Consider the following 46241-nt stretch of genomic DNA (forward strand, 5'->3'; position numbering starts at 1 on the left):
CGGCCCGTGCGGGCGAACAGGGTCGGGGATTTGCGGTGGTGGCATCGGAGGTACGCAACCTGGCGCAACGGTCTGCGGCGGCGGCGAAAGAGATCAAGAGCTTGATCGGTGACTCGGTGGACAAGGTGACGGTGGGCACCGAGCTGGTAGGACAGGCCGGGAAGACGATGGAAGAAGTGGTGACGGCGGTGAAGCGTGTGACCGACATCATGGCGGAGATCAGCGCGGCCTCGGCAGAACAGAGTGCGGGTATCGAGCAGGTCAACCGGGCGATCAGCCAGATGGATGACGTGACGCAGCAGAACGCGGCTCTGGTGGAAGAGGCGGCTGCCGCTGCCGAATCCATGGAAGAGCAGGCCCAGCAACTGGCCAGCATGATGTCGACTTTCAGATTGGCAGGCGGCGGGCAGCGCGAAAGCCGTGCTACGCAGCTGTTGTCGGCTCGGCCCGCCGAACGGCGCGGCGCGGCGCGTGCCAAACCAGTCGCCATCAGTCACACCAGTGAAGAAGAGTGGGAAGAGTTCTGATCGACTGGGTGAGAGGCGATGGGCGATGACATGATCTTGAAGGTGGGCCGTGAGTTTCAGTTCACGTCCAGAGACTTCGAGCGCATCCGCAAGCTGATCTACGATCATGCCGGGATATCGCTCAATGACAGCAAGCAGGAGTTGGTGTACAGCCGTTTGTCACGCCGCTTGCGAGCCACCGGGCTGGCGACTTTCGCCGACTACCTGAGGTTGCTGGAGAGCAATGACGAGCAGGAGTGGGAGGCATTCACCAATTCGCTGACGACCAATCTGACCGCGTTCTTTCGGGAACCTCACCATTTCCCGCTGTTGGCGGAGCATCTGAAGGCGCGCAAGGGCAAGGGGCCCATAACGCTGTGGTGTTCGGCCTCGTCAACGGGTGAAGAGCCTTACTCGATGGCGATAACCGCCGCCGAAACCTTCGGCACCTTGACCCCACCGGTCAGTATCATCGCCACGGATCTGGATACACATGTGCTGGAGAAGGCCAGAGCCGGGGTGTACACGGAGGACCGCATCAGCAAGATGGACCCTGATCTGGTCAAGCGCTATTTTCAGCGTGGTGTCGGCAGGCAGGACGGATTCGTGCGCGTCCGTCAGGAGCTGAGGAGCATGATCACCTTCCGCCAAGTCAATCTGTTGGCCAGGGACTGGTCGCTGCGAGGTCCGCTGGATGCGATATTCTGCCGCAATGTCATGATCTATTTCGACAAGCCGACCCAGTTGGAGATACTGAGGCGGTTCGTTCCCTTGTTGCGTAGCGATGGACTGCTGTTCGCCGGACATTCGGAGAGCCTCCATCATGCGGAAGAGTATTTCAGGCTGCGTGGCAAGACGGTGTATGAGCTGGCGCAAAAATATCAGGTGCAGCAAGTCAGGGATGAAGCGCGGCAACGCGGTCAGGGGGGATAGATGGACAGCGGTGTCGAGGAAGTCCTGTCGCCCAATCTGTATTTTGACGCGAACTTCAACATAGAGGCAGTCAAGATATTGCCGGGTGAGTACTACATCACCTCCCGTGACATGATGTTGGTGACGACCTTGGGGTCGTGTGTCGCCGCCTGTATCCGAGACAAGGTGAGTGGAGTGGGCGGAATGAACCACTTCATGCTGCCTGACAATCGGCTGGATGCCAATCAGGTAGCGGGAGCCCCGGCCAGATACGGAGCATATGCGATGGAGGTCCTGATCAACCAGCTGCTGAAGATCGGTGCGCGCCGGGTCAATCTGGAGGCTAAGCTGTTTGGTGGGGGCAGCGTGTTGCGCGGATTCACTACGGCGAACGTAGGGCGGCGCAATGTGGATTTTGCGATCGACTATCTGAGGACCGAGAGGATACCCATCGTGGCGCAAGACCTGCTCGATATCTATCCGCGCAAGGTGTACTTCTTTCCGCATACCGGGAAAGTGAAGATGAAGAAGCTGCTGAACGTCCACAATGACACCATCGTGGCGCGCGAGCAAAGCTATAGTGCCAAACTCAGGACAGCCGATGTCCAAGGGGAAGTGGAGTTGTTTTGATGGGCCTGGCTGCAATAATGAAACCCAAGATCAAAGTGCTGGTGGTGGACGACTCGGCGCTGGTGCGCAGCATCCTGACCGAGGTCATCAACAGTTTTGATGATATGCAGACAGTCGGTGTGGCGAGTCATCCCTTACAGGCGCGCGAGATGATCAAGACGCTCAATCCGGATGTGATGACGCTGGATGTGGAGATGCCGCAGATGGATGGGTTGACCTTCCTGGAAAAGGTCATGCGCTTGCGACCCATGCCCGTACTGATGATCTCTAGCCTGACCGAGCGCAGTTCGGCGGTCGCGCTCCGGGCCTTGGAGCTGGGTGCGGTGGACTTCGTTGCCAAGCCCAAGCTGGGCATCGCCGATGGTCTGCGCGGCTATGCCGACGAGATCGCCGAAAAGATCCGGACGGCGTACATGACCCGACCAGTACGTCGGGTGGGCACGGCCCCGGCAGTGGCCGGCCAGTTGCCGACGCTGGGCAGCAAGTTCGCCTCGACAGAGAAGATCATCCTCGTCGGAGCGTCCACCGGCGGGACCGAGGCGATCAAGGAGTTCCTCATGCCGATGCCCGCCGATACGCCGGCCATCCTGATCACCCAGCATATGCCGGAAGCGTTCACCCGTTCGTTCGCCGAGCGTCTGGATGGCTTGTGTCGCATCACGGTCAAGGAGGCGGTCGACGGCGAGCGGGCACTTCCGGGGCACGCCTATATCGCACCGGGCCATTCCCACTTGCTGGTCAAACGCAGTGGAGCCAACTACGTCACGGCGCTGAGCCAGTCCGCTCCGGTTAACCATCATCGACCGGCGGTAGAGGTGTTGTTCCGGTCAGCGGCGCAGAACGTCGGTAACAACGCCCTGGGGGTCATGCTGACGGGTATGGGCAAGGACGGCGCAGTGGCGATGCTGGAGATGAAACAGGCCGGAGCCTATAACTTCGCGCAGGATGAGGCGACGTGCGTGGTGTTCGGGATGCCGCGCGAGGCCATCGCAGTCGGGGCTGTGGACGAGATCGTCCCGATACAGGGTATGGCGCAACGGGTGATGGGCAGGTTGATGCAGATGGGGGCAGGAACGACCAGAGTTTGACTTGGTCGGGTAACGTGGCGCACCGAGTCATGGTATGGTGGCCGTCCGGATGTCCGGGGCAGGCCGAGGATCAGAACAGGAGGAACAGATGGAAACCAGCGTAAGGACTTCAAACGGTATGGCGGAGTTGCATATCAAAGGGCGCTTCGATTTCAGTCGGCACCGTGGTTTCAAGGATGAATATGAACCATTGATCGGTAACGACCAGATCAATGTCATCGCCGTTAACCTGTCCGGCGTGGACTACATGGACAGCTCGGCGCTGGGGATGTTGCTCATGTTGCGGGACCGTGCACTGGGGGCGAACAAGAAGGTCGTCTTAAACAATCCCAACCATACTGTTGCGCAGATACTGGATATCGCTAACTTTGACAAACTGTTCACCATCAATAAGTGAGTTGGGGCCGGTCATGAGACAGCAGGGATTGCGGGTTCTAGTAGTAGATGATGCGCAGTCTCAACGCGTCGTGCTGGAGGTCATGCTCCGGCAGATGGGGCACACCCCCCTGCTGGCGGAGAGTGGCCGTGAGGCGATCGAGCTGTTCCGGGAACATGTGCCGGATGTGGTCCTGGTCGATGTCGTGATGCCCGAGATGGACGGCTTCGAAACGGTACGCATCCTGCGCAGCATTGCGCGACACTGGGTGCCCCTCGTCTTTGTCAGCGGCAAGGTCGAGAACCAGAGCATCGTGCAGGGACTTCAGTGCGGAGCGGATGACTACCTGGTCAAACCCATCAATTACTACATTCTGGAAGTCAAGCTGAAGGCCTTGAGCCAACGTATCCAGATGACCAACCAACTGGCCGTGCAGAACAGGCGGCTGGCTGACTATAAAGAGAAGAGTGAGGATGAGAGCCGGCTCGCACAGGAGTTTATGCGGCGCCTGGCTGCCTTCGACAAAATCTGCGATCCGCTGGTCAACTTTCATCTGCTGCCAGCCGAGGACTTCAGTGGCGATTTGATCGCGGTCGCGCGTACGCCAGCCGGCCAGTTGCACGTGATGTTGGCCGACAGCACCGGGCATGGACTGACCTCGGCGCTGGCGGTGATGCCGGTGCTGCAGCCCTTTCAGGTGATGTCGCTGAAAGGATTCAGTATTTCCGCCATCGCCGAGGAGATCAACCGCAAGGTCAGGGAATATCTCCCGCAGAACCGTTTCGTGGCCACCATCCTGTTGTCACTGGATACCGAGAATCGCATGATCGAGGTATGGAACGGCGGTTGCCCTCCCCCCATCCTGCTGAATCCTGAAGGCGAGGTATGGTGCAAGTTTGCCTCGACCCACCTGCCGCTGGGCATCCTCCCCGCAGAGCAGTTCGACGACGTGGTCGAGCGCTATTGCTACGGTGAGAGGCCGTGCCAGATGGTGATGTCCTCGGATGGGGCGGTCGACTGTGCCGACCATACCAGCCTTGAGCGTGGCATGGAAAGCCTGCTGGACTCTGCCAGAGGCGTGGCGCCGGACGGGCGCTTGGGGGCGATGTTGACGATGCTGGACAGCAGGCTTGCCACGCTGGAGTCGCGCGACGACATCGCACTTATCTTCGTCGATTGCCCCGTCAACGTGCGGGCCGATCTCCTGCCCGCTCAGGCAGCGCATCCGGTCATGGATGGGGACGGATCGGCAGGCTGTGTCACATCAGAGATAGAGTGGCAGTTCGCGTTGACGCTGACGGCACCGCAATTGAAACGCCTGGATGTGGTGCCCCTGTTGCTCAATCTGGTCAACCAGATCGAGCCGGAGAATGCGGGGGTGGCCGGTAAGTTGTTTCTGGTGATGTCGGAGTTATTCAACAATGCTTTGGACCACGGCCTGCTCAAGCTGGATTCCACGCTGAAACATGATTCGACCGGCATGGAGCGTTACTACGAGCAGCGCATCTCACGCCTCAAGCAACTGGAACACGGGGAGATATTCATCGGTCTGGAGAAAGTATGTTCCGGCTCCGGGATGAATGTCCGTGTTACGTTCCGCGATAGCGGTGATGGTTTCGACCATGCGTCCCTGTGTGAGGCCACTCAGGATGTCGATGAGCGCCGTCATGGCCGGGGCATCGCACTGGTGCAGAGTCTCAGTCACTCGGTCGAGTTCCTTGCCGGAGGAGCCGAAGTGAGGGTGACTCTACCTTTGGCCTGACCCGGCACCGTCGCCGGGGATTCCAGGCACGCGACCTGGCAATACAGAAGGGTTTTTCACCCGTTGTTTTCGGGTTCGGGCGGCTGCGTCCCACACGATAATCTGCCGCAGGAAAGGAGTGCGCGGTGGCCGAAGACAGTGACCTTGAACGAACGGAAGACCCCTCAGAACGACGACTTGAACAGGCGCGCGAAGAAGGGCAGATTGCCCGTTCGCGCGAGCTCAACACCTTCGCCGTGATGATGGCGGGCGGAGCCGGGCTGTGGCTGATGGGCAGCGCGCTGAACACCAGCATGCTCAAACTGCTGCACGATGGCTTGAGTGTGACCCGTGACCTCGCTTTCAAGCCGGAGCTGTTGTTGCCGCACCTGTTCGACCTGGCCAGCGCGGTGCTGCTGGCCTTTGCCCCGCTGCTGCTGTTGCTCATGGTGGTCGCCCTGTTCTCGCCCATGCTGCTGGACGGCTGGGTGTTCAGCACCAAGGCGTTGCAGCCCAACTTCTCGCGCATGAATCCCTTTTCCGGTATCGCCCGCATGTTCTCCAGCCACGGGCTGATCGAACTGGTCAAGGCGCTGGCCAAGGCCTTGTTGATCGGAGGCATCGCTGCCTGGGTGATCTGGAAGAACCGCGAGGTCTACCTGCTGCTGTCCACCGAGGCACCCAAAGTTGCCATCCCGCATCTGGCGACACTGATGTGGGCTTGCTTCCTGGCCGTGATGGGCGGCTTGGCGCTGATCGCCATGATAGACGTGCCGTTCCAGCTCTACGAACACCACAAGAAGCTGAAGATGACCAAGGAAGAGGTGCGCCAGGAGGCCAAGGAAAGCGAAGGAAATCCCGAGGTCAAGGGCCGTATCCGCAGCATGCAGCGCGAGATGGCGCGCCGTCGCATGATGGCGGCGATCCCGACTGCCGATGTGGTGGTGACCAACCCGACGCACTTCGCCGTCGCCCTCAAGTACAGCGAGACCGGGATGCGTGCGCCCATCGTCGTCGCCAAGGGGACACATCTGCTGGCCGCCCGCATCCGCGAGGTCGCCACCGAGCACAACGTCCCCATTCTGGAAGCACCACCGCTGGCGCGTGCCCTGTACAAGCATTGCGAGCTGGAGCAATCCATTCCCGAAGCGCTGTACAACGCCGTGGCGCAAGTGCTGGCCTACGTCTATCAGTTGCGCAACTACAAGAAGGTGGGCGGCGCGGCACCCGAGCTGCCGCAGGAGTTGCCGGTGCCCGAGGGCATGGATCCCGGGGTGATCGAGAATCCTCCGGAGGCTGAGGGCGGATAAGGTAGGATAGCCACTCCGCATCATTGTATCGTTCTATGGAAAAAGACATCCAAGCGTCCGTGCTGTTCGTCTGCATGGGCAACATTTGCCGGTCACCGACAGCGGAAGCGGTGTTCCGCGCACGTGTCGAGGCGGCAGGGCTGATCCGGCATATCGCCATCGACTCGGCGGGCACGCACGACTATCACATCGGCGAGCCGCCGGATGCGCGCACCCAGCGGGCGGCGCGGCAACGCGGCTATGACATGAGTGGGCTGCGCGGTCGCCAGGTCGGACCGGCGGATTTCCTGAAGTTCGACTATGTGCTGGCGATGGATCAAGCCAACCTTGCCATCCTGCGCCGCCTGCGCCCCGGGCAGGCGGACAGCCATCTGGGACTGTTTCTGGATTTCGCCCGCAGCCACGCCGAGCGCGAAGTGCCCGATCCCTATTACGGCGGGGCGGAAGGGTTCGAGCGGGGGCTGGACATGGTCGAGGATGCGGCTGAGGGGCTGCTGACTCACGTCCGGCAGCGCTGGGCATGACTCGGATGGATACCATGATGCTGGAACACGCCCTGCGATCGACCCTGCAGCCGGAGACTCCGCCGGAGACGGCATTGGCGCTGCTGATCGCGGCGATCCGTCCTGAGGCACCTGAGAATCACGAGGATCTGGCGCTGCATCTACAGGCGCTGTGCGGCGTGTTGAGTGCCCGTGCCGACTATCGCCAGGGGCTGCGGCAGGCGCTGATGAGCGTGCTGGAGCATGGCCGTCAGATCAGCCTGTACGCGGAATCCGGCATCCTGCCCAACACCGGCTTCTTCTCCGAGCTGTCGCGGCGCATCAGCCGCTTCTTCCTGCCGGATGTCGTGGACAGCCGCTATCTCAAGGATACGCTGAGCGTCATTTTCGCCCGGGCTGACGACTTCCTGTGGTTGGAGAGCATCACGCTGGAACAGTGGCAGGCGCTCTATGCCGCGCTCGACCTCAGTGGCTCGCAGGTGCGTGATGCGCTGGGGCGTACCCGCCACGAGATGCTGGAGGCGGTGCAAGTGCTCTCGTTCCGCATCGCCGCCATCGGTCTGGATCCCGAATTGCTGCGCAACCAGCCCGAACTGGAGGAGTTCGAGTCGCCGTTCCTGACGCAGAACGTCGAGGTGCGCCATTATCTGGACGACTACAACCGCTATCTGGCCGAGCCGACCTACCCGGCGCAGGATGACAAGCACGTCCATGTCTTGCTGGGGCAATGCCGCGATGCGCTGGCCAAGGTCAAACGCATCGCCTTGCAGCGCGGCACCAGCATCACGCTGACCTACAAGCTGCGCCGGTTGGAGCAGAACATCGCGCGCATGGAGGCCTTGCTGGGGGTGCTTGCCGACTGGCGCGCCGAACAGGGCGGCCCGTCTTTGTTCATGCGTTCGGTGACGCTGTTGTGCGAGCTGGTGCGTGAGGAGAACCGCAAAAATAATCTGCGCGACCATTTTCGCCAGACGCTGGACATGGTGGCGCTGCGCATCACCGAGAACGCCAGTCGCACCGGCGAACACTACATCACCGAGACCCGCCGCGAGTATTTCGCCATGCTGCGTTCCGCGCTGGGGGGCGGGCTGGTGATCGGCTTCATGGCGCTGTTCAAGGTGTATCTGGCCAAGCTGCATCTGGCCCCGCTCAACGAAGCCATCGCTTTCTCGCTCAACTACTCCTTCGGCTTCATGCTGATCCATGTACTGGGCTTCACCGTGGCGACCAAGCAACCGGCGATGACGGCGGCGGCCATCGCGGCCAGCATCGACGAAGCGGGCGGCAAGTCGCGCGACCTGGTCAACCTGGTCGCGCTGATCGCGCGCACGGTGCGCAGCCAGATCGTCGCCATCATCGGCAACATCGGCATGGTGATCCCGGTGGCGATGCTGATCGACGGTGCGGTGTTGCTGGCCAGTGGCGAACATTTGCTGACGGTGGAAAAGGCGGGCCATGTGCTGGACAGCATCAGCCCGTTCGGCATGACCCTGGTCTATGCCGCCATGGCCGGACTGTGCCTGTTCCTGGCCGGGCAGATCGCCGGCTATTACGACAATCTGTGCGTCTACAACCGCATCCCCGAACGTCTCAAGCAGCTGCGCTGGTTGCGCCGCTGGCTGGGCGAGGCCAGACTGGGACGGGTTGCGGACTATGTCGAGAACAATCTGGGCGCGCTGGCCGGTAACTTCTACTTCGGCCTGCTGCTGGGCGGCATGGCAGCCATCGGCGTGCTGTTCGGCGCGCCGGTGGACATCCGCCACATCACCCTGTCGGGCGCGTATTGGGGTTTCTCGCTGGTGGCGCTGGAATGCCAGCTTGACTGGCAAACGGCGGTCGTGGCTCTGCTCGGCGTGCTGATGATAGGCTTCGTCAACCTGACCGTCAGCTTCGGTTTCGCCTTGACCGTGGCGCTCAAGGCGCGCCAGGTCAGCGTCGAGCAGGGCGGCTGGCACTTGATGCGCAAGGTGCTGCAACGCTTCTGGCAGTCGCCGCGCGAATTTCTCATGCCGCCGCGCGGCGAGTAGTCATGGCCAAGTCTGGCCGCTCCAGCGCCGATCACCCTTGGCAGCCGCAGTCCCTGCTCGCTTCGCCTCTGTTCGCGGCGCTGTGGCCGGTCATCCGCCGCATGCCTGCGGATCGCTTCCCCGCCCTGGAGGATTGCAACGCACAACTGGCAGCGCGACAGCCCGCCATCACGGTGAGCCGGGGGCTGCCCATCCGTTGCGTGCCGCAGGCGCAGGGGAAACAGGCGTTCGAGGCGCAGTACGAGCCGCGCTGCTACCTCACCGGCGAGGTGCAGACCCGCGCCGACAACTGGCACGACCTGCTCAACGCACTGGTGTGGCTGACCTTCCCGAAGGCCAAGGCGGCGATTAACGCGCGCCATTACCGGGCGCTGACCGTAGCGTCTGCGGGCGAATTTTCCAGCCAGCGCGGAGCGGTACGCGACACCAACACCCTGCTGGACGAGTCCGGCGTGATCGTGGCCTATGCTGACGATGAACTGGCCGGACTACTGCGCGACTTCCGCTGGAAGGCGCTGTTCTGGCAGCGCCGCGAGCAGGTGCGCCAGCGCATGGGTTTCTTTCTGTTCGGGCACGGCCTGTACGAAAAAGCCTTGCAGCCCTATGTCGGCATGACCGGGCAGGGCTGGCTGTTGCGCGTCGAAGCGGGATTCTTTGTCTGGCCACTGGAACGGCAACTGGCGCATCTGGATGAGTCGCTGGCGAGCTATCTGGCCGAACCTGAGCACGGCTGCAGCACGCGCGAACTGGCTCCGGTTCCCCTGCTCGGCGTGCCGGGTTGGTCGGTGGAGAACGAGCGCGAGGGGTATTACGACAACGTGGCTTACTTCCGCTCCGGCAGGCAGAGTGATGCGCAGCGCACGCCGCTCATCACCGCGCCTTCCAGCGTTGCCGGATAGTCCCCTGCCGTGTAGTCGCCCGCCAGGAACAAGCCGGGCAGGGCGGTGCGCTGGTCGGGGCGAGCCAGATTCGGCGCGCAGCAGAAGGTGGCGCGCTTTTCCGCGATGACCTGATGCCACAAAGGCTGGGACGGGAAGCCGAATTCCTCATGCAACTCCGCCGTCACTCGCGCCGCCAGCTCGGTGTGGCTCCAGCCCTGATGCTTTCCTTCGGCGCTGATGACGCTGGCGATCAGCCCGTGTTGCCCGGCGATCATGCCCTTGTCGAACAGCCATTGGCTGATGCGCTGATGCAGGCCGAGCATGGGCTGCGGAAGGGTGGCGGCGGAGCCGCCGGGCACACACCGGCGTACTCCTTGCGGGTGCGAAGGCAACCGGGTCTCGGCGGGATATTGCAGGTAGACGGTGTAGATCGGCTGATGCTGCAGCGCCTCGATCTGCGCCACCGCTGCGGCCAGTTCCGGCAGTGGGCGCAGCAACCGAGCGGCCACCACGGGCGGCGCGGCGCAAACCACCTGGCTGAAACGTTGTACGCCCAGCGGCGTTTCCAGCTCGAAACCGCCCTCGATCGGCGTGATGCGTTCCACGCCACAAGACAGATGCACCGCGCCGCCGTGTTCGGTCACAAAGCGCGCGGCACGTTGCGGGAACAGCGCAGTGAAATCCAGTCGAGGCAGCAACATGTCCGAATCGGCGCGGCGGCGGTCGAGCGCATCGCGCAGCACATTGAGCAACACCTGCGCCGAAGCCTGGTCTATGGGCGTGTTCAGCGCCGCGATGGTGAGCGGCTCCCAAAACTTAAAGGCGAGGTCGTCATCCTGACCACGCTGCGCCAGCAGTTCGGCGACGGTACAGTCCTGCTTTAAACGGAAGCCGGACAGGCGCAGCCCCAGCATGAAACGCGCCGCTTTGAGCCGCTCAGCCCAGCTTAGTCCTTCAGCACTTGCCAATGCCACCAGCAGATGCAACGGAGCAGGCAGGCGCGGGGCATGTAGGGTGAAGTGGCCGTGTAGATCGAGCTGCAGCGGAAGCCGCAGAAAATCCTGCTCGACATTGCCGCCTACCATTTCGATCAGCCGCAGCGTTTCGCGGTAGCAGCCCAGCAGCAGGTGCTGGCCGTTGTCGAGTTGGGTATCGTTATGAACGACACCCCGCGCCCGCCCCCCCAGTTGCTTGGCACTCTCGAACACGGTAACGCTGACCCCGCGCGCCGCCAGCTCAACCGCCGCTGCCATGCCCGCATAGCCGCCGCCGATAATTCCGATTTGCGAGGGAACTGCCGGCTTTCTACCCCCATCCCGACCTTCCCCCTGCAAGGGGGAAGGAGTTTGGATTGTTGTTAGCTTCAAGGTTGTTGCTCCCCTTTATTCTGACTTCTTATTCTGACTTCGCGCAGCTCCCTCCCCCTTGCAGGGGGAGGGCTGGGGAGGGGGTAGAAGCTGTACGTGTTCAAGGATCTTTATTAAAACACCCTCCAAATTACCCAGCACTTCGTGATTCCAGAAGCGCTGTACCGTCCAGCCCTGCAAAGCAAGAGCAGCTGAGCGAGAGTCATCGTAGGTTTGCTGAACTTGATGTTGTCCACCATCCACTTCAATCACCAACTTCAATTCCACACAGGCGAAGTCTGCGATGTATCCAGCAATCGGGTGCTGGCGGCGGAAGCGTAATCCAAGCAATTGTTGGCGGTTGAGGTGATGCCACAGATGCCTTTCGGCATCCGTCATCTCGCGCCGCATTTGGCGTGCTCGTGCGGTGATTTTCGGCGCGATCCTTCGGTGCTGTCTTAGTTCTTCCACCATGCCTTGAGCGCCAGCCACAGCTTGTATCTGGGCGTGAGCGAGACGCGTTCTTTCAGGACGTGGCAGCCGCTGGCAACGATCTCGTCGAGGACTGCACGGTATATCTCTGCCATGATGAGGCCGACGCGCTGCGCCTTGCGGTCGGCGTGGGGAAGTTCGCTCAGCGCTTGGTCGTAGAACTTCTGCGCGCGTTCGATCTGGAAGGCCATCAGTCGCTGGAATTCCGGCGTTTCCTTGTAGTCCAGGATGTCGTTGGTGTGCACGCCGAACCTGGCTAACTCGTCCAGTGGCAGGTAGATGCGACCGCGCCGTGCGTCTTCGCCCACGTCGCGGATGATGTTGGTGAGCTGGAAGGCGATGCCCAGGTCGTGGGCGTATTTCAGCGTCTTGCGGTCGGTGTAGCCGAAGATTTCCGCCGAGAGCAGGCCCACCACCGAGGCGACGCGGTAGCAATACAGTTGCAGCGACTTGAAATCGTCGTAGCTGTGGCGGTTGAGGTCCATCTCCATCCCGTCGATGATCTCCAGCAGGTGCTCCTGCGGCAGCTTGTACTGCTGCACCACCGGCACCAGCGCCTGACACACCGGATGCTGCGGCTTCCCAGTGTAAATTTCCTCTACCTGCCCGCGCCACCAAGCCAGCGTAATGCGCGCCACGTTCTCGTCCGAGCACTCGTCCACCACATCGTCCACCTCGCGGCAGAAAGCATACAGCGCCGTCATCGCCTGACGTCTTTCGGGCGAGAGGAAGCGGAAGCTGCTGGTGAAACTGGAGCCGCTCTTGGCGGTCTTGTCCTGGCAGTATTCGTCAGGGGTCATGGGCGGATTCGATTTAGTGGTGGCACAAATGGTGGGACTCGGCCCAGCGGTATAGGGTTTGCGGCTCGATATCGATCTTGCCATCGTTGAATTGCAGGCAGCCCCATTCTTGATCAATCTGAGCCGTCGCCAGGTCGGTAGCGACGACATGCTCGGCAATGAGCGGGGCCAGGTCGGTCTCGACCACCGTGCCATTGGCGAAGGTCAGGCTAAAAACATAACCGCCGCGCTGTTCAAACCGTATCAGTTTCATCTTGCTACTCCAAAGGTTGTACCGGATGAAATTTTTGCGTATCCCAAATCTCGATCAGTTCGGCCTGATGCAACTCAGCCCACTCGCGCACTAACTGGAAGCACTTGTTCGGCAACTTGCCATCGATCAGTTCCAGCGTTGTCAGACTCATGACGGCTTCGTGATCGCCGTATTTGATGTGAATGTGACGCGGCGGATGTTCCCGGTCGATCAGGAACATGCGAATGATGATGCCGTAAAAACGAGCAAGCTCGGGCATGACTCAAATCCGGAACGGGGCACTTTGGGCCAGCATGATAACCCAGTCCAGCGGCTTGAGGACGGGGCGGCGCTGGAACATGTCGTAGTCTGCCGCCTCCAGTTTGTCGAGGATGCGCAGGCCACCGGCAATGATGAGGCGCATCTCCAGACCGATGCGGCCAGTGAGGATGCTGCCCAGCGGCGCGCCGGAGAGCATCAGCGCGCGGGCGCGATCCACTTCGAAGCGCATCAACTCGCGCCAGGCGGCGTCGGCTTGTCCCGCCGCGATTTGTGCCTCGCTCACGCCGTAGCGCGCCAAATCTTCCTGCGGCAGGTAGACGCGGCCGATGGCCCAGTCCTTGTTCACGTCCTGCCAGAAATTGATGAGTTGCAAGCTGGTGCAGATCGCGTCGCTGTAGCGCAGGTTCACCTCGCTCGCCTCGTCGTACAGGTGCAGCATCAAGCGGCCCACCGGGTTGGCCGAGCGGCGGCAGTAGTCCAGCAGCCCGGCGTAATCGGCGTGGCGCTTCTGCACCACGTCCTGGCTGAAGGCGTTGAGCAGGTCGCGCAAGGGTTGCAACGGCAGCCGGAATTCCGCCACGACCTGTGCCAGATCGCGGAATAGTGGTGTCTCGGGGGGGGAGCCGGATGCGATGCGATCCAGCTCGGCGCGGAAAGCGTCCAGCTTCGCCAGCCGCTCAGCGGCAGGCGCATCGCCCTCATCGGCGAAATCGTCCGCCTGCCGAGCGAAGTGGTAAATGACCTCCACCGGCCTGCGCAGCCGCTTGGGCAGCAGGATGGACGCGACGGGGAAGTTCTCGTAGTGGTCGACAGCCATGGAATTACGTCATTCCCGCGAAAGCGGGAATCCAGTCATCAAAGAAGTTTCCGCGTAGCGGGCAGCATAGTTTTGCCCCGCTACGCGGGTTTGTTTTTTCAACTGGATTCCCGCTTTCGCGGGAATGACGGCACACATCAGCGTCCGCCTGGCAAATCTTCCCGCTTCAGCAGGAAGACGAACTCGTCTCCTGCCGCGACTTGCAGCCAGATAAAGGGCAGCTCGGGATAGGCGGCTTCGAGGGCGGCGCGGTTGTGGCCGATTTCGACGATGAGCAGGCCGCCGGGGTGGAGGTGGTCGGCGGCGTGGGCGATGATTTCGCGGGTGGCATCCAGGCCATCTGCGCCGCTGCCCAGCGCCAGTTCCGGCTCGTGCAGGTATTCCGGCGGCAGGGCGTCCACCGATTCGGCGTCCACGTAGGGCGGGTTGCTGAGGATGATGTCGTAGCGTTCGCCGTCCAGCGCAGCGAAGAGGTCGGATTGCACCAGCCGAACCCGATCACCCAGCCCGTAGTCGTCCACGTTGTGCTCGGCCACGGCCAGAGCATCTTCCGACAAATCCACCGCATCGACTTCGGCATTGGGGAAGCTGTGGGCGGCGAGGAGGGCGAGGCAACCGCTGCCGGTGCACAGGTCCAGCACGCTGATGACGTTCTCTGGTTCCTCCACCCAGGGCGCGAGGCCGTCGCGCAGCAGTTCGGCGATGAAGGAGCGCGGCACGATGACGCGCTCGTCCACATAAAAATGGAACTCGCCCAGCCAGGCTTCGTGCGTCAGGTAGGCGGCGGGGACGCGCTGTTCGACGCGGCGGCGCAGCAGGTCGAGCAGAGCCTGGCGTTCGCGTGCGGTGATGCGCGTATCGAGGAATGGCTCCAGCGTATCCAGCGGCAAGTGCAGCGTGTGCAGGATCAGGTAGGCCGCCTCGTCATAGGCGTTGTCGCTGCCATGGCCGAACGACAGTTCGGCCTCGTTGAACGCGCTGACGCTGAAGCGCAGCCAGTCGCGCAGAGTGAGCAGCTCGTGGGTGTCGTTGAAAGCGTGCAGGGCGGCGCTCATGGTTTGTTCACCAGCAAGGCTTCCAGCGTCAGTCGGTAGATGTCGGACAGCGCGTCGAGGTCGGCCACGGCCACGCACTCGTTCACCTTGTGGATGGTGGCGTTGAGCGGGCCGAGTTCGATGATCTGGTCGCAGATGTCGGCAATGAAGCGGCCATCGGAGGTGCCGCCGCTGGTGGAGAGTTCGGTGTCCAGGCCGGTGACCTGCTTGATCGCCGCCGCCACCGCATCCACCAGGTCGCCGCGCGGGGTGAGGTAGGGCTTGCCGGAGGAGTTTTCCCACTCCAGATCGTATTCTAGGCCGTGCTTATCGAGGATGGCGGTGAAGCGCGACTTCAGGCTGTCCACCGTGCTGGCGGTGGAGTGACGGAAGTTGAACAGCATTTCCACCGTGCCGGGGACGACGTTGGTGGCCCCCGTGCCGCCGTGGATGTTGGAGATCTGCCAGGAGGTCGGCGGGAAGTATTCGTTGCCCTCGTCCCACACCGTGGCGGCCAGTTCGGCGATGGCGGGGGAGGCGAGGTGGATGGGGTTCTTCACCAGATGCGGGTAGGCGATGTGGCCCTGCACGCCCTTGACGGTGAGCTTGCCGGAGAGCGAGCCACGACGGCCATTCTTGATGGTGTCGCCAGTTTTGGAGACGGAAGTCGGCTCGCCGACGATGCAGTAATCCAGCCGCTCCTTGCGTTCGGCCAGCGCCTCGACCACGCGCACCGTGCCGTCCGTGGCAATGCCTTCCTCGTCCGAGGTCAGCAGCAGAGCGATGGAACCTTGGTGCTCGGGATGGTCGGCGACGAAGCCTTCGATGGCGGTGACGAAGGCGGCCAGCGAACCCTTCATGTCCGACGCACCGCGCCCGTACAACATGCCGTCGCGCACCGTGGGCGTGAACGGATCACTGTCCCAGCGGTTCACCGGTCCGGTCGGCACCACGTCGGTATGCCCGGCGAAACAGATCACCGGCCCGCTATGCCCGCGCCGCGCGTAGAGATTGTCCACCTCGCTGTGGCGCATCTTTTCCAGATCGAACCCCAGCGGCGCGAGACGCGCACCGATGATGTCCAGACAGCCGTCATCCCACGGAGTGAGGGATTTGCGGGCGATGAGTTGCTTGGTTAGGTCTAGGGTTTTGTTCATGGCTTCATTCTTTGGGTTAAGCGGCGTTATGCAGTGCCGTCATTCCGGCGCAGGCCGGAATCCAGTGGCGCGCAAGGCGCGCCGGTGTTTGATTGCTGGATACCGGCCTGCGCCGGTATGACGAAGGTGTGCGTGACGCATTCTCCGTTATTGGTGTATCGGGTCAAGCAGGAATCTTCTCGTAATCAGTTTCACTAAATCCGGTCGCCAGCACACGGCCGTCTTGCACCAGCACCGGGCGCTTGATGATGTTGGGCTGTTGCAGCATCAGTGCCAGCGCGGAGGCGTCGTCTTGTACGCCAGCCTTTACTTCCGGCGGCAGCTTACCCCAGGTCGGGCCGGTCTTCTTTAGCAGCTTCTGCCAGCCGACCTGCTTCAGCCAGTCGGCCAGCAGCGCTTCGGTCACGCCCTGTTTCTTGAAGTCGTGGAACTCGTATGCGACGCCGCGTGCCGCCAGCGCCGCACGGGCTTTCTTCACGGTGTCGCAGTTGGGGATGCCGTAGAGTTTCATAGAGGTTCTTTATTCGTTAGTTGATGCTGCACTGCGATGAGTCAGTTGCCATGTTACTGCTACGAAAAATATTGTTGCCAGAATATAAAAACAGACGGATGAAACCTCTATTACAAAAGGCTCAATGGAACCTGAAAATCCAGAGCAGGATGAACAGTTATGGTCATGTGAATATGGCCATGGATAACCCTGCTCCCAAACCTGAAACCAGAAGTAGTGGTCAGTGGCATAGCTCACCCCAATGGTTAAAACCAAAAATGCCAATGATTGTGCGCGAAGAGCAGCACGTTTTGTAAAGAAGAGAATCCCGCTTGCAAGCAACACTAGTATTGCTGAGCCGATATGAAGTGCAAGCTCATTGTTTGTCGCTAGATAAAATACCGACAGCGACGAGACAATCACGCCGAGAGATTTGAGCGTAATGATCAATACTCTCGGCATGGAATATAGAGCAGCACTACTGCGTCAATATTTAGTTAAATGCCGCGCAGCAGTTCGTTGATGCCGACCTTGCCCAGGGTCTTGGCATCCACCTTCTTCACGATCACGGCGCAGTACAGGCTGTAGCTGCCGTCCTTGGAGGGCAGGTTGCCGGAGACGACGACGGAGCCAGCGGGGACGCGGCCGTAGTGCACTTCGCCGGTTTCGCGGTCGTAGATCTTGGTGGATTGGCCGATGTACACGCCCATGGAGATCACCGAGCCTTCTTCCACGATCACGCCTTCGACGACTTCGGAGCGCGCGCCGATGAAGCAGTTGTCTTCGATGATGGTGGGGTTGGCTTGCACGGGTTCCAGCACGCCGCCGATGCCGACGCCGCCGGACAGGTGCACGTTCTTGCCGATCTGGGCGCAGGAGCCGACGGTGGCCCAGGTGTCGACCATTGCGCCTTCGTCGACGTAGCCGCCGATGTTCACGTAGGAGGGCATCAGCACCACGTTCTTGGCGATGTAGGAGCCACGGCGCGCGGCGGCGGGCGGCACGACGCGGAAGCCGCCTTCACGGAAATCGCGGCTGTTGTAGTCGGCGAACTTGCTGGGCACTTTGTCGAAATAGTTGGTGAAGCCGCCCTTGATGAAATTGTTGTCTTCGATGCGGAACGACAGCAGCACGGCTTTCTTGATCCACTGGTGGGTGGTCCAGTTACCCACACTGACGCGCTCGGCGACCCGCAGCTTGCCGGAATCCAGCCCGGCGATGACGGTGTTGATGGCTTCCTTGAGTTTGGAGTCGACGGTGCGCGGGGTGATCTCGGCGCGGCGTTCAAAGGCTTCTTCGATGATGTTCTGTAAGTCTTGCATGGTCGTTTCCTGAGGTTAAATTGATGGGGATAGTTGCGGAACGGGTTATTTGTTGCGTGGCTTGGGGCGCTTGCCGATTTTTACCTGGGCGACCACTTCGTTCTGGTTGCGCAGCAAGTGCAGCACGGCCATCTTGCCCGGCGGCAGAGCGGCGATGGCTTCCAGCATGGAGGTAGAGTCGGTCAGCTCTTTGTCGCCCACCGCCAGCAGGATGTCACCGGCACGGACACCGGCTTGCTCGGCGGGGCCGCCGCGCACGACTTCCGAGATCAGTACGCCGCTGCGGTTGCCCAGCTTGAACGAGTCGGCCAGTTCGGGGGTGAGCTCCTGGATGGCGACACCGATCCAGCCGCGCGTGACCGAGCCGGTCTGGATGATCTGTTCCATTACCTTCTTGGCGGTGCTGACCGGGATGGCGAAGCCGATGCCGAGCGAGCCGCCGTTGGGCGAATAGATGGCGCTGTTGATGCCGATCAGGTTGCCGTTCACGTCCACCAGCGCACCGCCGGAGTTGCCGGGATTGATGGCGGCATCGGTCTGGATGAAGTTCTCGAAGGTGTTCAGGCCGAGGTGGTTGCGCTTGAGCGCGCTGACGATGCCCATGGTGACGGTCTGGCCGACACCGAAAGGGTTGCCGATGGCGAGTACCACGTCGCCGACCTGAGCTTTGTCGGAATGACCGAAGGTGATGGCAGGCAGGCCGCCGGGCAGGTCGATCTTGATGACGGCGAGGTCGGTCTCGGGGTCGGAGCCGATGATGCGCGCCCGCGCGTTGCGGCCATCGGCCAGGGCGACCTCGATCTGGTCGGCGGATTCGACCACGTGGTGATTGGTGATGATGTAGCCGTCGTCGCTGACGATGACCCCGGAACCCAGGCTGTTGCTGCGTTCGGTGGCGGCATCGTCATACTGGTCGCCGAAGAAGAAGCGGAAGCGCGGGTCGTCCAGCAGTGGGTTGGCTTTGACTTCGGTGCTGGTGTAGATGTTGACCACCGAGGGCATGACCTTCTTCGCGGCAGTGCTGAAGCCCGTGCCGGGGAGTTGGCTGCCGGTCTCGGCGGCATCCTCGTGCAAGGTGACGATGCCGCCGCTGCTGGCCGCCTTGGGTAGCAGTTCGGGGCGCAGCGTGTGGATGATGAACAGGACGGCCAAGCCGATGGTGGTGGCCTGGGCGAACAGGAGCCAGAATTTGCGCATGGTATGATGGCGTAACCCGAGATTCAGGAGTTTTATTATGTTGTTGAGCGAGTTGCGCGATTATATCGGAAGCCTGCTGGAAGTCAGCCGTTTTCGCGATTACTGTCCGAACGGCATACAGGTCGAGGGGCGGGCGGAGGTCGCGCGCATCGCCACCGGCGTGACGGCCTCGCAGCGGTTGCTGGATGCGGCGCTGGCATGGGGGGCGGATGCGGTGCTGGTGCACCACGGCTATTTCTGGCGCGGCGAGGAGGCGACGCTGGTCGGCATCAAGAAGCAGCGCATCGCCAAGTTGCTGCGTGCCGATGTCAGTCTGCTGGCCTACCATCTGCCGCTGGATGCACACCCGGAACTGGGCAACAACGCACAGCTGGCCCGGCGGCTGGGCTGGGTCGAGCAGGGTGGCTTCGGGGATCAGGAGCTGGCTCGTTACGGCGCGGTGGCGCAGCCGAAATCGTTGGGTGAGCTGTCGCGTCAGGTCGCCGTGGTTTTGCAGCGGGAGCCGCTGGTGATCGGTGATGAAGCGCGCATCGTACGTCGCATCGCCTGGTGCAGCGGCGGTGCGCAAGACTATTTCGAGCAGGCGGTGGCTTTGGGTGCGGATGCTTATCTCACGGGTGAGATATCGGAGCGGCATGCGCATCTGGCGGAAGAGACGGGCGTGGCCTTCATCGCCGCCGGGCACCACGCCACCGAGCGTTTCGGTGTGCAGGCGCTCGGTGAGCACTTGCAGGCCCGATTCGGCATCGAGCACCAATTCTTCGATATGGACGTGCCGGTCTAGGCTTTTTTCAGGCTGCTGCGCAGCTGGTCCAGCGAGACCGTGGCGACGGGCGGCGACTGGTTCAGGGCGGAATTCGCGGCTTGCAGCGCCGGGGCATGCTCCAGCAAGATGCTCTGCCACCACTCCATCACCTCTGCCATCAGCGCGTCGGGACGCTCGGTCAAGCGCAGCAGGAAGTCCTTGCGGCGTGGATACAGCGAGGTCCATTGCCAGACCAGGAAGTTGTCGTTGCTCTTGAAGCCCTGCGTCAGCAGTTGGTCGCGCAAGGCGGTCACGGCGGGGAGCGCGGCCTGTTCGGGCGAGGGCGAGACGTTCCACATCAGCCCGGCGTAGATCCGGTGGGAGTCTCCCAGTAATTGCTGTTCCATGAAGGGGCGCAGGAAGACCCGCTGACCGCTGCGTGCTTGCAGATAGGTGCCGACCAGGCACTCTTCGGCGTTGCGATCTTCGGTCAGTTCGCAGAACCAGGGCAGATCGTGCATGGCGACGAGCTCATTCAGTGCGGCGTGCGTGTTGGCCCAGAAGCGGTTGTTCAGTCGCTGGCGGATGCCGTCGACCAGATCGGTGACGGACAAAGCCAGAGGCAGGTTCTCTTCCTGGGCAAAAAAATCGAGTACGGCTTGTTCTTCGTTCATGGGTGAGAGAGGTCAGTTACTGCTGGTGTCGGGTTGTTCTTCGCTGCGCATGAAGGACAGCAGTCGATTCTTCGCTTGCAGCAGTTTTTGCGCTTGGGAGCCCAGGCGCATCAGCGAGGTCAGGTCGTCGGTGCTCAGCTTCTGGATGTCGAGGAACCAGTCGTTGGACATCGAGATCAGGTCGTGCATGGCCTGCAAGCGATTCAGCACATGTTCGCCGTGGGGTGTTGTCGCGGATTCGAGCAGGCATTCCCGCAAGACGGTCAGCGTCGGTTCGACCTCACGCCGGCGGCGTTCATCGGCTAGTGTGCGGAAGATCTCCCATACATCCTCGGGTGCTCGGAAATACTCGCGGCGATCACCTGCCCGGTACTCCGAGCGCAACAATCGCCAGCTCTGCAACTCCTTCAGTCCGATACTCACGTTGGAGCGGGAGAACGTCAGCAGATGGGCCAAGTCGTCGGCATTCAGGGGTTCGGGTGAGATGTAAAGCAATGCATAAATCTGCCCGACAGTGCGGCTGATACCCCAGCGACTGCCCATCTCGCCAAAGTGATGAATGAAGCGCCAAGCGGTGCAAGAGAGGGTTTCGACTTCCATTTGCGAACTTTCAAGGATTTTTGAAATTTGTGCAACCTCTTTCTCGGAAAGGTTTTTTGCGGTGGCTGGCGGGGATGTCTTGCTATCAGTATTGACTTTGAATATTCGAGCAGGGATGATGCTCTCTGGTGTAAGTCGCACCTACCCGATTGGGTAGTGGAGTTAGAAGAGCAATGCGGCGCACTCCGATTTTTCCGTGAGTTGTTAGTTGTAGTAGATGCTGGCGTGGTCTTGCCAGTGCTTTATTGTTGTAATTTTGTTTGGGGGAGCCTCCTGAGATGCGGCATTTTTTACGTTTGTCCATTTTGCTTATCGGGCTGTTTTCGGGTTCGTCCAGCTTTGCTGCCGATACCTTGCCGCCTGTCAATACGGCAGATGATCTGGGTCCTCAGGTCGATCAGCCTATCGAGTTTCCACATAACCGGCATGCCAAGGATATGGGAATCAACTGTATGTACTGCCATACCTATGCACGTCGGGCTCCGGTAGCCGGTATTCCGCCGCTGCAAAAGTGTATGGGCTGTCACAACGGTATCGAATCCGTGAAGGACAAACCGCGCATCAAGGAGTTGTTCAAGCACTGGGACGAGAAGAAGCCCATCGCCTGGAAGAAAGTGCACGACCTGCCTGACTACGTGCGCTTCAATCATGAGCGTCACGTCAAGCGCTTCATCGTGCAGCAGGACAAGCCCGTGCAGGAAGTCTGCGGCTACTGCCACGGTGATGTGAAAGAAGGTACGGTGGCGCGCCGCCAGAAGCCGCTTTCCATGGGCTGGTGTGTCTCTTGCCACGAAAAGGCTCATCCGACAGACAAGACTGCGCAAGCGACTGCCCAAGGGCCGAACGATTGCTGGCAATGCCACAAGTAAGTCGTGGGCATACGGACAGAATAAGCTAGAGAGGGTGTGATGATCGAAAACGAGTTCAATCGACGCGATTTCCTGAAGGTCCTGGGATGGGGGGGTGCGGCAGTGGCGGTGAGCGGCTGTGGCTTCACTTCGGTACAGGATGGCGTGGAAAACGTAGTTTCGTACGTGGAAGCCAACGAGTACATGATTCCGGGGATCGGCGTGTACTTTAACTCCACATGTGCCCAGTGTGATGCGGCATGCGGCATCACCGGCAAGGTTCGCGAAGGTCGCGTACTGAAGCTGGAAGGCAATGCCGCCTCCAGCATCAATCGCGGTCGTTTGTGTGGCTTGGGCCAGGCGGGTGTGCAGGCGCACTACAACCCGGATCGTGTGACCGAGCCGCGTACCGGCAAGGGCGAGAAGCTGGATTGGGAAAAGGCGCTGGGTCAGGTCAAGGAAAAGCTGACGGGCGTTTCCGGCGACGAGATCGCCTTCCTGACCGGCAACCTCAGTGGTCACCTTAAGGTGTTGCTGGGCAACTACATGGATGCGCTGGGCAGCAAGAACCACTTCGTCTATGACGCAGTGGCACCTGCGGTGATGCGCGCTTCCAACAAGAAGGCGTATGGCAATGAGATGCCTGCGCTGCGTCTGGACAAGGCCAAGGTCATCGTATCGTTCGGCGCGGACTTCCTCGGTTCCTGGGTGTCTCCGGTGAACTTCTCCCAGCAATATGCGCAGTTCCGCAAAGGCGTGAACAACGGCGGTCGCGGTGTGCTGGTGCAGATCGAGCCGAAGATGACGCTGACCGGCGCGAATGCCGACCGCTGGATTCCGGCGAATCCCGGCACCGAGGGTGTGCTGGCGCTGGGTCTGATCAACGCGCTGGGCGCGGCGGGTGTGTCGATCCCGTCTGATATTGCCGCTTCCGTGTCCGCCTATGGCGTGGAGCGCGTGAGCAAGGATACCGGCGTATCGGCTGAGCAGATCCAGAAGCTGGCTGCCGTGCTGAAGGAACGCAGCCCCAGCCTGGTGATCGCGGGTGGTGGCGCGGAAGGTTATGCGCACGGTTCGCAGAACGCCGCCGCTGTCGCCCTGCTCAATCAGGTGCTGGGTAACGTCGGCAAGACCGTCGAAGCACCGAGCGTGGTGCCGTTCCCGCAACTGGCTCCGACCGCAGGCGGTACGGCTGGCCTGAAGGCGTTCAACGATGGGCTGGCCGCTGGCAAGTTCAAGGTGGTGTTCACGCTAGGTGCGAACCCGGTGTACTCCGCGCCTGCCTTCATGAAGCTCGCTGACAATCTGAAGAAAGCCGCCTTCAAGGTGGCGCTGGCCGATGCCATCGACGAGACCGCAGCCCAGGCCGATCTGGTGTTGCCGCTGGATTCCGCGATGGAAAGCTGGGGCACCGTGGTGGCCGAATATCAGGCAGGCGATGCGCACATCGGTATCCAGCAGCCGCTGATGGAACGTCTGTATGACAACACCCGCAGCGCGGGCGATATTCTGCTGAGCTTGGTCAAGCAGCAAAAGGCAGACGACTACAAGGCATTCGAAGACTACTACGCTTATCTGCGCGGTGCCGTGGTGCAGGCCAAGGGTTCGCTGGGCGGCGCTGGCATGGACGACGACGAGTTCTGGAGCACGGTGCTGAGCAGCGGCATGGTCAAGACCGGCAACGCCTCGTCCTCCCTGCGCACCAGTGCTTCGGCAGTCACGCTCCCGGCGGCTGCGGTAGCCGATGCAGCGTTCCCGCTGCGCTTGCTGCCCTATGTGCAGCCTTCGATGCGCGATGGTCGTCATGCCAACCTGCCCTGGTTGCAGGAATCGCCCGATCCGCTGACTACCATTGTGTGGGATAGCTGGGTCGAGATGCATCCCAAGACGGCGGCCAAGTTGGGCATCGTCGAGGGCGATATCGTCGAAGTCACGTCCAAGAGCGGTTCGATCAAGGCGCAAGCCTACATCTTCCCGGGCATCCATCCGGATGCGGTCTCCGTGCCGTTCGGTAACGGTCACACCGAGTTGGGCCGTTATGCCAAGGGTGTGGGTGCCAACGTGTTCCAGATGCTCGATCCAGTGTTCGATCAGGAGACTGGTGAGCTGGCCATCAACGAAACGCATGTCAAGGTCAGCAAGACAGGCAAGCGCGTGATCGTGGTCAAGGAAGAAGGCGCCGCCGGAGGCAGTCAGGCAGGCAAGAAGATCGCTGGCCGTCTGGCATCGAACAACGTTGATCTTTCCAAGGAGGTCTGATCGTGTCGGTTTCTAATCTGTTACAAAACTGGTCCGCAGTGCGCCACACCCACCCGGTGGGTGATGCCCCGCATGCGGAATACAAGTGGGCGATGGCCATCGATCTGGATGCGTGTACCGGTTGCAACGCGTGCAGCGTCGCTTGCTATGCCGAGAACAACCTGCCTGCGGTAGGCAAGGACAAGTTCGAGCATGGGCAGCAGATGCACTGGATGCGCATCGAGCGTTATTGGGATGAGGATGGTCGCGACATGCCGGATCAGGGCGCGCAATTCCTGCCCATGATGTGCCAGCATTGCGAAGCCGCTCCATGTGAGACGGTGTGCCCGGTGGGTGCGACCAATCATACGGCTGACGGTTTGAACTCTCAGGTGTACAACCGCTGTGTGGGTTCGCGTTACTGTTCGGCCAACTGCCCGTTCAAGGTGCGTTACTTCAACTGGTACAGCTACCCGGATCAGGAGATCTCTTGGCCCTCCCCGATGGAGCAGCAGCTCAATCCGGACGTGACGGTGCGTACCAAGGGTGTGATGGAGAAGTGCACGTTCTGCGTGCAGCGTCTGACCGTTGCCAAGCACAATGCCCGTAACGAGGGGCGCTTGGTGCAGGACGGCGAAGTGCAGACCGCATGTCAGCAAGCTTGCCCGACCAGCGCGATCAGCTTCGGTAACTTGGTCGATCCGGCCTCCAAGGTGGCTAAGCAGTGGAAGGCTCAGCAAGTCGAGCTGGCCGTTGACAAGCAGGCCAAGGACGAGGGTGATGATAGCCACGAAGTGGGCGAGCATCACAGCACGACCAAACTGCGCGGTTATCGTATCTTCGAAGAGCTGCGTGCCTATCCATCAGTGATGTACCTGGAACGCGTCCGCGAGAGCGCGGTTTAAGGGAAGAGGAAGAAGAAGATGGGAAAAGATATTCGTGAAGACATCTCTTGGGCCAAGATTAACACCGATGTGCTCAAGAGTCTGGAAAGCCCCCGTCCCCTGTATTGGGTGATCGTGGGTGTGGCGTTGCTGATGTTCCTCGGCGGTGTGTCGCTGGAGGCGTATCAGTATCGCCAAGGTATGGGCGTGGCCAACCTGAACAATCCCCATGTCTGGGGGCTGTTCATCGCTACCTTCATTTTCTGGATCGGCATGAGCCACTCCGGTACGCTGCTGTCGGCGATTCTGCACTTGATGCATGCTGACTGGCGCAAGCCGATCTACCGTTTCGCGGAAGCAATGACGACCTTCTCGCTGATGACGGCGGGTCTGTTCGTGATGGTGCACTTGGGTCGTTTGTGGCAGTTCTACTACTCATTGCCTTATCCGAACGAGCGCGGTCTGTGGCCGAACTTCCAGTCGCCCCTGCTGTGGGATGCGATGGCGATCTTCACTTACCTGAGTTCGTCTGTGATCTTCCTGTTCATCGGCATGATCCCCGACCTGGCGATCTGTCGTGACCACCTGCATCCGGGCTGGCGCAAGAAGTTGTACACCGTGCTGGCACTGGGTTGGGAAGGTACCGACCGTCAATGGCGCAACTTCCGCGTGACTTACCTGACTGTGGCTTGTTACTTGATCCCGCTGGCGGTGTCGGTGCACTCCATCGTGGCTTCGGACTTCGCCATGTCGCAACAGCCGGGCTGGCACGTGACTTCGTTCCCGCCGTACTTCGTGGCTGGCGCGCTGTATTCCGGTTGTGCTGCGATCATCACGCTGTTCATCATCTTGCGCTATGTGTTCAAGTTCGAGGAATACATGACCTTGCCGATCCTGAAGAAGACCGCACGTCTGACCTTCGCGATCGCCATGGTGTGGACCTATCTGAACGCGATCGAGTTCGCCTCGGTGTGGTACAGCCACGATCAGGCTTCCAAGGATGTGTTGATCCAGAAGGCGACCGGCCCGTATGCGTTCGCATGGTGGGGCATGATCATCTGCGGCTCCGTGGTTCCTTTGGCGCTGGCCTTCAAGAAGGTGCAGACCAACATCCCGATGCTGTTCTCGGTGTCGCTGTTGCTGAATCTGGGGATGTGGCTGGAACGCTGGATGATCGTCGCGCCAACCTTCTCGCATGGTTATTACCCATGGACCTGGGATCACGACCAGTGGCCCAGCTTCGTGCAGTGGGGCATGGTGTTCGCGAGCTTCGGCTGGTTCACCCTGTTGTTCATGATCTTCTGTAAGGTGTTCCCATCCGTTTCCATGTATGAAGTGAAGGAAATGGTGTATCACCGCAGCTTGGCATCAAAAATGGGCGGAAAGGGAGGCCACTAAATGAGTCAACGACATTTGCTTGCCTTGTTCAACAACTTTGATGAGGCGGAAGCCGTCATCAAGGAGTTGCGCGAGACATCCATCAAGGGTTTCAATTTTGATGACTTGGTGCTGAAGTCGCCAATCGAGCACCACGAAGTCGAGGACGTGCTGGGTCAGCGCTCTGCCAATGTGCAGTGGTTCACGCTGGTGGGTTCGATTCTGGGCGGTTTGCTGGGTTTCTTCCTGATTTCGGGTGCCCAGGCCAACTTCTACTCGCAGATGAAGGGTGGCAAGCCCATCGTTCCGCTACCCGCCAACTTCGTGTTGACCTACGAGATGTTCATTCTGGGTGGGGTGTTCATCTCGGTGCTGGGCTTCTTGGTGTGTGCTGGTCTGCCGGCCAAGCGCTCGCCGCTGTATAGCGCCAAGGTGCAGGAAGACCAGATCGCGATTCTGGTGAAGGGCGACGACTCTGCCGTGGCAGCACTCAAGGCAGTGTTCACCAAGCATCAGGCTTTGGAAATTCAGGAAGAGGCTGGGAAATGAAAAAACTAACCCTGACAATCGCGCTGGCATTGGCGCCTACACTGGCTCAAGCGTTCCCGTGGGATCACGACATGGCCAATCAGATCAGCATCAAGCCACAGGAAAGTGTGGATGGTAAGGCTGGCGGCATGAAGCCCTTCCCCAAGCGTTCGGTGCCGGTTGCCGGAACATCGAGTTTTGTGAAGGATCAGGGCGCTGCCGAGAAGATGGCGAATCCCGTGCCTGCGGACGAAAAGTCCGTTGCTGAGGGCAAGCGCCTGTTTGCGATCTACTGCTCGGCGTGTCATGGAGCTGGAGGCAAAGGCGATGGCAAGGTCGGTGAAAAGCTGGTCTTGCAGCCTTTCGACCTGACCGCCGATCAGACCAGGTCGCGTACGGATGGCTTCATCTGGGGCTATATGACCTTCGGCGGTGCGATCATGCCGGCCTATGCCAATGATCTGAATGCTACCGAGCGCTGGCATGTAGTTAACTATGTCCGCAAGACATTGCAGGGCGGGGCGGCGACTGCCGCAGCCAAGTAAGGGGGGTACATAATGTCCTATTACGACTGGTCGGTATTGACCGTAAGTTTCCTGGTGGTCTTGTCGCTCTCTTTGGGCGGCGTAGCGCTGACTGCAACGTTGCACTTGGTCGGCGCACGCTGGCAGTGTGAGATCCGTCCACTGGCCAAGAGCCTGTTCGCGCTGTTGCCGCTGGCCTTCGTGCTGCTGCTGGTGTTGTTGGCGGGCGGCTCCCACACTTTCCCGTGGCTGGGGCATCTGGGCTCCGATGTTCACATGCCGGGTTGGTACACCATGCCCCTGCTGGCAGCGCGTGAGATCATCGGTCTGTTGTTCATGGGCTATCTGTGCTCGGTGTATCTCAAGCGTCAGGAAGTGGCTGACCGCAGCGAGGCCGACAAGGAGAGCTTCCATAACGTGGCTACCTGGATCCCGTTCTTCTACGTGCTGTATGGCACGATGGTGTCTTGGGACTTCGAAATGACGCTGATGCCATCCTGGCACAGTGCCATCTATGGGCTGCAGAACATCATCAGTAATTTCGGCATGTTCCTGTCTTTCCTGGTGGTTTGGGTGTTCTTCCTGAATGCTGGCGGCAAATTGCGCGCCAACGTGAAGGATCACATCCCCAACTACATCGCGCAGATGCTGTTCGCCTTCACCTTGTTGTGGGTGTACACCTTCTTTGCCCAATACCTGACCATCTGGTATGGCAACCTGCCGGACGAGACAGATCGTATCTACGCGATGCAGGATGGCAACTACACCTTCCTGTGGTGGTCGATGATCTTCCTGAAGTTCGTCATCCCGTTCGTTACGCTGTGCTTCCCAGGGCCGCGTCATAGTCTGTCTGCTATCAATTTTGTGGCGGTTTGTATTATCATTGGCACCCTTTTCGAACGGTTCAACTGGGTGGCGGGGATGGATGGCAAGGGCACACTGCCTTTGCTGGCTGTCGTCGTGGTGGGTGGTGCGGTAGCTACCATCGGCTTCCATCTGGTTCGTTCGGCCATGCGCAAGAACCAGATATTGAAGGTATAAACCACCGATGATGACGTTGTATTCAGGGACGACATGCCCATTCAGCCAGCGCTGCCGTATCGTGCTGTTTGAAAAGGGCATGGACTTCCAGATAGTAGATGTAGATGTGTTCAACAAGCCGGAAGACATTGCCGTGATCAATCCCTACGGCAAGGTCCCGGCCTTGGTGGAGCGGGATCTGATCCTGTATGAAGCCAATATCATCAATGAATATATCGATGAGCGCTTCCCCCATCCGCAGTTGATGCCAGCAGATCCCGTGGCCCGTGCCCGTGCCCGTTTGTTCCTGCACCGATTCGAACAGGATCTGTTCAGTCACATCCCGGCCATCGAGCATGGTTCGGATAAGGAAGTTGAGCAGGCCAGGCAGGCTGTCCGTGATGGCCTGACGCAGATCGCTCCGATCTTCACCAAGCAGAAGTACATGCTGGGTGACGAATATTCCATGCTGGATGTCGCAATCGCCCCATTGCTCTGGCGCCTGGACCACTATGGCATCAAGTTGGGCAAGGAAGCGGCACCTGTGATGAAATATGCCGAGCGTTTGTTTGCTCGCCCGGCTTATTTCGAAGCGATGACCCCTTCCGAAAAGGCGATGCGCAAGTAAGTGGACGAGCTGTCGACCAAGCCCTACCTGATTCGTGCGATCTACGAATGGTGTACGGACAGTGGACTGACACCCTATCTGCATGTGCGTGTAGACGACAACACGCGAGTGCCGCAGGCCTATATCAGGAATGGGGAGATCGTGCTGAACATCAGTCTGCAAGCCGTGAGTCAACTCCAGCTCGGGAACGAGGAGGTGACGTGCAGCGGGCGGTTCGGCGGGGTTTCCCACAAGCTGTTCGTGCCCATAGATGCCGTGATCGGCATCTATGCTAAGGAAAATGGCAATGGCTTGGTGTTTCAGGAGGGCGGGTCGAACAAGGTTTCGTCCGGGGATCGTAGTGAAGATGAGCCTCCCGACTCACCCCATCCGCCCACTCGCCCGCATCTGCGGGTGGTCAAATGAGCCGCGCAAGCGGCTTTTTTGTTGTCCAACCAGGGTGCTAGACTGCGCACCTGCCTATCCTGCGACTGGAAAGATCACATGCCACTTAACTCGATACCCGTAACGCAGATCCAGCACGATGTCGGTGTGGCGCTGGGTGAAGATGTGCGTGGCGGCGACCTGACTGCGCAATTGATCCCGGAGCATGCGCGTGCCGAAGCCGTGGTCATCACCCGTGAAGCGGCGGTGCTGTGTGGCACGCCCTGGTTCGAGGCCTGTTTTCGCAGGCTGGACCCCTCGTGCGACATCCGCTGGTTGGCGCAGGAGGGCGGGCTTGTGACGGCGGGCCAAGCTCTGTGTGAGATCACGGGCAACGCCCGCGCCATGCTGACGGCAGAGCGTGCGGCCCTCAATTTTCTGCAGACATTGTCGGCCACGGCGACTTTGACGCATCGGTATGTGGCAGCGGTCACGGGTACGCGCGCCCGCATCCTGGATACGCGCAAGACTCTGCCCGGGCTGCGTATCGCTCAGAAATATGCGGTGCGTATCGGCGGGGGCTGCAATCAGCGCGTCGGGCTGTTCGATGGCATTCTCATCAAGGAGAACCACATACTGGCTGCTGGCGGCATTCGTGCTGCTTTGCTGCAGGCGCAAGGCTTGGCCCCCGCCGCTGTCACGATACAGATCGAGGTCGAGAGTCTGGATGAACTGCGGGAGGCGCTGGAGGCTGGGGCGCAACTGGTCCTGCTCGACAATTTCGATCTAGCAGGCATGCGTGCGGCGGTTGCGCTCACGGCTGGGCGCGCGCAGCTGGAGGCTTCCGGCGGGGTGAATCTCGATACCGTGCGCGCCATCGCCGAGACCGGAGTGGATCGCATCTCCATCGGCGGATTGACCAAGGACGTGCGGGCGATCGACCTTTCCATGCGCTTCAAGGGGGAGTGATGTGCCAGCTGCTGGGCATGAACTGTAACGTCCCGACGGACATCTGCTTCTCTTTCACGGGCTTCCAGAAACGTGGGGGCGTGACCGATGTCCACGCGGATGGCTGGGGCATCGCCTTCTTCGAGGATCGCGGCGTGCGCCTGTTCCTCGATCCGCTGCCTTCCGCCCAGTCGCCCATCGCCGAGTTGGTGCGCAACTACCCCATCCGCTCACTCAATGTCATCGCCCATATCCGCAAGGCGACGCAGGGCTTGGTCACGCTGGAGAACACGCATCCCTTCCAGCGCGAACTGTGGGGACGCTACTGGATCTTTGCGCACAACGGCGACCTGCCGCAGTTCCAGCCGACGCTGAACGGGAACTTCGTCCCCGTAGGCAACACCGACAGTGAGCGCATCTTTTGCTGGCTGTTGCAAAGCCTGCGCGATCGCTTCGGCGCAACCATGCCGGAGCGCACCGAACTGTTCGATGCCCTGCACGAACTGAGTATGCCGCTGGCGGCGATGGGCATCTTCAATTTCCTGCTGTCGAACGGCGATAGCCTGTTCGCGCATTGCTCCACCGAGTTGAGTTACATCGTGCGCCGCGCACCGTTCAATGTCGCCCATCTCAAGGATGAGGACGTGCTGATCGACTTCAGTGAGGTCACCACGCCGGATGACCGTGTCGCGGTCATCGCCACTCAGCCGCTTACCGACAACGAGCCGTGGGTCGTCATGCCGCCGGGTAGCCTGTGGCAGTTCCATGCCGGGGCTGTCGTCGAGCAACGCTTGACGGTGCCCAGTCCAGTGAAGTCGCTGGCCGCCGCGCAGACAGCCTGAGCCGCCCGCACCATCCCGCGAATCGAACTGGCAAATCAGATAGTTGCCGGTTGACGGCGGGTGATAATCCCGTATAATCCGCGCTCCCGCGAAATGCCTGCTGGCAGATCACGGGGTTTTCCCTTGCTCCACCGCGACCAGCGGGGGGCTTTAATCCACAAGGAGATGTAATGCGTCACTACGAAATCGTATTTATCGTGCATCCCGATCAGAGCGAGCAAGTGCCTGCCATGATCGAGCGCTATCGCACGCTGGTCACCAGCAAGGCTGGCCAGATCCACCGTCTGGAAGACTGGGGCCGCCGCCAACTGGCTTACCCGATCCAGAAGATCCACAAGGCACACTATGTGCTGATGAACATCGAAGTCGACCAGGAGACCCTGGACGAACTGGAACACGCATTCAAGTTCAACGACGCTGTTCTGCGCCACCTGACCATCAAGACCAAGGCCGCCGTGACTGCGCCTTCGCCAATGATGAAGGAAGAGAAGTCCCGTTCGCTGGCTGGCGACGTGGTTTCCGACGCAGCACCGGCAGCGGCTGCTGCCTGATTGAGTGAGTTGTAACCGGTTCGTTATTTGCGGACACATCGCGGCGCGAGATGAATTGCGCTACACCCCGGCAGGGTTGGAGCGGCTGGAACTGAAGATCCAGCACAGTTCGACCCAGCAACACGCCGGATCGCCGCGCCAGGTGCAGTGTGAGATCACTGCGCTGGCATTGGGCGATACAGCCAGACACGCGGCAACGCTGCAGGTCGGGCACAAGGTGAAAGCAGGCGGATTCATCGCCCAGCGTAGTCTGCGCAGTACGCAACTGGTTCTGCATATCGAAAACATTATTCTGGAATAAGGAGCACCAAATGGCTCGTTTCACCAACAAGAAGGACGACAAGAAGGGCAACTCTTCGCGTCAGCTGTTCAAGCGTCGCAAGTTCTGCCGCTTCACCGCCGAGAAGATCGCCGAAGTGGATTACAAGGATGTGAACATCCTGAAGGAATTCATCACCGAAAACGGCAAGCTGATCCCGGCTCGCATCACCGGCACCAAGACTCGCTATCAGCGTCAACTGAGCACAGCGGTCAAGCGCGCACGCTTCCTGGCGCTGCTGCCCTACACCGATCTGCACTAAGGAGTAGAACATGCAAATCATTCTGATGGAAAAAGTCATCAACCTGGGTCAACTGGGTGATGTGGTCAAGGTCAAGAACGGCTACGCCCGCAACTTCCTGATCCCCACTGGCAAGGCCAAGCGCGCTACTGCCGCTTCCCTGGCTGAATTCGAAGCTCGTCGTGCTGAACTGCAAGCTGCTGAAGCGGCCAAGCTGGCTGCCGCTCAAGCCGTGGCCGAGAAGATGAACGGCGTGACCGTGGCGATCGCCCAAAAGGCGGGCGTGGACGGAAAACTGTTCGGTTCCGTGACCAACGCCGACATCGCTGACGCACTGGCTGCAGCAGGTTTCACCGTGGAAAAGGCGCAAGTGCGCATGCCTAACGGTCACCTGAAGCAGATCGGCGAGTATGCAGTGAGCGTTTCGCTGCACACCGACGTGGTGGCGGACATCACCGTGACCGTGGCAGGCGAATAATCCTCGCGTACTGCGGTATCGAAAAAAAGGGCTGGCAACAGCCCTTTTTTCTTTTGTGGAACTTTTCCGCACATTCCCTATCTGACTGCTCGGGTATGTTGCCCGTATCTAGAAAAGGAATGCAAAGTGAAGAAATATTTCGTACTGATCAGCCTGACGGTCGCCGAATGGTTTGAGGTCGTGACTCACTCCGTCCCTCTCTAATACCGGTATAATTCACTCAGGCAATCCCGTAGCTTGCTGCGGGATTTTCTGTTTCTGGACCCTGACCGGGAAAACAATACGCAACAGGAAGACGAGCATGACCATCAAAGCCATCATTTTTGACGTGGACGGCACCCTGGCCGATACCGAAGACGCGCACCGCATCGCCTTCAACAAGGCCTTCGCTGACAACGATCTCGACTGGAACTGGGACGTGTCGCTGTACGACAAGCTGCTGAAAGTCACCGGCGGCAAGGAGCGCATCAAGTACTACGTCTCCGACTTCAACACGGCTTACGCCAAACCGGAGAACTTCGATGACTTCGTCAAGCACCTGCACAAGGTCAAGACCGCGCACTACACCGCCATGCTTGCCGATGGTCGCATTCCGCTGCGTCCCGGCATCAAGCGTTTGATCCAGAGTGCGCACCAAAGCGGTGTCACGCTGGCAATCGCCACCACCACCTCGCCGGAGAATGTCGCGGCCTTGCTGGAAGTGGGGCTGGGCAAGGATTGGGAGCGGTACTTTAGTGCTGTCGGCTGTGGCGACATCGTGCCCGCCAAGAAACCGGCACCGGACATCTACAACTGGGTGTTGGATCAACTCAAGCTCGCGCCCCAGGACTGCATCGCCATCGAGGATACCAACAATGGCCTGCGTTCCAGTCTCGGTGCTGGGATCAAGACCTACATCACTGTCAACGATTACACCCACGGTCAGGACTTCACCGGCGCTGCGGCGGTGTTCAAGGACTTGGGAGATTTGCCGGCTTTTTACCGGGCGACCGGTTTGCCGCTGGCGTGATCACGCTGGCCTGACTGCCGCGGTCACCGAGCAAGGGCGATCCGGAAGCGGGTCGCCCTTGTCGTTTCAAGCGTCTTGCAATGTCCCATCCACCAGCCGCAACTGGCGCTGCATGCGGGCAGCCAGTTCGAGGTCGTGGGTGACGATGATGAAACTGGTGTTGAGGCGGGCGTTGAGTTCCTGCAGCAGGGCGAACAGCGCTTGGGCGCTGGCGCGGTCGAGGTTGCCGGTCGGCTCGTCGGCCAGCACACAGGCTGGGCGGGTGACGAGCGCGCGGGCGACGGCGACACGCTGGCGTTCGCCGCCGGAAAGCTCGGCGGGCAGGTGTTCCAGCCGGTGACCCAGGCCGACCTGTTCCAGCATGGCAGCGGCCTGTGGCGCGGCCTCCTCGCGTTTCATGCCCCGGATCAGCAGCGGCATGGCGACATTCTCCAGCGCGGTGAACTCGGCCAGCAGGTGGTGGAACTGATAGACGAAGCCCAGATGACGGTTGCGCAGTTCGCCGCGCGCCGCTTCGCTCATCGCCTGCACGTCTTGCCCCAAAATCTGCACGCTGCCGCCGCTGGCCGTGTCCAGTCCGCCTAGCAGGTGGAGCAGGGTACTCTTGCCGGAGCCGGACGCGCCGAGGATGGCCAGGCTCTCGCCGCGCGCCACTTGCAGATCGACCCCGTTCAGCACCGTGACGTTGAGCTTGCCCTGTGCGTAAGTCTTGCGCAGTTCCTTGCAGGAAATAACCATCTCAGCCCTCAGTCCTCCGACCTCAGTCCTGTTGTGTTCGTCACTCATAACGCAACGCCTCCGCCGGTTGTACCTTGGCTGCGCGCCAACTTGGGTAAAGGGTCGCCAACAGGCTGATGAGGAAGGACATCGAGGCGACTACGATTACGTCGGCGCTGTGCAGGTCGGACGGCAGTTCGCTGATGTAGTAGAACTCCTTGGACAGAAACTGTACGCCGAACAGGTGCTCGATGAAGGGCACGAGGGTGCCGATGTTGAGCGCGATCAGTACGCCTCCGCCCACGCCCAGCACCATGCCGATGAGGCCGATCAGCACGCCTTGCACCATGAAGATCTTCATGATGCTGGAGGGCGCAGCGCCCAGCGTGCGCAGGATGGCGATGTCGGCCTGCTTGTCGGTGACGGCCATCACCAGCGTAGAGACGATGTTGAACGCGGCGACCAGCACGATGAGCGACAGGATGATGAACATCATCTTCTTTTCCATTGCCACCACCGCAAAGTAGTTGGCGTTCTGCTGCGTCCAGTCGCTGGCGTAGAGGCCGGGCGGTAATTGGCTGCCGAGCTGGCGCGCCACCTCGGGCGCATGGTCGAGGTCGTGCAGGTTGGCGCTGATGCCGCTCACCGCTTCGCCCAGCCGGAACAACTTCTGCGCGTCGCTCAGGTGGATCAGTACCAGCGCGTTGTCGAATGGAGCCATGCCTACCTCGAAGATGCCGACCACACGGAACTGTTTCAGGCGCGGCAACATCCCGGCAGGCGTGATCTGGCCCTGCGGCGTGATGAGCAGCACCGAATCGCCCAGCCGTGCGCCCATCGCCCGCGCCAAGTCGCTGCCCAGCGTGATGCCGAACTCACCGGGGAGTAGGTCGTCCAGCTTGCCGACTTTCATCTTGTCGCCCAGCCCGGTCAGGCGCTGCTCGTCGGCGGGCAGGATGCCGCGCACCATCACGCCTTGCACCACCTCGTTTAGCGACACCATGCCCTGACCGCTGACGTAGGGCGCGGCGGCGCGGATGTCTGCTTGTTTGCCCAGCGCAGCCAGCAACGGCTGCCAGTCCAGCACTTGACCGGTGTCGCTCACCACTTGCAGATGCGGCGTCACACCCAGAATGCGCGCCCGCACTTCCTTCTGGAAGCCGTTCATCACCGACAGCACCACGATCAGCGCCGCCACGCCGAGCGCGATGCCCAGCATCGAGATCAGCGAGATGAAGGAGATGAAGTGGTTGCGGCGCTTGGCGCGGGTGTAACGCAGACCGATGAGCAGTTCGTAAGGACGCAAGGGAAAGACCGGCAAAAAGTTCGGGCGCTAGTGTGCCACAAGCGGGGCGGGGATGCGGCAGGATTGAGTCGAAATCCATCACGGCGGCCTCTGGTAAACTCCGCGCCATGAAAAAAATACAGTTGATCGTTGCTGATTTGCTTCCGCCGCCGGACTGGGCGGGCGAGTTGTTGGCTGGCTTGGCGTTGCCCGCGCTGGAGGCTTTGCTGGCTCGGGGTGCGCGGGCGGATGGTACATCGACAACTCTGGAGGCGGCCTTGTGTCGCGCGTACGGCGTGTCGGGCGGTGAGCCGGTGGCGGCGGTCACGGCACAGGCGGATGGTTTGTCGCAGGACGGCTATTGGCTGCGCGCCGATCCGGTGCATTTTTTGTTGCAGCGCGACAAGATCGTGGCGCTGCCCACCGGCGGCTTGGCGTCCGGCGAGGCGGCAGCCCTGGTCGCCAGCCTGAATCAGCATTTCAGCGCGGATGGCTTGACGTTCCACGCGCCGCATCCGCAGCGCTGGTATCTGCGGCTGGAGGCGGTCCCCGGCCTCGTCACCACGCCCTTGTCGCAAGTGTACGGGCGCGACATCCGCCATCTGCTGCCGCACGGGGAGGACACGTTGCGCTGGCATAGGCTGACGAACGAGATTCAGATGTTGTTGCATCAACATCCCGTCAACGAGGCGCTGGAAGCGCGCGGTCTGCGGGCGGTCAACGGTGTCTGGCTGTGGGGCGGCGGCGTGGCCGGGGTGGCGTTGTCACAGTCGTTCCAGTCGGTATGCACCGACGATGCGTTGGCTGGACAGTTCGCCCAGCTTGCCGGACTGACCGACCACGCTTGGCCGGAACGCTGGCAGCCCGTCGAGGGCGCACAACTGTTGGTGTACGGCGGTTTGGGCGAGGCGCTGCAGGCGGGTGACTGGCAGGCCTGGCGTGCGCGGATACAGTCCCTGGAGCGGGGTTACGCGCAACCGTTGCTGGCGGCGCTGCGGCGCGGCGAGTTGGCGCGGCTGGAGATTAAGGTGCTGGGCAGTGGCGGCACGGCCAGTTCACACACGCTGACACCCGCTGCGGCGTGGAAGCTCTGGCGGCGTGGCGGTTTGGGGCGGACCGTGCGCTGAGGTACGACTAGCTGCGGCTGGCGATGAATGCAGCGGTGATGAAATCCATCGTGTTGACGTGATTGACGAACCAGTCGCCGATCTCTTTTTCCAGCCAGTGCTTGAGTGCTGCGGTATCTCGCTCCCTCGCCCATGACTCGACCTGTGCGGCCATGCTGGCCAGTACGCGGTCATGTTCGCCCTTGTGCATGGGGTAGGGCGGGAACTGTGCGGCGAGCATGCGCCCCTCTTCTTCGGCAAAATGATGGCGCGTGTGTTCCTGCAGGTCGCCCAGCAGCACGTCCAGCGCATCGGTGTCTGTGGGGGCTCGTGCCAGTAACCCGAGCAGTTTGTCGCGCAGGGAGACGAATTCCTGATGGTCGCGATTCATGAATTCCAGGGCGACCTGTGGGTAGTCGAGCATGGTCTTTTCCTGTTGTATGCGGCTACGGATGCGGTCGATTTTACGCAGAAATCGAGGCCTGTTCCCGGTTTTGTAGCCTTTCTTCGGTGATATGATGCACGCAACTTGGTCGAATCGAGAATTGGGAGGACGTATGGACAACATCAGGGCGGGTTCGCGGGCACGCAATCCTGACATGGACTGGAGTCAGGTGCGTGAGACGGTGCTGATGCTGGAATTGGCGATGGTACAGATCGATACTGCTCTCAAGGACAGTCGCTCCTCGTTCGAGGTATTGTCCACGGCCTTTACGGCGATGGCGAACTTCCTCAGCGCGCAGCAGGAGACGTTGAGCACCTTGCCGACCACCGAAGAAGGCGAGGCGATGAAGGCTGGAGTGCTGGAAACGGGATCCCATGTGATGAGCATGATGAACGACGCGATCGTCTCCTTCCAGTTCTATGACCGCATGGGGCAGCGGCTGGATCATGTCTGCGGCAGTCTCCATTCACTGAGCCAGCTCGTCTCCGACAGCAGCCGACTTTATTCGCCGGAAGAGTGGCATCGCCTGCAGGAACAGATACGTTCCAAATACACCACCCCCGAGGAGCGCGAGATGTTCGATGCGGTCATGGGAGGGGTGCCTGTGGAGGAAGCCATGGGGCACTATGTGTCCAGTTTGCAGGAGAAATCGGGTGGGGATGTCGAGTTGTTCTGAGTCCGGCTGGGCGTGCCGATCATGAAGTTCCGTATCTATCGCTACAACCCGGAGACCGATGGCCGCCCGGCGATGCGTGACTATGAACTCGATCTCGAATCCGGTGACAGGATGCTGCTGGATGCGCTGATGTTGCTCAAAGAGCAGGACGACAGTCTGGGGTTCCGCAAATCCTGCCGCGAAGGCGTGTGCGGCTCGGATGCCATCAACATCAACGGGCGTAACGGGCTGGCTTGCATCACGCCGCTGTCCAGCCTGAAGCAGCCGATAGAACTGCGTCCGCTGCCCGGCCTGCCGGTCATTCGCGACTTGATCGTGGACATGACGCAGTTCTTCAAGCAGTACCACTCGATCAAGCCCTACCTCGTCAACAATGATCCGCCGCCGGAGACCGAGCGGCTGCAATCGCCGGCGGCGCGTGCCGAGCTGGATGGCTTGTACGAGTGCATCCTGTGCGCCTGCTGTTCGACTTCCTGCCCGTCCTTCTGGTGGAACCCGGACAAGTTCGTCGGCCCGGCGGGGCTGTTGCAGGCCTACCGTTTCATCGCCGACACGCGCGACCAAGCCACCGCCGAGCGGCTGGACTATCTCGAAGATCCGTACCGATTGTTCCGTTGCCACACCATCATGAGCTGTGTCGAAGTTTGTCCCAAAGGCCTGAACCCGACCGAAGCCATCGGCAAGATCAAGGACCTGATGGTCAAGAGGATGGTGTGAGCTGCGAGGCCTGCAACGACCGCTTGCTGTGGCGCTGCCGCCGTGGGCTGCTGGAGTTGGACATCGTGCTGGAGCATTTCGTGGTGCGACATTTCGATGGGCTGGATGCCGGGCGGCAGGCGCAATTCGTGCAACTGCTGGAGCTGCCGGATAACGAGCTTTGGGATTTGATTACAGGTAAAATCGCGGCCAAGGACGAGATTCGTCCGCTGTTGGATTTGCTCATGGCAGCTTGAAGCTGCGTCTCACTGGAAGTAGATTATGGAAAAAAAGCGTGTTGCGACGTTGACGCTGGATGATGGTCGGGTCATCGAACTGCCGATCCTTGAGGGCACGCTGGGGCCCGATGTGCTGGACATCCGCAACCTGGCCAAGGCCGGGCTGTTCACCTTCGACCCAGGTTTCATGGCGACGGCCAGTTGCGAATCTCAGATCACCTTCATCGATGGCGAGGCCGGCCTGCTGTACTACCGGGGCTATCCCATCGAGCAGCTGGCGGAGCATTCCGACTTCCTTGAAGTCTGCTATCTGCTGCTGAACGGCGAATTGCCGGGGGCCGCGCAGAAGGTCGAGTTCAACAGCAAGGTCCGCCAGCACACCATGGTGCATGACCAGCTGGCGCGCTTCTTCAGCGGCTTCCGCCGCGATGCCCATCCGATGGCGGTGATGGTGGGCGTGGTCGGGGCGCTGTCGGCGTTCTATCACGACTCGCTGGACATCAACAATCCCGAGCACCGCGAGATCTCGGCGCTGCGCCTGATCTCCAAAGTGCCGACCATCGCGGCGATGGCCTACAAGTACAACATCGGTGAACCATTCATGTATCCGAAGAACAAGTTCGGCTACGTCGAGAACTTCATGCACATGATGTTCGCCACGCCTTGTGAGGACTACGTACCGAACCCGGTGCTGGTGCGGGCGCTGGAACGTATCTTCATCCTGCATGCCGACCACGAGCAGAACGCCTCTACTTCCACCGTGCGGCTGGCCGGATCGAGCGGAGCCAGCCCGTTCGCCTGCGTGTCGTCCGGCATCGCGGCCTTGTGGGGCCCGGCGCACGGCGGTGCCAACGAGGCGGTGCTGAAGATGCTGGAAGAGATCGGCGACATCTCGCGTGTCGAGGAGTTCATGAAGGGCGTGAAGGAGAAGCGCTACCGCCTGATGGGCTTCGGCCACCGCGTCTATCGCAACATGGACCCGCGCGCCAACGTGATGCGCGAGACCTGCTACGAGGTGCTGAACGAGCTGAACCTGGGCGACGACCCGATGTTCAGGATGGCGCTGGAGCTGGAACAGATCGCCCTGCGCGACCCGTATTTCATCGAGCGCAGGCTGTACCCGAACGTGGACTTCTATTCCGGCATCGTGCTGCGCGCCTTGGGTGTCCCGACCAATATGTTCACGGTGATCTTTGCACTGGCCCGTACCATAGGCTGGATCTCGCAATGGAACGAAATGATTTCTGACGCCGACCGTCGCATTGGCCGTCCGCGCCAGCTGTATCAGGGCGCGGTGCAGCGCGATTTCGTGCCGGTAACGGAGCGCTAGGAAAGGCCCGCGACATGGGCGAACGCAGCTACCTTCAGACCATGCAGGACAGCTCGCGGCTGTTCGGTGCCAACGCGAGCTTCATCGAGGCCTTGTACGAGGACTACCTGCGCGACCCGGCAAGTGTGGAACCCGCCTGGCGCAGCTATTTCGACGCGCTGCAGCGCACGCCGGGTGCGGACCACGAGGTGGCACACACGCCGGTGCAGCGCAGCTTCGCCGCACTGCCGCCTGCGGGCGGCAAACCTGCCGTCACTCAGGATGCCGAGTTCGCACGCAAGCAAGTCTATGTGCTGCAACTCATCAATGCCTACCGTTTCCTCGGCATCCGCCGCGCCGACCTTGATCCGCTGGCCCGTCATGCCAAACCCGAGGTGCCTGAGTTGGAGCCGGGCTATTACGGGCTGACCGACGACGATCTGGAGGCGACTTTCGAGACAGGTTCGCTGGTCGGCGCGCAGCGCATGACCCTGCGCGAGATCGTGCGCCTGCTGCATCAGACCTACTGCGGCAGCATAGGCGCGGAATACATGTACATCTCGGACATGGCGCAGAAACGCTGGATCCAGCAGCGCATCGAGAGCGTGCGCGGCCAGCCCGGCTACACCGCAACGCAGCGGCGCGGCATCCTCGAACGGCTGACTGCCGCCGAGACGCTGGAGCGTTACCTGCACACCAAATACGTCGGCCAGAAGCGTTTCTCGCTGGAAGGGGGCGACACCCTGATCCCGTTGCTGTCCCACCTGCTGCAGCGCGCGGGCGGTGCCGGGGTGAAGGAGGCGGTCATCGGCATGGCCCATCGCGGGCGGCTCAATGTGCTGGTCAACATCATCGGCAAACGTCCGTCCACCCTGTTCGCCGAGTTTGAGGGCAAGCACAACGACACGCTCACGTCCGGTGACGTGAAATACCATCAGGGCTTCTCGTCCGACATCGCCACGCCGGGCGGCGCGATGCACGTTACCCTGGCGTTCAATCCCTCGCATCTGGAGATCGTCGATCCGGTGGTGGAAGGCTCGGTGCGTGCCCGCCAGCACCGGCGCAACGACCATGACGGAGCCCAGGTGCTGCCCATCCTGCTGCACGGCGATGCCGCCTTTGCCGGACAGGGTGTGGTGATGGAGACGCTCAACCTGTCGCAGACGCGCGGCTACGGCACCGGCGGCACGGTGCATGTCATCATCAACAACCAGATCGGCTTCACCACCTCGGACGCGCGCGACACGCGCTCCTCGACCTATTGCACCGACGTGGCCAAGATGGTCGAAGCGCCCATCTTCCACGTCAATGCCGACGATCCCGAGGCCGTGCTGCTGGTCACCGAGATCGCGCTGGATTTCCGCCTGACCTTCCACAAGGACGTGGTCATCGACATGGTGTGTTTCCGCAAGCTGGGGCACAACGAGCAGGACGAGCCGCTGGTCACCCAGCCCTTCATGTATCGCTACATCAACCAGCATCCCGGCACTCGCGCCTTGTACGCGCAGCGGCTGACGGCGGCGGGCGTGATCGCGCCGGAGGTGCCGGACGCGATGATCGCCGACTACCGCAAACTGCTGGAGAGCGGCGACAAGCCAGTGCCGCTGGCCGAGAGCGATTTCCGCGAGCAGCACGCGACCCGCTGGCGCGACTTCAAGCAGGATGACGTGCGCTGGGATCAGCCGGTGCCGACAGCGGTGCCGTTAGGCACGCTGCATCACTACGCGGCGCGGCTGGTCAATCTGCCGCCCGGCTTCAAACTTCACTCGCGTGTCGAGAAAATCATCGCCGACCGTTCCGCCATGGGGCGCGGCGAGCTGGCGCTGGACTGGGGCATGGCCGAGAACCTGGCTTATGCCAGCCTGGTCGACCAGGGTTATGCCGTGCGCCTGTCCGGGCAGGATTGCCGACGCGGTACCTTCTTCCACCGCCATGCCGCGTTGCACGACCAGAATCGCACGGAATGGCGGCTGGGCGCGCATGTGCCGTTGCAGCACATCCGGCCCGGACAGGCCGATTTCGTGGCGATCGATTCCATCCTGTCGGAAGAGGCGGTGCTCGGCTTCGAGTACGGCTACGCCACCGCTGACCCGGATTCGCTGGTGCTGTGGGAGGCGCAATTCGGCGACTTCGCCAACGGCGCGCAGGTGGTGATCGACCAGTTCATCGCTTCCGGCGAGGCCAAGTGGGGCAGGCTGTGCGGCCTGACCATGTTGCTGCCGCACGGTTACGAAGGGCAGGGCGCGGAGCATTCCTCGGGCCGCATCGAGCGCTATCTGCAACTGTGCGCGGAATACAACATCCAGGTCGTAGTGCCGTCGTCGCCCGCGCAGATGTTCCACCTGTTGCGCCGCCAGATGTTGCGCCCCTATCGCCGCCCACTGATCGTGTTCACGCCCAAGAGCCTGCTGCGCAGCAAGGATGCCGCCTCGCCCTTGAGCGAACTGGCTGAGGGCCGCTTCCAGCCGGTGATCGGCGAAGTGGATGCGCTTGATGCTACCCACGTGCGCCGCGTCATCGCTTGCAGCGGCAAGCTGTATTACGAGCTGCTCAAGGCACGCCGCGAACGCGGCATCACCGACATGGCCATCGTCCGCATCGAGCAGTTGTATCCCTTCCCGCACCAGGACTTCGCCACCCAGATCGCCGCCTACCCGAACGCGACCGAACTGCTCTGGGCGCAGGAAGAGCCGGGCAATCAGGGTGCCTGGCACCGCATCCAGCATTATCTGGCGCGCCACATGCGTCCCGGCATGCAATTGGGCTACGCGCTGCGCGCCTCGTCCGCCGCGCCTGCCGCCGGTTATCTGGCTCTGCACAACGAACAACAGAAAGCAGTGATCGAGGCCGCCTTCCGCGCTGACATCACTCAGCGCAACAACCCCGGAGCGAAACGCCATGCAAGTTGAGATCAAAGTCCCGCAATTGTCCGAATCCGTCTCCGAAGCCACGCTGCTGTCCTGGCACAAACAGGTCGGCGAAACGGCGGCGGAGGGCGAGAACCTGATCGATGTCGAGACCGACAAGGTGGTGCTGGAGTTGCCAGCGGTGCAGTCCGGCGTGCTGGTGCAGATACTGAAACAGGCGGGCGAACTGGTGGTGAGCGGCGAAGTGATCGGCCTGCTGGATACCACAGCGCAGGCGACCGCCGCGCCCCAAGCCGGGACGGCGGCAGAGCCTGTCTTGTCGCCCTCGCCGCGCAAGCTGGCGCACGAGGCCGGGGTGGATGTCGCCAACGTCACCGGCAGCGGTCGCGGCGGGCGCATCACCCGGGAAGACGTGCAGGCGGTGATCGAGCAGAAAGCCGCCCCGGTCGCGCCGGTCCCGCAAGCGGCAGTCGGTGGCCGCATCGAGCAGCGCGTACCGATGACCCGCATCCGCCAGCGCATCGCCGAGCGCTTGCTGCAATCGCAAGCCAACGCCGCCATCCTGACCACCTTCAACGAGGTCAACATGCAGCCGGTGATCGACCTGCGCAACCGTTACAAGGACGCGTTCGAGAAGAAGCACGGCATCAAGCTCGGCTTCACCTCGTTCTTCGTCAAGGCGGCGGTGCTGGCGCTGCAGAAGTTTCCTGTCGTCAACGCCTCGGTGGATGGCACGGACATCGTCTACCACGGCTATTACGACATCGGCGTGGCCATCGGCAGCGAGCGCGGCCTGGTGGTGCCCATCATCCGTGATGCGGACAAACTCTCCTACGCCGATATAGAGAAGCAGGTGGCCGACTTCGGCGCGCGCGCCAAGGAGGGCAAGCTGACGCTGGAAGAGCTCTCCGGCGGCACGTTCTCCATCTCCAACGGCGGCGTGTTCGGCTCCATGCTCTCCACCCCCATCATCAACCCACCGCAAAGCGCCATCCTCGGCATCCACGCGACGAAAGACCGCCCAGTAGCCGAGAACGGCCAGGTCGTCATCCGCCCGATGAACTACCTCGCCGTGTCCTACGACCACCGCATCATCGATGGACGCGAAGCGGTGCAGTTTCTGGGCACGATCAAGGAAGCGCTGGAGTTCCCGGGACGGGCGTTGCTGGATTTGTGACTTGTTTTCTTCAGGGGATGCTTCCATGAGACTGTTCACCCTCTTGTTGGCGGCGCTGCTGCCTGCCATCCTTGCCGCGCCCGTGTGTGCGGAGGGGCTCAAAGCCGGGGAGATCTGGCGCGAGCCGAACACCGGCATCGAGTTCGTGTACATCCCGGCAGGCTGTTTCGACATGGGGCTGGATGACACGGCGGAGAAGGACGAGCTGCCGGTACACAAGGTCTGTGTCAAGGCGTTCATGCTGAGCCGATACGAGATCACCCAGGACCAATACCGCAAAGTGACCACGCTCAAGCCCAGCGAATTTATCGGGGGGAGCAACCCGGTCGAACAGGTGAGCTGGGACGATGCGCAGCTGTTCGTGCGCGAGATGAACCGCGTCAGCGGCCAGCGTTTCAACCTGCCCAGCGAGTCTCAATGGGAATACGCCTGCCGGGCGGGCGGCCAGCACAGCACCTACTGCGGGCAGGGATTCCTGGCGCAACTGGCCTGGGGCGTAGGCAATGCCGATTACCATCCCCATCCGGTGGGAAAGAAGAAGGCCAATGCCTGGAACCTGTACGACATGAGCGGCAACGTGCGCGAGTGGGTCGAGGATTGCTACGGCGACAGCTACAGCGGTGCTCCCGCAGACGGCTCGCCGGTACAGCGTGCCGATTGCCCACTGCGCGTACAGCGCGGCGGAGCCTGGATAGATGGCCCCCAGGCGGCCCGCGCGGCCAACCGCAGCGGTGTCGCCCCTACACAACGCAATGGCCTGGCTGGTTTTCGATTGCTTCGAGCCCTTCCGTGAGGCGGGGCTGCAGAGTGCGGTTTCTGGAGAAGGTGGCGCTTGATCGGGTGGACCTCTGGGAGCATTGACGCTGCCCAGAGGGATGGTGGGTCAGGCAGGTGTCTGTTTACTTTTGGGCACCATCGTCAGTCTTCGGAGCATCCCCGCTCTCGTTGGGATTGTATTCGGCACCGGCCACTTCAAACGGATCTTTGGGTGTGCATTTGTTCACATGGAACATGCCAAATACGCTGACCTGTGTAAAGAAAATCACCTTGCCCTGCCCCTTGTAAAAATACTCGGTACGTCCTTTGTCCGGCCCCATATAGAACGGGATATGTTGTTTGCCGGTACAAAAAGATCGTTCGGAGGTGGGCTTGCCAAGAATCTCGACAGCCTCAGAGAATTTCATGCCGCGTTTCAGTTTTGCGAAGGGGTGGTCGGCAGGAGGATTGCCCCGGATGGCCAGAGTGGGGTCATCCTCTGACTTTTCAGTTTTATCCGCATCTGCCAGTGCCGTGGTGCAAGGGAGTGTCAGGCATAAGCCAAGCAGAGCGGCGAATCGAAAATGTCGAAAATTCTGCATGTTGCATTCCTCCTTGGTTAGGTTTCGGTGCGAAAGTCTATCATGCTGTACTGGGGGCAGGCACAAGCATTATCCCCATGGCTATGCTTCTTTACCGGAGGCTGCATCAAGCTGTTTGATGAAGTCAGCGATGTCCCACTCGCAGCCGCCACAGCCGGAGAGTGCGCCGGTCCAGCGCGAGATGGCGGGCAAATCCATCCCTTCTTCTTGATACAAGCGCTGGATGTAGGCGCGGCGGGTGCCGCTGCATGAGCACATCACCGCGCGCCAAGGAGGGCAAGCTGACGCTGGAAGAGCTCTCCGGCGGCACATTCTCCATCTCCAACGGCGGCGTGTTCGGCTCCATGCTCTCCACCCCCATCATCAACCCACCGCAAAGCGCCATCCTCGGCATCCACGCGACGAA

General features: G+C 61.0%; 54 protein-coding genes and 1 pseudogene. 36 read left to right on the forward strand and 19 right to left on the reverse strand.

Features of this window, described 5'->3' with window-relative positions; genetic code table 11:
* The 10 genes from DM08_RS09865 to DM08_RS09910 all read left to right on the forward strand — a co-directional run.
* On the forward strand, positions 1 to 527 hold a 527-nt coding region (locus DM08_RS09865), incomplete at its 5' end, for a methyl-accepting chemotaxis protein (RefSeq protein WP_035384506.1).
* A gap of 30 nt (positions 528 to 557) precedes the next feature.
* Positions 558 to 1439 carry a CheR family methyltransferase gene (locus tag DM08_RS09870; RefSeq protein WP_035384553.1) on the forward strand — a complete coding sequence of 294 codons (882 nt, stop codon included), beginning with the start codon at positions 558 to 560 and terminating at the stop codon, positions 1437 to 1439.
* Positions 1440 to 2048, forward strand: coding sequence for a chemoreceptor glutamine deamidase CheD (cheD, locus tag DM08_RS09875; RefSeq protein WP_035384507.1), 609 nt, complete (start codon positions 1440 to 1442; stop codon positions 2046 to 2048).
* A 17-nt stretch (positions 2049 to 2065) separates the two neighbouring features.
* On the forward strand, positions 2066 to 3136 hold the full coding sequence (locus DM08_RS09880; protein WP_035384508.1) for a protein-glutamate methylesterase/protein-glutamine glutaminase: 1071 nt from the start codon (positions 2066 to 2068) through the stop codon (positions 3134 to 3136).
* An 88-nt stretch (positions 3137 to 3224) separates the two neighbouring features.
* Positions 3225 to 3533, forward strand: a complete 309-nt coding sequence (locus tag DM08_RS09885; RefSeq protein ID WP_035384509.1) for an STAS domain-containing protein — start codon at positions 3225 to 3227, stop codon at positions 3531 to 3533.
* A gap of 13 nt (positions 3534 to 3546) precedes the next feature.
* The gene (locus DM08_RS09890) at positions 3547 to 5274 is read left to right on the forward strand and encodes a fused response regulator/phosphatase (RefSeq protein WP_081908855.1); all 1728 of its coding nucleotides are present in this window, start codon (positions 3547 to 3549) and stop codon (positions 5272 to 5274) included.
* Between the two features lie 125 nt (positions 5275 to 5399).
* Positions 5400 to 6563 (forward strand): flagellar biosynthesis protein FlhB, encoded by a 1164-nt coding sequence (gene flhB / locus DM08_RS09895; protein ID WP_035384511.1) that lies wholly within the window; start codon positions 5400 to 5402, stop codon positions 6561 to 6563.
* A gap of 35 nt (positions 6564 to 6598) precedes the next feature.
* Positions 6599 to 7087 (forward strand): low molecular weight protein-tyrosine-phosphatase, encoded by a 489-nt coding sequence (locus DM08_RS09900; RefSeq protein ID WP_035384512.1) that lies wholly within the window; start codon positions 6599 to 6601, stop codon positions 7085 to 7087.
* Positions 7084 to 9093, forward strand: coding sequence for a site-specific recombinase (locus tag DM08_RS09905; RefSeq protein ID WP_237560266.1), 2010 nt, complete (start codon positions 7084 to 7086; stop codon positions 9091 to 9093). Before DM08_RS09900 ends, DM08_RS09905 begins: the two co-directional genes overlap by 4 nt.
* 2 nt (positions 9094 to 9095) lie before the next feature.
* Positions 9096 to 9992 (forward strand): DUF3025 domain-containing protein, encoded by an 897-nt coding sequence (locus tag DM08_RS09910; protein ID WP_051938100.1) that lies wholly within the window; start codon positions 9096 to 9098, stop codon positions 9990 to 9992.
* Here DM08_RS09910 and hpnE read toward each other — a convergent pair.
* From hpnE to DM08_RS09965, 12 genes are all read right to left on the reverse strand, one after another.
* Positions 9917 to 11308, reverse strand: a complete 1392-nt coding sequence (hpnE, locus tag DM08_RS09915; protein ID WP_255358318.1) for a hydroxysqualene dehydroxylase HpnE — start codon at positions 11306 to 11308, stop codon at positions 9917 to 9919. The two genes, DM08_RS09910 and hpnE, sit on opposite strands and share 76 nt — an antisense overlap.
* A gap of 48 nt (positions 11309 to 11356) precedes the next feature.
* Positions 11357 to 11794 carry an endonuclease domain-containing protein gene (locus DM08_RS09920; RefSeq protein ID WP_081908856.1) on the reverse strand — a complete coding sequence of 146 codons (438 nt, stop codon included), beginning with the start codon at positions 11792 to 11794 and terminating at the stop codon, positions 11357 to 11359.
* Positions 11779 to 12612, reverse strand: coding sequence for a presqualene diphosphate synthase HpnD (gene hpnD, locus DM08_RS09925; protein WP_035384514.1), 834 nt, complete (start codon positions 12610 to 12612; stop codon positions 11779 to 11781). The genes DM08_RS09920 and hpnD overlap by 16 nt, the downstream gene beginning before the upstream one ends.
* Before the next feature lie 13 nt (positions 12613 to 12625).
* On the reverse strand, positions 12626 to 12865 hold the full coding sequence (locus DM08_RS09930) for a DUF2442 domain-containing protein (protein WP_035384515.1): 240 nt from the start codon (positions 12863 to 12865) through the stop codon (positions 12626 to 12628).
* A gap of 4 nt (positions 12866 to 12869) precedes the next feature.
* Positions 12870 to 13124 carry a DUF4160 domain-containing protein gene (locus DM08_RS09935; protein ID WP_035384516.1) on the reverse strand — a complete coding sequence of 85 codons (255 nt, stop codon included), beginning with the start codon at positions 13122 to 13124 and terminating at the stop codon, positions 12870 to 12872.
* 3 nt (positions 13125 to 13127) lie between these two features.
* Positions 13128 to 13943 carry a squalene synthase HpnC gene (hpnC, locus tag DM08_RS09940; protein ID WP_035384517.1) on the reverse strand — a complete coding sequence of 272 codons (816 nt, stop codon included), beginning with the start codon at positions 13941 to 13943 and terminating at the stop codon, positions 13128 to 13130.
* A 137-nt stretch (positions 13944 to 14080) separates the two neighbouring features.
* A complete protein-coding gene (prmB, locus tag DM08_RS09945; protein ID WP_035384518.1) occupies positions 14081 to 14998 on the reverse strand; it encodes a 50S ribosomal protein L3 N(5)-glutamine methyltransferase in 918 nt (305 codons plus the stop codon).
* Positions 14995 to 16134, reverse strand: coding sequence for a succinyl-diaminopimelate desuccinylase (dapE, locus tag DM08_RS09950; protein ID WP_035384519.1), 1140 nt, complete (start codon positions 16132 to 16134; stop codon positions 14995 to 14997). The genes prmB and dapE overlap by 4 nt, the downstream gene beginning before the upstream one ends.
* 163 nt (positions 16135 to 16297) lie before the next feature.
* On the reverse strand, positions 16298 to 16645 hold the full coding sequence (locus tag DM08_RS09955; protein WP_035384520.1) for an ArsC family reductase: 348 nt from the start codon (positions 16643 to 16645) through the stop codon (positions 16298 to 16300).
* Between the two features lie 9 nt (positions 16646 to 16654).
* A complete protein-coding gene (locus tag DM08_RS12915) occupies positions 16655 to 17074 on the reverse strand; it encodes a hypothetical protein (RefSeq protein ID WP_152555822.1) in 420 nt (139 codons plus the stop codon).
* Between the two features lie 47 nt (positions 17075 to 17121).
* Positions 17122 to 17946 carry a 2,3,4,5-tetrahydropyridine-2,6-dicarboxylate N-succinyltransferase gene (dapD, locus tag DM08_RS09960; protein WP_035384521.1) on the reverse strand — a complete coding sequence of 275 codons (825 nt, stop codon included), beginning with the start codon at positions 17944 to 17946 and terminating at the stop codon, positions 17122 to 17124.
* 45 nt (positions 17947 to 17991) lie between these two features.
* Positions 17992 to 19143, reverse strand: a complete 1152-nt coding sequence (locus DM08_RS09965; protein ID WP_035384522.1) for a Do family serine endopeptidase — start codon at positions 19141 to 19143, stop codon at positions 17992 to 17994.
* A gap of 37 nt (positions 19144 to 19180) precedes the next feature.
* On the opposite strand from DM08_RS09965, the gene DM08_RS09970 reads away from it, so the two are divergent.
* Entirely contained in the window at positions 19181 to 19927 is a 747-nt protein-coding gene (locus DM08_RS09970; protein WP_035384523.1) for a Nif3-like dinuclear metal center hexameric protein, read from the forward strand.
* On the opposite strand, the gene DM08_RS09975 is transcribed toward DM08_RS09970, so the two are convergent.
* Both DM08_RS09975 and DM08_RS09980 read right to left on the reverse strand, forming a co-directional pair.
* Positions 19924 to 20562 carry a hypothetical protein gene (locus DM08_RS09975; RefSeq protein WP_035384524.1) on the reverse strand — a complete coding sequence of 213 codons (639 nt, stop codon included), beginning with the start codon at positions 20560 to 20562 and terminating at the stop codon, positions 19924 to 19926. The genes DM08_RS09970 and DM08_RS09975 overlap by 4 nt on opposite strands.
* 12 nt (positions 20563 to 20574) lie before the next feature.
* On the reverse strand, positions 20575 to 21162 hold the full coding sequence (locus tag DM08_RS09980; RefSeq protein ID WP_035384525.1) for a GbsR/MarR family transcriptional regulator: 588 nt from the start codon (positions 21160 to 21162) through the stop codon (positions 20575 to 20577).
* A 278-nt stretch (positions 21163 to 21440) separates the two neighbouring features.
* Here DM08_RS09980 and DM08_RS13265 point away from each other — a divergent pair, with 278 nt between their 5' ends.
* The 16 genes from DM08_RS13265 to DM08_RS10060 all read left to right on the forward strand — a co-directional run bounded on the left by DM08_RS13265 (position 21441) and on the right by DM08_RS10060 (position 33960).
* Positions 21441 to 22031: a cytochrome c3 family protein gene (locus tag DM08_RS13265; RefSeq protein ID WP_035384526.1), complete on the forward strand. Its 591-nt coding sequence runs from the start codon at positions 21441 to 21443 to the stop codon at positions 22029 to 22031.
* Between the two features lie 39 nt (positions 22032 to 22070).
* Positions 22071 to 24269 (forward strand): molybdopterin-dependent oxidoreductase, encoded by a 2199-nt coding sequence (locus tag DM08_RS09990; protein ID WP_035384527.1) that lies wholly within the window; start codon positions 22071 to 22073, stop codon positions 24267 to 24269.
* A gap of 2 nt (positions 24270 to 24271) precedes the next feature.
* Positions 24272 to 25153, forward strand: coding sequence for a 4Fe-4S dicluster domain-containing protein (locus tag DM08_RS09995; RefSeq protein WP_035384528.1), 882 nt, complete (start codon positions 24272 to 24274; stop codon positions 25151 to 25153).
* An 18-nt stretch (positions 25154 to 25171) separates the two neighbouring features.
* A complete protein-coding gene (gene nrfD, locus DM08_RS10000) occupies positions 25172 to 26530 on the forward strand; it encodes an NrfD/PsrC family molybdoenzyme membrane anchor subunit (RefSeq protein WP_035384529.1) in 1359 nt (452 codons plus the stop codon).
* Complete coding sequence (locus DM08_RS10005) at positions 26531 to 27058, forward strand: DUF3341 domain-containing protein (protein WP_035384530.1); 528 nt, start codon at positions 26531 to 26533, stop codon at positions 27056 to 27058.
* Complete coding sequence (locus DM08_RS10010) at positions 27055 to 27582, forward strand: c-type cytochrome (protein WP_035384531.1); 528 nt, start codon at positions 27055 to 27057, stop codon at positions 27580 to 27582. The genes DM08_RS10005 and DM08_RS10010 overlap by 4 nt, the downstream gene beginning before the upstream one ends.
* Positions 27583 to 27594: 12 nt before the next feature.
* Positions 27595 to 28602 carry a hypothetical protein gene (locus DM08_RS10015; protein WP_237560267.1) on the forward strand — a complete coding sequence of 336 codons (1008 nt, stop codon included), beginning with the start codon at positions 27595 to 27597 and terminating at the stop codon, positions 28600 to 28602.
* Between the two features lie 7 nt (positions 28603 to 28609).
* Entirely contained in the window at positions 28610 to 29209 is a 600-nt protein-coding gene (locus tag DM08_RS10020) for a glutathione S-transferase N-terminal domain-containing protein (protein ID WP_035384533.1), read from the forward strand.
* On the forward strand, positions 29210 to 29614 hold the full coding sequence (locus tag DM08_RS10025; protein ID WP_035384534.1) for a ClpXP protease specificity-enhancing factor: 405 nt from the start codon (positions 29210 to 29212) through the stop codon (positions 29612 to 29614).
* Between the two features lie 78 nt (positions 29615 to 29692).
* Positions 29693 to 30541: a carboxylating nicotinate-nucleotide diphosphorylase gene (gene nadC / locus DM08_RS10030; protein WP_035384535.1), complete on the forward strand. Its 849-nt coding sequence runs from the start codon at positions 29693 to 29695 to the stop codon at positions 30539 to 30541.
* Positions 30541 to 31362: a class II glutamine amidotransferase gene (locus tag DM08_RS10035; protein ID WP_035384536.1), complete on the forward strand. Its 822-nt coding sequence runs from the start codon at positions 30541 to 30543 to the stop codon at positions 31360 to 31362. Before nadC ends, DM08_RS10035 begins: the two co-directional genes overlap by 1 nt.
* A 170-nt stretch (positions 31363 to 31532) precedes the next feature.
* On the forward strand, positions 31533 to 31913 hold the full coding sequence (gene rpsF / locus DM08_RS10040; protein WP_035384537.1) for a 30S ribosomal protein S6: 381 nt from the start codon (positions 31533 to 31535) through the stop codon (positions 31911 to 31913).
* A 4-nt stretch (positions 31914 to 31917) separates the two neighbouring features.
* Positions 31918 to 32214, forward strand: coding sequence for a primosomal replication protein N (priB, locus tag DM08_RS10045; RefSeq protein WP_035384538.1), 297 nt, complete (start codon positions 31918 to 31920; stop codon positions 32212 to 32214).
* 10 nt (positions 32215 to 32224) lie between these two features.
* Positions 32225 to 32494 carry a 30S ribosomal protein S18 gene (rpsR, locus tag DM08_RS10050; protein WP_035384539.1) on the forward strand — a complete coding sequence of 90 codons (270 nt, stop codon included), beginning with the start codon at positions 32225 to 32227 and terminating at the stop codon, positions 32492 to 32494.
* A gap of 10 nt (positions 32495 to 32504) precedes the next feature.
* Positions 32505 to 32951 (forward strand): 50S ribosomal protein L9, encoded by a 447-nt coding sequence (gene rplI, locus DM08_RS10055; protein ID WP_035384540.1) that lies wholly within the window; start codon positions 32505 to 32507, stop codon positions 32949 to 32951.
* Between the two features lie 301 nt (positions 32952 to 33252).
* Positions 33253 to 33960 (forward strand): HAD family hydrolase, encoded by a 708-nt coding sequence (locus tag DM08_RS10060; RefSeq protein ID WP_035384541.1) that lies wholly within the window; start codon positions 33253 to 33255, stop codon positions 33958 to 33960.
* Between the two features lie 66 nt (positions 33961 to 34026).
* Here DM08_RS10060 and lolD read toward each other — a convergent pair whose 3' ends face one another.
* Both lolD and DM08_RS10070 read right to left on the reverse strand, forming a co-directional pair.
* Complete coding sequence (gene lolD, locus DM08_RS10065; RefSeq protein ID WP_035384542.1) at positions 34027 to 34698, reverse strand: lipoprotein-releasing ABC transporter ATP-binding protein LolD; 672 nt, start codon at positions 34696 to 34698, stop codon at positions 34027 to 34029.
* 40 nt (positions 34699 to 34738) lie between these two features.
* Positions 34739 to 35983 (reverse strand): lipoprotein-releasing ABC transporter permease subunit, encoded by a 1245-nt coding sequence (locus DM08_RS10070; RefSeq protein ID WP_035384543.1) that lies wholly within the window; start codon positions 35981 to 35983, stop codon positions 34739 to 34741.
* Positions 35984 to 36090: 107 nt separating this feature from the next.
* Between DM08_RS10070 and DM08_RS10075 the strand changes: the two genes are divergently transcribed.
* Positions 36091 to 37089: a hypothetical protein gene (locus DM08_RS10075; protein WP_051938103.1), complete on the forward strand. Its 999-nt coding sequence runs from the start codon at positions 36091 to 36093 to the stop codon at positions 37087 to 37089.
* Between the two features lie 7 nt (positions 37090 to 37096).
* On the opposite strand, the gene DM08_RS10080 is transcribed toward DM08_RS10075, so the two are convergent.
* Positions 37097 to 37492, reverse strand: a complete 396-nt coding sequence (locus DM08_RS10080; RefSeq protein ID WP_035384544.1) for a bacteriohemerythrin — start codon at positions 37490 to 37492, stop codon at positions 37097 to 37099.
* Between the two features lie 133 nt (positions 37493 to 37625).
* Here DM08_RS10080 and DM08_RS10085 point away from each other — a divergent pair, with 133 nt between their 5' ends.
* Genes DM08_RS10085 through DM08_RS10115 form a run of 7 tightly spaced genes read left to right on the forward strand, consistent with a single transcriptional unit; the run spans position 37626 to position 45270 of the window.
* Positions 37626 to 38189: a hypothetical protein gene (locus tag DM08_RS10085; protein ID WP_035384545.1), complete on the forward strand. Its 564-nt coding sequence runs from the start codon at positions 37626 to 37628 to the stop codon at positions 38187 to 38189.
* Between the two features lie 21 nt (positions 38190 to 38210).
* Entirely contained in the window at positions 38211 to 38906 is a 696-nt protein-coding gene (locus tag DM08_RS10090) for a succinate dehydrogenase iron-sulfur subunit (protein WP_035384546.1), read from the forward strand.
* Positions 38903 to 39142: an FAD assembly factor SdhE gene (locus DM08_RS10095; RefSeq protein ID WP_035384547.1), complete on the forward strand. Its 240-nt coding sequence runs from the start codon at positions 38903 to 38905 to the stop codon at positions 39140 to 39142. Before DM08_RS10090 ends, DM08_RS10095 begins: the two co-directional genes overlap by 4 nt.
* Before the next feature lie 25 nt (positions 39143 to 39167).
* Positions 39168 to 40454 (forward strand): citrate synthase, encoded by a 1287-nt coding sequence (gltA, locus tag DM08_RS10100; RefSeq protein WP_035384548.1) that lies wholly within the window; start codon positions 39168 to 39170, stop codon positions 40452 to 40454.
* A gap of 14 nt (positions 40455 to 40468) precedes the next feature.
* Positions 40469 to 43342, forward strand: coding sequence for a 2-oxoglutarate dehydrogenase E1 component (locus tag DM08_RS10105; protein ID WP_035384549.1), 2874 nt, complete (start codon positions 40469 to 40471; stop codon positions 43340 to 43342).
* Positions 43332 to 44477 (forward strand): 2-oxoglutarate dehydrogenase complex dihydrolipoyllysine-residue succinyltransferase, encoded by a 1146-nt coding sequence (gene odhB / locus DM08_RS10110; protein ID WP_035384550.1) that lies wholly within the window; start codon positions 43332 to 43334, stop codon positions 44475 to 44477. Before DM08_RS10105 ends, odhB begins: the two co-directional genes overlap by 11 nt.
* Before the next feature lie 25 nt (positions 44478 to 44502).
* The gene (locus DM08_RS10115) at positions 44503 to 45270 is read left to right on the forward strand and encodes a formylglycine-generating enzyme family protein (protein WP_051938104.1); all 768 of its coding nucleotides are present in this window, start codon (positions 44503 to 44505) and stop codon (positions 45268 to 45270) included.
* A gap of 106 nt (positions 45271 to 45376) precedes the next feature.
* On the opposite strand, the gene DM08_RS10120 is transcribed toward DM08_RS10115, so the two are convergent.
* Positions 45377 to 45835 (reverse strand): hypothetical protein, encoded by a 459-nt coding sequence (locus DM08_RS10120; protein ID WP_035384551.1) that lies wholly within the window; start codon positions 45833 to 45835, stop codon positions 45377 to 45379.
* A gap of 81 nt (positions 45836 to 45916) precedes the next feature.
* Complete coding sequence (locus tag DM08_RS10125) at positions 45917 to 46147, reverse strand: (2Fe-2S)-binding protein (RefSeq protein WP_051938105.1); 231 nt, start codon at positions 46145 to 46147, stop codon at positions 45917 to 45919.
* On the opposite strand from DM08_RS10125, the pseudogene DM08_RS12615 reads away from it, so the two are divergent.
* Positions 46099 to 46241: pseudogene (locus tag DM08_RS12615) on the forward strand (2-oxo acid dehydrogenase subunit E2); the annotation flags it as partial. The gene DM08_RS10125 and the pseudogene DM08_RS12615 sit on opposite strands and share 49 nt — an antisense overlap.

This window comes from Ferriphaselus sp. R-1 (assembly GCF_000746095.1).
GTDB lineage: Bacteria > Pseudomonadota > Gammaproteobacteria > Burkholderiales > Gallionellaceae > Ferriphaselus.

Bases quoted from the DNA above. Each gene is read 5' to 3' on its own strand.
- DM08_RS09870 (WP_035384553.1), top strand. From the start codon at position 558: ATGATCTTGAAGGTGGGCCGTGAGTTTCAGTTCACGTCCAGAGACTTC.
- cheD (WP_035384507.1), top strand. From the start codon at position 1,440: ATGGACAGCGGTGTCGAGGAAGTCCTGTCGCCCAATCTGTATTTTGAC.
- DM08_RS09880 (WP_035384508.1), top strand. From the start codon at position 2,066: ATGAAACCCAAGATCAAAGTGCTGGTGGTGGACGACTCGGCGCTGGTG.
- DM08_RS09885 (WP_035384509.1), top strand. From the start codon at position 3,225: ATGGAAACCAGCGTAAGGACTTCAAACGGTATGGCGGAGTTGCATATC.
- DM08_RS09890 (WP_081908855.1), top strand. From the start codon at position 3,547: ATGAGACAGCAGGGATTGCGGGTTCTAGTAGTAGATGATGCGCAGTCT.
- DM08_RS09900 (WP_035384512.1), top strand. From the start codon at position 6,599: ATGGAAAAAGACATCCAAGCGTCCGTGCTGTTCGTCTGCATGGGCAAC.
- DM08_RS09905 (WP_237560266.1), top strand. From the start codon at position 7,084: ATGACTCGGATGGATACCATGATGCTGGAACACGCCCTGCGATCGACC.
- DM08_RS09910 (WP_051938100.1), top strand. From the start codon at position 9,096: ATGGCCAAGTCTGGCCGCTCCAGCGCCGATCACCCTTGGCAGCCGCAG.
- DM08_RS09920 (WP_081908856.1), bottom strand. From the start codon at position 11,794: ATGGTGGAAGAACTAAGACAGCACCGAAGGATCGCGCCGAAAATCACC.
- hpnD (WP_035384514.1), bottom strand. From the start codon at position 12,612: ATGACCCCTGACGAATACTGCCAGGACAAGACCGCCAAGAGCGGCTCC.
- DM08_RS09930 (WP_035384515.1), bottom strand. From the start codon at position 12,865: ATGAAACTGATACGGTTTGAACAGCGCGGCGGTTATGTTTTTAGCCTG.
- DM08_RS09935 (WP_035384516.1), bottom strand. From the start codon at position 13,124: ATGCCCGAGCTTGCTCGTTTTTACGGCATCATCATTCGCATGTTCCTG.
- hpnC (WP_035384517.1), bottom strand. From the start codon at position 13,943: ATGGCTGTCGACCACTACGAGAACTTCCCCGTCGCGTCCATCCTGCTG.
- prmB (WP_035384518.1), bottom strand. From the start codon at position 14,998: ATGAGCGCCGCCCTGCACGCTTTCAACGACACCCACGAGCTGCTCACT.
- dapE (WP_035384519.1), bottom strand. From the start codon at position 16,134: ATGAACAAAACCCTAGACCTAACCAAGCAACTCATCGCCCGCAAATCC.
- DM08_RS09955 (WP_035384520.1), bottom strand. From the start codon at position 16,645: ATGAAACTCTACGGCATCCCCAACTGCGACACCGTGAAGAAAGCCCGT.
- dapD (WP_035384521.1), bottom strand. From the start codon at position 17,946: ATGCAAGACTTACAGAACATCATCGAAGAAGCCTTTGAACGCCGCGCC.
- DM08_RS09965 (WP_035384522.1), bottom strand. From the start codon at position 19,143: ATGCGCAAATTCTGGCTCCTGTTCGCCCAGGCCACCACCATCGGCTTG.
- DM08_RS09970 (WP_035384523.1), top strand. From the start codon at position 19,181: ATGTTGTTGAGCGAGTTGCGCGATTATATCGGAAGCCTGCTGGAAGTC.
- DM08_RS09975 (WP_035384524.1), bottom strand. From the start codon at position 20,562: ATGAACGAAGAACAAGCCGTACTCGATTTTTTTGCCCAGGAAGAGAAC.
- DM08_RS09980 (WP_035384525.1), bottom strand. From the start codon at position 21,162: ATGGAAGTCGAAACCCTCTCTTGCACCGCTTGGCGCTTCATTCATCAC.
- DM08_RS13265 (WP_035384526.1), top strand. From the start codon at position 21,441: ATGCGGCATTTTTTACGTTTGTCCATTTTGCTTATCGGGCTGTTTTCG.
- DM08_RS09990 (WP_035384527.1), top strand. From the start codon at position 22,071: ATGATCGAAAACGAGTTCAATCGACGCGATTTCCTGAAGGTCCTGGGA.
- nrfD (WP_035384529.1), top strand. From the start codon at position 25,172: ATGGGAAAAGATATTCGTGAAGACATCTCTTGGGCCAAGATTAACACC.
- DM08_RS10005 (WP_035384530.1), top strand. From the start codon at position 26,531: ATGAGTCAACGACATTTGCTTGCCTTGTTCAACAACTTTGATGAGGCG.
- DM08_RS10010 (WP_035384531.1), top strand. From the start codon at position 27,055: ATGAAAAAACTAACCCTGACAATCGCGCTGGCATTGGCGCCTACACTG.
- DM08_RS10015 (WP_237560267.1), top strand. From the start codon at position 27,595: ATGTCCTATTACGACTGGTCGGTATTGACCGTAAGTTTCCTGGTGGTC.
- DM08_RS10020 (WP_035384533.1), top strand. From the start codon at position 28,610: ATGATGACGTTGTATTCAGGGACGACATGCCCATTCAGCCAGCGCTGC.
- nadC (WP_035384535.1), top strand. From the start codon at position 29,693: ATGCCACTTAACTCGATACCCGTAACGCAGATCCAGCACGATGTCGGT.
- DM08_RS10035 (WP_035384536.1), top strand. From the start codon at position 30,541: ATGTGCCAGCTGCTGGGCATGAACTGTAACGTCCCGACGGACATCTGC.
- rpsF (WP_035384537.1), top strand. From the start codon at position 31,533: ATGCGTCACTACGAAATCGTATTTATCGTGCATCCCGATCAGAGCGAG.
- rpsR (WP_035384539.1), top strand. From the start codon at position 32,225: ATGGCTCGTTTCACCAACAAGAAGGACGACAAGAAGGGCAACTCTTCG.
- rplI (WP_035384540.1), top strand. From the start codon at position 32,505: ATGCAAATCATTCTGATGGAAAAAGTCATCAACCTGGGTCAACTGGGT.
- DM08_RS10060 (WP_035384541.1), top strand. From the start codon at position 33,253: ATGACCATCAAAGCCATCATTTTTGACGTGGACGGCACCCTGGCCGAT.
- lolD (WP_035384542.1), bottom strand. From the start codon at position 34,698: ATGGTTATTTCCTGCAAGGAACTGCGCAAGACTTACGCACAGGGCAAG.
- DM08_RS10075 (WP_051938103.1), top strand. From the start codon at position 36,091: ATGAAAAAAATACAGTTGATCGTTGCTGATTTGCTTCCGCCGCCGGAC.
- DM08_RS10080 (WP_035384544.1), bottom strand. From the start codon at position 37,492: ATGCTCGACTACCCACAGGTCGCCCTGGAATTCATGAATCGCGACCAT.
- DM08_RS10085 (WP_035384545.1), top strand. From the start codon at position 37,626: ATGGACAACATCAGGGCGGGTTCGCGGGCACGCAATCCTGACATGGAC.
- DM08_RS10090 (WP_035384546.1), top strand. From the start codon at position 38,211: ATGAAGTTCCGTATCTATCGCTACAACCCGGAGACCGATGGCCGCCCG.
- gltA (WP_035384548.1), top strand. From the start codon at position 39,168: ATGGAAAAAAAGCGTGTTGCGACGTTGACGCTGGATGATGGTCGGGTC.
- DM08_RS10105 (WP_035384549.1), top strand. From the start codon at position 40,469: ATGGGCGAACGCAGCTACCTTCAGACCATGCAGGACAGCTCGCGGCTG.
- odhB (WP_035384550.1), top strand. From the start codon at position 43,332: ATGCAAGTTGAGATCAAAGTCCCGCAATTGTCCGAATCCGTCTCCGAA.
- DM08_RS10115 (WP_051938104.1), top strand. From the start codon at position 44,503: ATGAGACTGTTCACCCTCTTGTTGGCGGCGCTGCTGCCTGCCATCCTT.
- DM08_RS10120 (WP_035384551.1), bottom strand. From the start codon at position 45,835: ATGCAGAATTTTCGACATTTTCGATTCGCCGCTCTGCTTGGCTTATGC.
- DM08_RS10125 (WP_051938105.1), bottom strand. From the start codon at position 46,147: ATGTGCCGCCGGAGAGCTCTTCCAGCGTCAGCTTGCCCTCCTTGGCGC.